The organism is Streptomyces sp. NRRL F-5755 (genome assembly GCF_001279365.1).
GTDB classification, from domain to species: domain Bacteria; phylum Actinomycetota; class Actinomycetes; order Streptomycetales; family Streptomycetaceae; genus Streptomyces; species Streptomyces rimosus.
Genome location: NZ_LGCW01000317.1, coordinates 1 through 56,496, shown reverse-complemented (window position 1 = coordinate 56,496; position 56,496 = coordinate 1). Strand labels below are relative to the sequence as shown.

At 73.2% G+C, this 56,496-nt stretch carries 50 protein-coding genes and 1 pseudogene (1 of these 51 only partly in view); 23 read left to right on the top strand and 28 right to left on the bottom strand.

Annotation, left to right across the window (positions count from 1 at the left end):
- The 7 genes from ADK86_RS37990 to ADK86_RS37960 all read right to left on the bottom strand — a co-directional run.
- Positions 1-579, bottom strand: the 5' portion of a protein-coding gene (locus ADK86_RS37990; protein ID WP_053700730.1) for a DNA polymerase ligase N-terminal domain-containing protein. It extends 111 nt beyond the left edge of the window; 579 of the gene's 690 nt are visible here — the first part of the coding sequence; its start codon is at positions 577-579; its stop codon lies beyond the left edge, outside the window.
- A gap of 14 nt (positions 580-593) precedes the next feature.
- The gene (locus ADK86_RS37985; protein ID WP_003983312.1) at positions 594-926 is read right to left on the bottom strand and encodes a hypothetical protein; all 333 of its coding nucleotides are present in this window, start codon (positions 924-926) and stop codon (positions 594-596) included.
- Between the two features lie 180 nt (positions 927-1,106).
- A complete protein-coding gene (locus tag ADK86_RS37980) occupies positions 1,107-1,739 on the bottom strand; it encodes a hypothetical protein (protein WP_053700729.1) in 633 nt (210 codons plus the stop codon).
- Between the two features lie 94 nt (positions 1,740-1,833).
- On the bottom strand, positions 1,834-3,639 hold the full coding sequence (locus tag ADK86_RS37975) for a thiamine pyrophosphate-requiring protein (protein WP_053700728.1): 1,806 nt from the start codon (positions 3,637-3,639) through the stop codon (positions 1,834-1,836).
- 149 nt (positions 3,640-3,788) lie between these two features.
- The gene (locus ADK86_RS37970; protein ID WP_030599798.1) at positions 3,789-4,466 is read right to left on the bottom strand and encodes an HAD family hydrolase; all 678 of its coding nucleotides are present in this window, start codon (positions 4,464-4,466) and stop codon (positions 3,789-3,791) included.
- Positions 4,463-5,485 carry an SDR family NAD(P)-dependent oxidoreductase gene (locus ADK86_RS37965; protein WP_053700727.1) on the bottom strand — a complete coding sequence of 341 codons (1,023 nt, stop codon included), beginning with the start codon at positions 5,483-5,485 and terminating at the stop codon, positions 4,463-4,465. Before ADK86_RS37965 ends, ADK86_RS37970 begins: the two co-directional genes overlap by 4 nt.
- 55 nt (positions 5,486-5,540) lie before the next feature.
- Positions 5,541-6,731, bottom strand: coding sequence for a zinc-dependent alcohol dehydrogenase (locus ADK86_RS37960; protein ID WP_053700726.1), 1,191 nt, complete (start codon positions 6,729-6,731; stop codon positions 5,541-5,543).
- 297 nt (positions 6,732-7,028) lie between these two features.
- On the opposite strand from ADK86_RS37960, the gene ADK86_RS37955 reads away from it, so the two are divergent.
- Positions 7,029-7,985 (top strand): LLM class F420-dependent oxidoreductase, encoded by a 957-nt coding sequence (locus ADK86_RS37955; protein ID WP_053700725.1) that lies wholly within the window; start codon positions 7,029-7,031, stop codon positions 7,983-7,985.
- Between the two features lie 33 nt (positions 7,986-8,018).
- Here the strand turns inward: ADK86_RS37955 and ADK86_RS37950 are convergent, their stop codons facing one another.
- Together ADK86_RS37950 and ADK86_RS37945 are read right to left on the bottom strand one after the other, a co-directional pair.
- On the bottom strand, positions 8,019-8,438 hold the full coding sequence (locus ADK86_RS37950) for an ANTAR domain-containing protein (protein WP_063789186.1): 420 nt from the start codon (positions 8,436-8,438) through the stop codon (positions 8,019-8,021).
- Positions 8,435-8,836, bottom strand: a complete 402-nt coding sequence (locus tag ADK86_RS37945; RefSeq protein WP_050506916.1) for an STAS domain-containing protein — start codon at positions 8,834-8,836, stop codon at positions 8,435-8,437. The genes ADK86_RS37950 and ADK86_RS37945 overlap by 4 nt, the downstream gene beginning before the upstream one ends.
- 56 nt (positions 8,837-8,892) lie before the next feature.
- On the opposite strand from ADK86_RS37945, the gene ADK86_RS37940 reads away from it, so the two are divergent.
- From ADK86_RS37940 to ADK86_RS37920, 5 genes are all read left to right on the top strand, one after another.
- Positions 8,893-9,489 carry a TetR/AcrR family transcriptional regulator gene (locus tag ADK86_RS37940; protein WP_053700724.1) on the top strand — a complete coding sequence of 199 codons (597 nt, stop codon included), beginning with the start codon at positions 8,893-8,895 and terminating at the stop codon, positions 9,487-9,489.
- 58 nt (positions 9,490-9,547) lie between these two features.
- A complete protein-coding gene (locus ADK86_RS37935) occupies positions 9,548-10,309 on the top strand; it encodes a hypothetical protein (RefSeq protein WP_053700723.1) in 762 nt (253 codons plus the stop codon).
- Entirely contained in the window at positions 10,306-11,661 is a 1,356-nt protein-coding gene (locus ADK86_RS37930) for a nucleotidyl transferase AbiEii/AbiGii toxin family protein (protein ID WP_053700722.1), read from the top strand. Before ADK86_RS37935 ends, ADK86_RS37930 begins: the two co-directional genes overlap by 4 nt.
- A gap of 284 nt (positions 11,662-11,945) precedes the next feature.
- The gene (gene rsgA / locus ADK86_RS37925) at positions 11,946-13,073 is read left to right on the top strand and encodes a ribosome small subunit-dependent GTPase A (protein ID WP_053700721.1); all 1,128 of its coding nucleotides are present in this window, start codon (positions 11,946-11,948) and stop codon (positions 13,071-13,073) included.
- Between the two features lie 298 nt (positions 13,074-13,371).
- Entirely contained in the window at positions 13,372-14,952 is a 1,581-nt protein-coding gene (locus ADK86_RS37920) for a DNA-3-methyladenine glycosylase 2 family protein (protein WP_053700720.1), read from the top strand.
- Here the strand turns inward: ADK86_RS37920 and ADK86_RS45125 are convergent.
- Positions 14,904-15,194: pseudogene (locus ADK86_RS45125) on the bottom strand (DUF456 domain-containing protein); the annotation flags it as partial. The gene ADK86_RS37920 and the pseudogene ADK86_RS45125 overlap by 49 nt on opposite strands.
- A gap of 234 nt (positions 15,195-15,428) precedes the next feature.
- On the opposite strand from ADK86_RS45125, the gene ADK86_RS37915 reads away from it, so the two are divergent.
- From ADK86_RS37915 to ADK86_RS37905, 3 genes are all read left to right on the top strand, one after another.
- Positions 15,429-16,760, top strand: a complete 1,332-nt coding sequence (locus tag ADK86_RS37915) for a protein phosphatase 2C domain-containing protein (protein ID WP_053700719.1) — start codon at positions 15,429-15,431, stop codon at positions 16,758-16,760.
- A 130-nt stretch (positions 16,761-16,890) separates the two neighbouring features.
- Positions 16,891-18,633 (top strand): pyruvate dehydrogenase, encoded by a 1,743-nt coding sequence (locus ADK86_RS37910; protein ID WP_053700718.1) that lies wholly within the window; start codon positions 16,891-16,893, stop codon positions 18,631-18,633.
- A gap of 151 nt (positions 18,634-18,784) precedes the next feature.
- Positions 18,785-19,240, top strand: coding sequence for an ATP-binding protein (locus tag ADK86_RS37905; RefSeq protein WP_420718908.1), 456 nt, complete (start codon positions 18,785-18,787; stop codon positions 19,238-19,240).
- A 65-nt stretch (positions 19,241-19,305) separates the two neighbouring features.
- On the opposite strand, the gene ADK86_RS37900 is transcribed toward ADK86_RS37905, so the two are convergent.
- Complete coding sequence (locus ADK86_RS37900) at positions 19,306-20,421, bottom strand: DUF2637 domain-containing protein (RefSeq protein WP_053700717.1); 1,116 nt, start codon at positions 20,419-20,421, stop codon at positions 19,306-19,308.
- 195 nt (positions 20,422-20,616) lie between these two features.
- Positions 20,617-21,456 (bottom strand): (2Fe-2S)-binding protein, encoded by an 840-nt coding sequence (locus ADK86_RS37895; RefSeq protein WP_053700716.1) that lies wholly within the window; start codon positions 21,454-21,456, stop codon positions 20,617-20,619.
- A gap of 130 nt (positions 21,457-21,586) precedes the next feature.
- Between ADK86_RS37895 and ADK86_RS37890 the strand changes: the two genes are divergently transcribed.
- Complete coding sequence (locus ADK86_RS37890; RefSeq protein WP_053700715.1) at positions 21,587-22,486, top strand: GntR family transcriptional regulator; 900 nt, start codon at positions 21,587-21,589, stop codon at positions 22,484-22,486.
- 29 nt (positions 22,487-22,515) lie between these two features.
- Here the strand turns inward: ADK86_RS37890 and ADK86_RS37885 are convergent, their stop codons facing one another.
- The 3 genes from ADK86_RS37885 to ADK86_RS37875 form a co-directional block, all read right to left on the bottom strand.
- Complete coding sequence (locus ADK86_RS37885; protein ID WP_053700714.1) at positions 22,516-23,391, bottom strand: hypothetical protein; 876 nt, start codon at positions 23,389-23,391, stop codon at positions 22,516-22,518.
- A gap of 188 nt (positions 23,392-23,579) precedes the next feature.
- Entirely contained in the window at positions 23,580-24,437 is an 858-nt protein-coding gene (locus ADK86_RS37880) for a hypothetical protein (protein ID WP_078952534.1), read from the bottom strand.
- Between the two features lie 399 nt (positions 24,438-24,836).
- Positions 24,837-26,507, bottom strand: a complete 1,671-nt coding sequence (locus tag ADK86_RS37875) for a PucR family transcriptional regulator (protein ID WP_053700712.1) — start codon at positions 26,505-26,507, stop codon at positions 24,837-24,839.
- Between the two features lie 317 nt (positions 26,508-26,824).
- On the opposite strand from ADK86_RS37875, the gene ADK86_RS37870 reads away from it, so the two are divergent.
- From ADK86_RS37870 to ADK86_RS37850, 5 genes are all read left to right on the top strand, one after another.
- On the top strand, positions 26,825-27,712 hold the full coding sequence (locus ADK86_RS37870; protein WP_053700711.1) for an FAD binding domain-containing protein: 888 nt from the start codon (positions 26,825-26,827) through the stop codon (positions 27,710-27,712).
- Entirely contained in the window at positions 27,703-28,302 is a 600-nt protein-coding gene (locus tag ADK86_RS37865; RefSeq protein ID WP_053700710.1) for a (2Fe-2S)-binding protein, read from the top strand. Before ADK86_RS37870 ends, ADK86_RS37865 begins: the two co-directional genes overlap by 10 nt.
- Before the next feature lie 2 nt (positions 28,303-28,304).
- Positions 28,305-30,689, top strand: a complete 2,385-nt coding sequence (locus ADK86_RS37860; protein ID WP_053700709.1) for a xanthine dehydrogenase family protein molybdopterin-binding subunit — start codon at positions 28,305-28,307, stop codon at positions 30,687-30,689.
- Between the two features lie 169 nt (positions 30,690-30,858).
- A complete protein-coding gene (locus ADK86_RS37855) occupies positions 30,859-32,316 on the top strand; it encodes an NCS2 family permease (protein ID WP_053700708.1) in 1,458 nt (485 codons plus the stop codon).
- Positions 32,317-32,350: 34 nt separating this feature from the next.
- Positions 32,351-33,544 (top strand): XdhC family protein, encoded by a 1,194-nt coding sequence (locus ADK86_RS37850; RefSeq protein WP_053700707.1) that lies wholly within the window; start codon positions 32,351-32,353, stop codon positions 33,542-33,544.
- Between the two features lie 144 nt (positions 33,545-33,688).
- On the opposite strand, the gene ADK86_RS37845 is transcribed toward ADK86_RS37850, so the two are convergent.
- On the bottom strand, positions 33,689-34,702 hold the full coding sequence (locus ADK86_RS37845; RefSeq protein ID WP_063789188.1) for an endonuclease/exonuclease/phosphatase family protein: 1,014 nt from the start codon (positions 34,700-34,702) through the stop codon (positions 33,689-33,691).
- Positions 34,703-35,290: 588 nt separating this feature from the next.
- Here ADK86_RS37845 and mgtA point away from each other — a divergent pair.
- The 3 genes from mgtA to ADK86_RS37830 all read left to right on the top strand — a co-directional run bounded on the left by mgtA (position 35,291) and on the right by ADK86_RS37830 (position 40,175).
- Complete coding sequence (mgtA, locus tag ADK86_RS37840; protein WP_078952533.1) at positions 35,291-38,038, top strand: magnesium-translocating P-type ATPase; 2,748 nt, start codon at positions 35,291-35,293, stop codon at positions 38,036-38,038.
- 66 nt (positions 38,039-38,104) lie between these two features.
- Positions 38,105-38,935 (top strand): MgtC/SapB family protein, encoded by an 831-nt coding sequence (locus tag ADK86_RS37835; RefSeq protein ID WP_053700705.1) that lies wholly within the window; start codon positions 38,105-38,107, stop codon positions 38,933-38,935.
- Between the two features lie 31 nt (positions 38,936-38,966).
- A complete protein-coding gene (locus tag ADK86_RS37830; RefSeq protein ID WP_053700704.1) occupies positions 38,967-40,175 on the top strand; it encodes a GNAT family N-acetyltransferase in 1,209 nt (402 codons plus the stop codon).
- 39 nt (positions 40,176-40,214) lie between these two features.
- Here ADK86_RS37830 and ADK86_RS37825 read toward each other — a convergent pair whose 3' ends face one another.
- Positions 40,215-41,117: a hypothetical protein gene (locus tag ADK86_RS37825; protein WP_234346307.1), complete on the bottom strand. Its 903-nt coding sequence runs from the start codon at positions 41,115-41,117 to the stop codon at positions 40,215-40,217.
- Positions 41,118-41,269: 152 nt separating this feature from the next.
- Here ADK86_RS37825 and ADK86_RS37820 point away from each other — a divergent pair, with 152 nt between their 5' ends.
- The 3 genes from ADK86_RS37820 to ADK86_RS37810 all read left to right on the top strand — a co-directional run bounded on the left by ADK86_RS37820 (position 41,270) and on the right by ADK86_RS37810 (position 43,013).
- Positions 41,270-42,232 carry a LysR family transcriptional regulator gene (locus tag ADK86_RS37820; RefSeq protein WP_053700703.1) on the top strand — a complete coding sequence of 321 codons (963 nt, stop codon included), beginning with the start codon at positions 41,270-41,272 and terminating at the stop codon, positions 42,230-42,232.
- 115 nt (positions 42,233-42,347) lie between these two features.
- Positions 42,348-42,530: a 4-oxalocrotonate tautomerase DmpI gene (gene dmpI, locus ADK86_RS37815; protein ID WP_003984274.1), complete on the top strand. Its 183-nt coding sequence runs from the start codon at positions 42,348-42,350 to the stop codon at positions 42,528-42,530.
- A 135-nt stretch (positions 42,531-42,665) separates the two neighbouring features.
- Positions 42,666-43,013 (top strand): PRC-barrel domain-containing protein, encoded by a 348-nt coding sequence (locus tag ADK86_RS37810; protein ID WP_053700702.1) that lies wholly within the window; start codon positions 42,666-42,668, stop codon positions 43,011-43,013.
- 60 nt (positions 43,014-43,073) lie between these two features.
- On the opposite strand, the gene ADK86_RS37805 is transcribed toward ADK86_RS37810, so the two are convergent.
- Positions 43,074-43,916, bottom strand: a complete 843-nt coding sequence (locus ADK86_RS37805; protein ID WP_053700701.1) for a helix-turn-helix domain-containing protein — start codon at positions 43,914-43,916, stop codon at positions 43,074-43,076.
- A 93-nt stretch (positions 43,917-44,009) separates the two neighbouring features.
- Here ADK86_RS37805 and ADK86_RS37800 point away from each other — a divergent pair, with 93 nt between their 5' ends.
- Complete coding sequence (locus ADK86_RS37800; protein WP_234346305.1) at positions 44,010-45,812, top strand: AMP-binding protein; 1,803 nt, start codon at positions 44,010-44,012, stop codon at positions 45,810-45,812.
- A 5-nt stretch (positions 45,813-45,817) separates the two neighbouring features.
- Positions 45,818-47,563, top strand: a complete 1,746-nt coding sequence (locus tag ADK86_RS37795; protein ID WP_053700770.1) for an AMP-binding protein — start codon at positions 45,818-45,820, stop codon at positions 47,561-47,563.
- Between the two features lie 55 nt (positions 47,564-47,618).
- Here the strand turns inward: ADK86_RS37795 and ADK86_RS37790 are convergent, their stop codons facing one another.
- The 10 genes from ADK86_RS37790 to ADK86_RS37745 form a co-directional block, all read right to left on the bottom strand.
- The gene (locus ADK86_RS37790; RefSeq protein ID WP_030375273.1) at positions 47,619-47,993 is read right to left on the bottom strand and encodes an MmcQ/YjbR family DNA-binding protein; all 375 of its coding nucleotides are present in this window, start codon (positions 47,991-47,993) and stop codon (positions 47,619-47,621) included.
- A gap of 54 nt (positions 47,994-48,047) precedes the next feature.
- Complete coding sequence (locus ADK86_RS37785) at positions 48,048-49,082, bottom strand: CopD family protein (RefSeq protein WP_053700700.1); 1,035 nt, start codon at positions 49,080-49,082, stop codon at positions 48,048-48,050.
- 107 nt (positions 49,083-49,189) lie between these two features.
- The gene (locus ADK86_RS37780; RefSeq protein WP_053700699.1) at positions 49,190-49,720 is read right to left on the bottom strand and encodes a GNAT family N-acetyltransferase; all 531 of its coding nucleotides are present in this window, start codon (positions 49,718-49,720) and stop codon (positions 49,190-49,192) included.
- A 61-nt stretch (positions 49,721-49,781) separates the two neighbouring features.
- On the bottom strand, positions 49,782-50,357 hold the full coding sequence (locus ADK86_RS37775; protein ID WP_053700698.1) for a short chain dehydrogenase: 576 nt from the start codon (positions 50,355-50,357) through the stop codon (positions 49,782-49,784).
- Positions 50,358-50,443: 86 nt separating this feature from the next.
- On the bottom strand, positions 50,444-52,144 hold the full coding sequence (locus ADK86_RS37770; protein ID WP_053700697.1) for a DUF6297 family protein: 1,701 nt from the start codon (positions 52,142-52,144) through the stop codon (positions 50,444-50,446).
- Entirely contained in the window at positions 52,141-52,845 is a 705-nt protein-coding gene (locus ADK86_RS37765) for an ABC transporter ATP-binding protein (protein WP_003987113.1), read from the bottom strand. The genes ADK86_RS37770 and ADK86_RS37765 overlap by 4 nt, the downstream gene beginning before the upstream one ends.
- A gap of 72 nt (positions 52,846-52,917) precedes the next feature.
- Positions 52,918-53,643, bottom strand: a complete 726-nt coding sequence (locus ADK86_RS37760; RefSeq protein WP_053700696.1) for a hypothetical protein — start codon at positions 53,641-53,643, stop codon at positions 52,918-52,920.
- Positions 53,644-53,986: 343 nt separating this feature from the next.
- Entirely contained in the window at positions 53,987-55,456 is a 1,470-nt protein-coding gene (locus ADK86_RS37755; RefSeq protein WP_053700695.1) for a catalase, read from the bottom strand.
- A gap of 224 nt (positions 55,457-55,680) precedes the next feature.
- Positions 55,681-56,178 (bottom strand): hypothetical protein, encoded by a 498-nt coding sequence (locus ADK86_RS37750; protein WP_053700694.1) that lies wholly within the window; start codon positions 56,176-56,178, stop codon positions 55,681-55,683.
- The coding region (locus ADK86_RS37745) for an NAD-binding protein (RefSeq protein WP_159394060.1) at positions 56,175-56,496 on the bottom strand (322 nt) is incomplete at its 5' end. The genes ADK86_RS37750 and ADK86_RS37745, both read right to left, overlap by 4 nt.

Below are 56,496 nucleotides of genomic sequence, written 5' to 3'. Positions count from 1 at the left end.
CGTGTGCCCGCTCAGCGCCGAGCGGGCCCGCCGCGGGTCGGGGGTGCCCTGGCCGCTCGCGTGCTCGTCGTCGGCCTTCACCAGCAGCCAGGACTCCCGCTCGTCGCTGTCCGGGCCGCCGCGGAAACGGGTGAGGGCATAACCGCCCCGCAGTTTCTTCCCCTCCATCCAGAACGTCACATGGCCCTTTTCCAGAGCTTCGGTGAACGGAACCGGACGGCCTTTCTTGTCGTGCGCGGTCGGGCGGTAATGGCCCTGGTCCCACACGATCACCGTGCCGCCCCCGTACTCGCCCTGCGGAATGACGCCCTCGAAATCCCGGTAGTCCAGCGGGTGGTCCTCGGTGGGCATGGCCAGCCTTTTGTCCTTCGGGTCCGTGGACGGGCCCTTCGGCACGGACCACGATTTCAGGACGCCGTCGGCCTCCAGCCGGAAGTCGAAGTGCATGGTGCTCGCATCATGGATCTGCACCACGAACCGCGGCTTCCCGGAGGAGGCCGACGCATCGCCGCCCTGCGGTTCCGACGTCCGGTCGAAATGCCGTTTCGACAGGTACGTCCGCAGCGGTCCCTCGTTCATCCCGGTCCGCCGGGTCAGCGGCCGAGGGCCTTGGCCAGCTGGTCCTTGTTCATGTTCGACCGGCCTTCCACGCCGCGCTTCTTGGCCTCGTTGTAGAGCTGGTCACGCGTGGGGCCCTTGGAGCCGGTGCGGTTGCCGGAGCGCTGGCCGCCGCGCTCGGGCGCCGACTTGCGGTCCTGGGTCGAGGACTTGCTGGCCGTCTTCGACTCGCCGGAGCGGGCGCGCTCCTTGTTCACCGTACGGGCCGCGATCTCCTTCGCCCGGCCCTTGGACGTACCGCGCTTCTCGGCGCCTTCCTTGATGTGCTCGTACTGGCGCTCACGCTTGGCGTTCGATCCTGCGGGCATGGTGTTCCTCCTCGGTTCTCGCTGTCTCGCACACGCCCTGGACGCGTACCGGCGTACCTGCCCCGGGCCTGCCGTGCACCATTTCTCGGACTACGGTTACCCGTGAATTCCGGCCTGTAACGAAAGGCCCCGGCGACTGCCCCGACGGGCCGAACGCGCGGCACCGGACCGGTCCGGATATCACGCCCCGGACTTCCGGGCGCGTACGCACCGGATGAATTCCTCCGCGTACGGCAGGGCGACGAAAGCGCCCACCCCGGCCGCGATTCCCGCCAGGTATTTCCCGGGCAGCGGCCGCTCCTTCGGCAGCAGCTTCCAGGCGTCCGGCTGCTTGCCGCCGTGCGCGAGATCCCGTACGGACTCCCAATGCAGGCAGGACGTGATGACCACGGCGGCCAGCGGCAGCACCTCCAGGAAGCTGTGGATGTGCTGCTCCACCGGACGCACCTCGCGGTCCTCGGTGGCCACCGTCACGTCCCAGATCGCGGTCGCGCTGTGCACGGCGGCGGCCCCGCCCATCATCGACAGCACCAGCGGGTTGATCCGCGCGACCAGCCCGGCCAGCACCGGCACCCCGGCCTCCGCCATCATCAGCGCGTGGATCGCCGACTCCTTGACGCCGGTGGTCTTCTCGATGTCCGTACGCCGGTGCATCATCCAGTCGGCGACGGCGGGCACGAACCACATGGGCAGGACGCCGTACATCAGGACGCGCTGCGTCGCGTTCTCCACGTCGTCGGCGCCGGGGGCGGGGCGCAGCTCCCGCCCCCGCCGCCAGTTCCGCCAGTCCTTCAGTGCCGTCAGCCTGGCCACGGGCCCTCCTTGGAAGTCGTGGAAGTCGATGGAAGTGGAAGTCGGCCGGTCGGTGCCGGACGCGGGCCGGGCCGCCCGGGCCCGGCCAGCCCGGTCACTTCGGAGCGTCCCCGTGGCCCTTGCCCGGCAGGAACTCCTGGATCTTCGCCTTGACGCCCTGCTTGAGCACCCCGGCCGTCTCCGGGTCGCCCTTGAGGATCGCGGTCGCCGCCGCCTCGATCTGGTCGAGCGTGGCGTGCGGCGGGATGGGCGGCACGTTGGGGTCGGTACGGAAGTCGATGACGAACGGCCGGTCGGCGGCAAGCGCCTGCCGCCACGCGCTCTCCACCTCGTCGGGCCGCTCGACCCGTACGCCGCCCAGGCCGATGGAGCGCGCGAAGTCGGCGTACGGCACGTCCGGGATGCGCTGCGACTCCTCGAACTGCGGCGCGCCCGACATGGCCCGCATCTCCCACGTCACCTGGTTGAGGTCCTCGTTGTTCAGGACCGCGACGATCATGCGCGGGTCGCTCCACTCCCGCCAGTACTTCGCCGCGGTGACCAGCTCGGCCATGCCGTTCATCTGCATCGCCCCGTCACCGACGATCGCCAGCGCCGGCCGCTCCGGGTGCGCGAACTTCGCGCCGATCACATACGGCACGCCGGGGCCCATGGTGGCCAGCGTCCCGGACAGCGAACCGCGCATATGGCCGCGCATCCGCAGATGGCGCGCGTACCAGTTGGCCGCCGAGCCGGAGTCCGCGGCCAGGATCACGTTGTCGGGCAGCAGCGCGTCGAGCGCGTGCACCACGTACTCGGGGTTGACCGGATCGGCCTCGACGGCGGCGCGCTGCTCCATGACCTGCCACCAGCGCTCGACGTTCGACTCGATCTTCTCGCGCCACTTGCGCGCCTTCTTGTGCTTGAGCAGCGGCAGCAGCCGCTCCAGCGTCTTGGACGCGTCACCGACGAGGTTGACCTCGAACGGATAGCGCAGTCCGACCATGAACGGGTCGATGTCGATCTGCACGGCGCGGGCCTGCCCGTACTCCGGCAGGAACTGCGAGTACGGGAAGCTGGAGCCGATCACCAGCAGGGTGTCGCACTCCTGCATCAGCTCGTAGCTGGGCCGGGTGCCGAGCAGACCGGTCGCGCCGGTCACATACGGCAGCTCGTCGGACAGCACGTCCTTGCCGAGCAGCGCCTTGGCCACCCCGGCGCCGAGCAGCTCGGCGGTCTCCTCGACCTGCTCGCGGGCCCCGCGGGCGCCCTGCCCGACCAGGATCGCCACCTTCTCGCCCGCGTTGAGCACCTCGGCGGCGCGCCGCAGGTCCTCGTCGGCCGGTACCGGCGCGTACTGCGACACGCCGAGGCTGGACGGCACCATCTTGAACTCGTGGGTGGGCGCGCTGTACTCCAGCTCCTGTACGTCGCCCGGGACGATGAGGGCGGTGACGGTGCGCTTGGCGTACGCGGTGCGGATCGCCCGGTCGAGGACGTTCGGCAGCTGCTCGGGGACCGTCACCATCTCGCAGAACTCCGAGGCGACGTCCTTGTAGAGCGCCATCAGGTCGACTTCCTGCTGGTAGGAGCCGCCCATGGCGCTGCGCGCCGTCTGCCCGACGATGGCCACCACCGGTACGTGGTCCAGCTTCGCGTCGTAGAGCCCGTTCAGCAGGTGGATGGCGCCGGGACCGGAGGTCGCCGCGCACACCCCCACCTTGCCGGAGAACTTGGCGTACCCGACGGCCTGGAACGCGGCCATCTCCTCGTGCCGCGCCTGCACGAACTTCGGCCGGTTGCCGGCCCGTCCCCAGGCGGCCAGCAGCCCGTTGATGCCGTCCCCGGCGTACGAGAAGACATGGTCGACGTCCCAGGCGCGCAGGCGCTGGAGGATGTGGTCGGAGACTTTGGTGGACATGCGGTTCGTTTCCTCTCACGATCGCGACGGCGGGTGCCGGGCCGGCTTTCCGTGTGCCCGTCCTGGCCCGGACGGATGCACGGCCGTCCGGACGGTTTTCGTCCGGATGTCCGGTTACCGGCCGTATCCGGGCGCACGGCCGCCGGCCGTCACCGCTCGCCCGGTGCCGCGAGGAGGCTGCTGTCCAGGCGCTCGGCCAGATCGGCCGGGCCGTCGTAGACCTCGTACGCACCGGCCTCCCGCAGGTCGTGCTCCGGATAGCCGCCGCTGAGCACCGCCAGGCAGGGCACGCCCGCCCGGTGGCTGGCCCGCACGTCCCAGACCGTGTCGCCGATGAACACCGCCTCGTCGGCGTTCACGCCGCTGTGCTCCAGGGCGCTCTTGACCAGATCGGGCGCGGGCTTGCTCGCCGACACGTCGTCCGAGCCGGTCACCGCGGTGATCGCGTCCTCCGCGTCCAGCGCGCGGCGCATCGCGGCCAGCTCGGGGCCGTGCGCCGAACTGGCCAGCACCACCGTCCAGCCGCGCTTCGCGCAGGCCCGCAGCAGGTCGGCCGCGCCGTCGAGCGGGGCCAGCCGCTCCCAGTACTGGGCGAAGAGCGTGCCGTGCGCCGTACGGATCGCCTCGTCCTGGTCGCGGTCCCGGTCCCCGCTGAGCAGATGGTCCAGCAGATGGTCGGACCCCATGCCGATGGTCCGGTGGATGTCCGCCATCGGCACCCGGTGCCCGGCCTGGCGGAACGCCTCCCACCAGGTGACGGCGTGCAGATAGGTGCTGTCGACCAGCGTTCCGTCGACGTCGAAGAGTGCTGCTCCGCGTGGGCTCACCCGTAGTTTCTCCTTCCGTGGGGGCCGGGCGGTGCCGCCCGGCCGCACTGGTTGAAGCGCCCCGCCGCCCGGTCGTTGAGGGCGCCGAGCACCTTGCGCAGCCGCGGCGCCGGTGCCGTACGCCCGCCGCTCTCCACCGCCGCGCCCTCGGTGACGCCCGGTGCGCCGACCGCGTCGCGCGGCAGCACCCGGGCCAGGGCCGAGGACAGGCGGGTGGTGGTCACCGGGGCCAGGCCGTGCGCCGTGGCGGCCAGCCGGGCGGCCGGGGTCAGCACGACGCGGGGGCGGCGCCGCTGCACTCCGGAGACGATGCGCCCGGCGGCGCGTTCGGCGTTCATCGACAGGACGGGCGTGCCCGCCAGTGCCGAGAACCAGGCGTACTCCCGCGCGGCGTCCCCGCCGAACTGCGCGCGCAGGTGGGAGCCCGTGCGCATCAGCCCCGGATGCACGGCCGTCACCGACACCCCGTATCCGCTCTCCTCCGCGTGCAGCCCCTCGGCCAGCGCGGCGACGGCGAACTTGGCGCAGGAGTACGGCAGCAGATGCGGTACGGCCAGCAGTCCGCCGACCGACCCGATCAGCGCCAGCCGCCCGCCCGCAGGGCTGCGCCGCAGGTGGGGGAGGGTCGCCAGGGACGTGTTGAGCGCCCCGTCGAAGATCGACGCCATGGCGTCGTGGAACGCCTGGTGCCCCAGTGAGGCGGCCGGGCCCACCTGGATGACCCCGGCGTTGCCGATGACGATGTCCAGCCCGCCCTCGCGCGCCGCGATCTCCTCGACGGTCCGGTCGACCGCCGCGCGGTCGCGTACGTCGCACACGGCGGTGGCGACCGGCGGGCCGCCGGGGCGGCGCAGCGACCGGGCGGCCTCGGCCAGCTCCTGCCCGTCCCGGGCCAGGATGGTCACACGGGCTCCCCGCGCGCCGAGCTGACGGGCCATCAGCAGACCCAGACCGCGCGAACCACCCGTCACCAGGGCCGACAGCCCCGCGATCGGCGGTGCGGAAGCAAAATGCGGCATGTCCGGTCCCTTCACCTCGGCCTGAACGCCCTGCGGTGTGCCCCGCGCCGTTCGGTCACGGCGTGAACAGCACCTTGATCGCGCCGTCCGCCTTCTTCTGGAACATCTCGTACGCCTCGGGCGCCTTCTCCAGCGGCATCCGGTGCGTGGCGAAGTCGTCCACGCCCAGCGGGTCGTCGTCCGTCAGCAGCGGGATGATGTCGTCCGCCCAGCGCCGTACGTTGGCCTGGCCCATCCGGAACGTGAGCTGCTTGTCGAACATCACCAGCATCGGCATCGGGTCCGTCATCCCGCCGTACACCCCGCTGATGGAGATCGTGCCGCCGCGGCGCGCCAGGGAGATGGCCAGGTGCAGGGCGCTCAGCCGGTCCACGCCCGCCCTGCTCATCAGCTTCTCGGCCCAGCGCGACGGCATCAGCCCGGCGGCCTGCTGCGCCAGCTTCCCGGCCGGGCTGCCATGTGCCTCGGTGCCCACCGCGTCGATCACGGCGTCCGGGCCGCGGCCGCCGGTGATGTCCTTGACGGCCTCGATCAGCCCGTCCTCGGCGTCGAAGGCGTCCAGGTCGAAGACGGTCGCCCCGTCGCGCCGGGCCCGCGCCAGCCGCTCCGGCACATGGTCGATGCCGATCACCTGCTCGGCGCCCAGGTGCCGGGCGATCCGGCACGACATCGCGCCGATCGGCCCCAGGCCCAGGACGGCGACGCTGCTGCCCTTGGTGACGCCCGCGTACTGCACGGCCTGCCAGGCGGTGGGCAGCACGTCCGACAGGTAGACGAAGCGGTCGTCGGCCGGTCCGTGCGGCACCTTGATCGGCCCGTACTGCGCCTGCGGTACGCGCAGGTACTCGGCCTGCGCGCCGGGCACCGAACCGTAGAGCTTGGTGTAGCCGAACAGCGCGGCGCCGGAGCCGTGCTCGCGCACCTGTGTGGTCTCACACTGTGTCTGGAGGCCGTCGCCGCACATCCGGCAGGAGCCGCAGGCGATCTGGAACGGGATCACCACCCGGTCGCCGGGGCTGAGGTCCGGCACTTCGGAGCCGGTCTCCTCGACGATCCCCATCGGCTCGTGCCCCAGGATGTCGCCGGGCGTCATGAAGGGCGTCAGGACCTCGTAGAGGTGCAGGTCGGAGCCGCACAGCCCGCTGGAGGTGATCTTGATGACCGCGTCGGTCGGCTTCTTGATCTGCGGATCGGGGACGTGCTCCACGCGGACGTCCCGCTTGCCGTGCCAGACGGTGGCTCGCATTGCGGATCTCCTTGTCCTGGCGGCCGGCCCACCGGACGGACCCGGCCGGGGAGCGCCGACCGCCCGGTAACCCAAAAGCCGCTTTTGAGTCTAAAGCGGTGTTCTTCGCCGTGGCAGCTCCAGTACCCGCATCGCCCGGGCCGAATCGCTTCCGTACCGCGTCGGTACGGGCCCCGGCCGCCCGCCACACGGGTTTCCACGGCCGGGAAAACGGTTACCCGGCGCCTCACCCGAGGGGGCGACCCACCTACCCACCCACCGGCCCCGCGCGGGCCGTCGAGAGCGCACGGAGCCCCGATGACCGAGTACGGATACTTCCTCGCCTGCGAGGAGCACGGCCCCGCTGAGCTGGTCGAACAGGCCCGCATGGCGGAGCAGGCCGGCTTCACCAAACTGTGGATCTCCGACCACTTCCATCCGTGGAACGACGCACAGGGCCAGAGCCCGTTCGTCTGGTCGGTGATCGGCGCACTGTCCCAGGTCACCTCGCTGCCGGTGGAGACCGCGGTGACCTGCCCGACCATGCGGCTGCACCCGGTGGTCACGGCGCAGGCCGCGGCCACCAGCGCGGTGCTCCTCGACGGCCGCTTCCGGCTCGGCGTGGGCAGCGGCGAGGCGCTGAACGAGCACATCCTCGGGGACCACTGGCCCCAGGCGTCGGTGCGCCTGGAGATGCTGGAGGAAGCCGTTCAGGTGATGCGGCAGCTCTTCGAGGGCGGCGAGGTCAGCCACCACGGCAAGCACTACACCGTGGAGAACGCCCGCCTGTACACGGTCCCCGACGAGCCGGTGCCCATTGACGTCTCCGCCTTCGGCCCCAGCGCCACCGAACTGGCCGCCCGCGTCGGCGACGGCTTCGTGACCATGGCGCCGGACGCGGACGCCGTCGAACGCTTTCGCCGGGGCGGCGGCGGCAACAAGCCCGTACAGGCCGGACTGAAGGTCTGCTACGGCCCCGACCGGGACGAGTGCGTGCGCACCGCGCACCGCCTGTGGCCCAGCGAACTGCTCCCCGGCGAACTGGCCCAGATCCTCCCCACCCCGCGCCACTTCGAGCAGGCGTCCGAACTGGTGACGCCGGAGCACGCGGCGAAGGGCTTCCCCTGCGGCGACGATGTCGACATGCACGTGTCCGCGCTGCGGGCCTTCGTGGACGCGGGCTTCGACACCGTCTACGTCGGTCAGATCGGCCCGGACCAGCGCGGGTTCTTCGACTTCTACCGGACGAAGGTGCTGCCGCAGGTCACGGAGTAGGGCGGCGAGCGGCGGCCGGCTGCTGACGTGCCGTCAGGAGGCTTCCCGCCGGGCGGCCCGGTGCCGCCGCACCGCCTCCCGCAGATGCGTACGTACCGGTCCCGGCGGGACGGTCCCGGTGGCGTCGGCGACCACCTCGCCGGCGACCTCGCGCACCTTGCGGTTCGCGTGCTGGGAGGTCTGCCGGAGGATGTACCAGGCCTGTTCGGCTGTGCACTCCGCGGTGGCCATCAGGATGCCGCGGGCCTGGTCGATCACCGGCCGGCCGGCCAGCGCCCGCCGCAGCCACGCGTTCTCCGCGCGCAGGCGCTCGACCGCGGCCCCCGACGCGTCGGGAGCCGCCGTAGTATCCGCCGCCCCGTCACCGGGGCCGCCGGCCGCGCCTCTCGGCACCTTCCGCGGCGCACGCAGGGCGGAGGTGAGCCGCAGGGCCGAGAGCGAGCGACGCTTCACTGCGGCTCCCGGGCCGTCGGCGCACCGGCCGGCGCCGCCCGGCCGAAGAACTTCTCCGCCCGTGGCGTGCCGGGCCACGTACGGGCCAGCTCCAGCACACGGCGGGGCTGGCGGCGCAGGTTGAGGGCCCGGACCGGGATCTGGCACTGCCGGCCGTACGCGTCCAGCCGCCGCAGGAAGTGCAGCCCGGCCGCGTCCATGAAGGTGACCCCGGTCATTTCGAGGACCACGCTCCCCAGGCCGGACGGTAACGCCGCGACGGCCGCGTCCAGAACGGGCACGGTGCCGTAATCGATCTCGCCCCGCACGGTCAGCACGGCCGAGGAGCCGAACAGCCGGGTGCGGACCCCCAGGGCATCCGGACCGGCCCGGGAAGACCGGTCTGTCTGTAGGGACATGACCCCATCGTGTCAGGAGTCAAACCGGTCTGTCCACGCCTACACTGGGTGCCACCATGACGACCGAGTGCGCGCCGGCCACGTCGCACGCCGGGGGTCGGCCCGGCGCCCGCGAGCGAGTATTGAGCGCCGCCTATGACCTGTTCTCGCGCCGTGGTATCCGCGATGTCGGCGTCAACGAGGTCATCCACCGCTCCCGGGTGGCCAAGGCGACCTTCTACCGCCACTTCCCCTCCAAGGACGACCTGGTCCTCGCCTTCCTCGACCGCCGCGAACAGCAGTGGACCCGCGGCCTGATCGAGGCCGGCGCCCGCCGCCGCGGCGGCACCCCCGAGGAACGCCTGCTGGCCGTCTTCGACGTGTTCGACGACTGGTTCCGCCACCCCGACTTCGACGCCTGCACCTTCATCAACGTCCTGCTGGAGATGGGCTGGCAGCACCCGCTGGGCCGGGCCAGCATCCGCCACCTGGAAAACGTCCGGATGCTCGTCCGTACGCTGGCCGAAGAGGCGCACCTGCGCGACTGCGACGGCTTCTCCCGCTCCTGGCACATCCTCATGAAGGGCTCCATCATCGCCGCCGCCGAGGGCGACCCGCACGCCGCGCGCCGTGCGCAGACGATGGCCCGCTGCCTGATCGCACAGCATCGGTGAGCCGGCCGTAGCCGTACGGGCGCGAGGGCGGGCGCCGGCCGTTTGAGACCATGCCCGGATGATCGAAATCGGCCACCGGGCGGCCGCACTGCAAGGCCGTACGCCCGGCTCCCCGCCCTCCGGAACCCCGCCCTTCCACGGCGCGTTCGAAGCGCATCTGACCGTACGGGACGAGGCGCCCGCTGACCCGGACGCCCGGGACCGGGTGGCCGCCGGCCTCGAACTCCACGCCGCGGCACGCGGGCTGAAATGGGTCCACATCCTGCTGGAGCGCGGCAGCACACCGTCCCAGCCGATGCTGACCCTGCACGGCAGCGGATCGGCCGGGCAGATGCGGGAGCGGGCGGCGGCCGAGGCGGCGGAGCTGCGCGCCGCGGGTTTCGAGGTGGTGCGTACGAAGATCGAGACGACGCCGTGGGCCGACGGCGTACCGGTCACCGACGCGGCGGCGGCTGCCCTCGGCCCGGCCTACTACTTCGAACACCACATCAAACTCCTCCTGGACCGCACCACACCCGGTGCCCCCTCCGCGCTCACCGGCCTCGCGGACCTCGCCGGCCCGCACGCGGCCCACCTCTCCCGCAACGCGCGACGCGTACGGGCCGACGGACGCGAGGAGCGCTTCGTGACCCAGCGCTGCCGCGCCGTCGGCCGGGACACCGCGGAACGGCGCCTGGCCGCCCTGCTGGACGCACTGCGCGCGGCGGAGCACGACATAGCCTCCGTCGAGCGGGAATTCGTCGTCCACGACAGCGACGGGACGCTGGACGACGGCTGGATCGACGAGACAGCGGCATACGGGGCAGGAGCGGCCACATGACCGAGCAGGAACACGCGCAGCAGGAACGGCCGCCGCACTGGCGCGACTTCGGGTACGGCCCTTGGCCCGCGACCGCCGTCGTCCCCACCACACCCCCGGACGAGGCGACCCGCACCGCCATGGACCTCCCGGCGACCCTGCTGCCGGTACGGGGCGACGGCGTCGTCCAGCCGCCCGTGTTCGACCCGTCGGTCCGCCATCACCTGCACGCCATGCGACTGGGCGAGCCGCGGTTCGCCGACGCGGCGGCCGGCGCCCGCTGGTACGCCGCCCGCCGCCACGCCCTGCACCACGCGCTGACCGCCGTCGCCACCTCCGAATGGGCCGGCCACCTCGTCCTGCGCGGCAGCGTGCTCCTGCGGGCCTGGTTCGGCGCCGAGGCCCGGGAACCCGGCGACCTGGACTTCGTCGTCGTACCGCCGACCTGGAACGAGCGGGACAGCCGTACGGAACACATGATCCACGGCATCGCCCGCTCCGCCGAGGAACTGTCCCTGCGCGGCGGCCCGGTACGCCTGCACGCGGACCGCGCGGTCGGCGACGACATCTGGACATACGACCGGGTCCCCGGCCGGCGGCTGGTCATCCCGTGGACGGCACACGACGACGCCGTACCGCCGGGCACCGTCCAGCTCGACTTCGTCTTCAACGAACACCTCCCGGCGCCCCCGGCCCCCGCAGAAGTCCCCGGCCCCGACGGTACGCAGCCCGCCCGGGTCTCGGCCGCCACCCCCGCACTCTCCCTCGCCTGGAAGATCCTGTGGCTGGTCAGCGACCGCTACCCGGAGGGCAAGGACCTGTATGACGCGGTTCTGCTGGCCGAATCCACGGAACTGCCGTTCCCGCTGCTCCGGTCCGTCTTCCGCGGCGTGGACGACGGCTACTACGACCGCAACCCGGTCCTCCTCAAGAACCTCACCTGGACCGAACAGGACTGGGACGAGTTCCGCAAGGACCACCCCGAACACGACGCCCCCGCCGAATACACCTACGTCGACCGCCTCGTCACCGCCCTCGCCCCCACCTACGCCTTCGACGACGGCAGCGGCGCGTCCCCCGCCTACCAGCAGCGGGCCGCCTGGCTGGCACCACTGACAAAGGAGTGCCGGAAGGTACTTGCGGATCAGGGCATGGAAGCGGTCCAGCAACTCCTGCTCAAGCCCTACGTCGGCATCGACAACGCACTGGTCGTCACGGCGGAACTGCTGCACGGCCCGCTCGAAGACCGGCTCACGGAAGCGGGCGCGGTGGTGGCGTCGTATCGGACGGCCGATGCGGAGGAACGGGAGGTGCGGCGGGTCGTGGGGGCTTTGGGGGAGGCGATGCGGGTGTTGGTGACGGGGGAGGACTGAAACGGGGCGCGGCCTTTTCGGAGGCAGATGAGGGCGCGAAAAATACGTTGGCGCCGGAATCCGGGGCCGGGCTAGGGTGAGCCCGTTCCTCGCGGTGGCCGTCCGGCCGCCGCGTCCGGCCGTGAAGATTCAGGAGGTGTGACCCGATGGCTGTCATTGCGCTGGGCGCTGCCCGCAATCAGAAGACCATCCATTCCACCTCCGTGGTCTCCGGCTGACTCGACCTCATTTCTCGCCACGCGCCGGGCGCGTGGGGCCGGGGCCACCCTTGTGAAGGGTTTCCCTTGCAATCGTCTTCCTTCTCCTCCGCTTCGTCGCGCCCGCTGACCGCCTACGGCTGGGACGACGGCTTCGCGGAGAGTTTCGCCGCTCACGCCGGGCGGGGGTTCGTGCCCGGCCGTGTCGTCCGCGTGGACCGCGGGCGGGTGGACGCCGTGGTGCCCGACGGGGACGGTGTCCGTACCGTGCTGGCGGACACCGCGCTGGTGGCCACCAGTGATCCGATGCGGGTGCCGTGCACCGGGGACTGGGCCGTGATCGACCTCGGCGAGGTCGGTGCGGGCCGGGACGGTGTGGTGCGGGCGCTGCTGCCGCGGCGTACCGCGTTCGTGCGCTCGACGTCGTCCAAGCGGTCCGAGGGGCAGGTGCTGGCGGCGAACGTGGACCACGCCGTGGTCGCGGTCTCGCTCGCCGTGGACCTGGACCTCGGGCGCATCGAGCGCTTCGTCTCCCTGGCCTGGGAGAGCGGGGCGCAGCCGCTGCTCGTGCTGACCAAGGCCGACCTGGCCGGTGATCCGGACGTGCTGGCGCACCTGGTCGCGGACGCGGAGACCGCCGCGCCCGGGGTGCAGGTGCTGGCCGTCAGCGCGGCCGACGGTGACGGGCTGGACGTCCTCGCCGCGGTACTGGGCGGCGGCACGTCCGTACTGCTCGGGCAGTCCGGTGCGGGCAAGTCGACGCTCGCCAACGCGCTGGTGGGCGAGGACGTGCAGGACGTACGGGCCGCCCGCGACCGGGACGGCAAGGGCCGGCACACCACGACCACCCGGGACCTGCTGGTGCTGCCCGGCGGCGGGGTGCTGATCGACACCCCCGGCCTGCGGGGCGTCGGAATGTGGGACGCCGACACCGGGCTCGCGCGGGCCTTCTCGGACGTGGAGGACCTGGCCGAGGAGTGCCGCTTCCACGACTGCGCGCACGCCACGGAGCCCGGGTGCGCGGTGCTGGCGGCCATCGAGAGCGGCGCGTTGCCGCAGCGGCGGCTGGAGAGCTACCGCAAGCTGCTGCGCGAGAACGAGCGCATCGCGGCCAAGACGGACGCCCGGCTGCGGGCGGAGATCCGCAGGGACTGGAAGCAGAAGCAGGCCCTGGGCCGTCACATGGTGGAGCGGAAGAGGGGGGCTCGGGGGTGAGGGACAGGGCGGGTGCCTTTGGGTGCCCGCCCTGCTCCGGGTGCCCGCCCCGTTCCGGGTGCCTGCCCTATTCCGGGTGCTCGTCCTGCTCCGGGTGCTCGCCCCGCTTCGGGTGCCTGCCTTGTTCCGGGTGCTCGCCCCGTTCCGGGCGCCCGCCCTGCTCCGGGTGCTCGCCCCGCTTCGGGCGCCCGCCCCGTCCCGGGTGCCCGCCCCGCTCCGGGCGGCCCGTCCCCGCCCCAGCGCGATGTCCGATTTCCGCCAGGAAACCTCCCGGGCGTCGCGCACACTGGATCGTGTGATGGACGACGGGACCAGGTACGAGGCGGTGTCGAGCCGGGACGCGCGGTTCGACGGCGAGTTCTTCTTCGCCGTCGTGACGACCGGGATCTACTGCCGTCCGAGCTGCCCGGCGGTCACCCCGAAGCGTGCGAACGTACGGTTCTACGCCTCCGCGGCGGCCGCGCAGGGCGCCGGGTTCCGGGCCTGCCGCCGCTGCCGTCCGGACGCCGTGCCGGGCTCGGCGGAGTGGAACGTCCGGGCCGACCTGGTCGGCCGTGCCATGCGGTTCATCGACGACGGCGTGGTCGACCGGGAGGGCGTCGGCGGCCTCGCGCGGCGGCTGGGATACAGCGCGCGGCAGGTGCAGCGGCAGCTCACGGCCGAGCTGGGCGCCGGGCCCGTGGCCCTGGCGCGGGCCCGCCGCGCGCACACCGCGCGGCTGCTCCTCCAGACCACCGGCCTGCCGGTCACCGACCTGGCCTTCGCCGCCGGATTCGCCAGCATCCGGCAGTTCAACGACACGATGCGGGAGATCTACGCCAGTACGCCGAGCGAACTGCGCGCGGCGGCGGGAACCCGTACGGGGGCGGGTACCGGCCCGTCCGGTGCCGCGCGGCACGGGGCGCCCGCCGGTGTGCCGCTGCGGCTGGCCTACCGGGGCCCGTACGCCGCCGCCGAGATCTTCGACTTCCTCCAGGAGCGCGCGGTGCCGGGCGTCGAGGAGATGCGCGGCGCGCGGGGCTCTCGTACGTACCGCCGCACGCTGCGGCTCACCCACGGCAGCGGCATCGCCGAGGTCGACGAGCACGCCGGCTCCCGGCAGCCGCGCCGGCCGCGCGCCGGACTGGTGTGCCCGGCCGCCCGGGGCACGGACGGCGGCTGGCTGGAGTGCCGGCTGCACCTGACCGACCTGCGCGACCTGTCCACCGCCGTCCAGCGGATGCGCCGCCTGTTCGACTTGGACGCCGACCCGTACGCCGTCGCCGAGCGCCTGGGCACCGACCCGCTGCTCGGCCCGCTGGTCGCGGCCCGCCCCGGACTGCGGTCGCCGGGCGCCGCCGACCCCGAGGAACTGGCCGTACGGACCGTCCTCGGCGGGCCGCCGGAACACGCCGCCGAGCTGGTACGGACGTACGGCAAGCCGCTGGACGCGGCGGACGGCGCGCTGACCCACCTCTTCCCCGAACCCGCCGCGCTGACCGGCGCCGGAGTGCGGGAACCGGTGCGCGCGCTGTGCGGCGCGCTCGCCGACGGGGCGGTCCGGCTGGACGCGGGCGCGGACCGGGACGCCGCCGAGCGTGCGCTGCGCGCCCTGCCCGGGGTGGGCCCGGCGGCAGCCGCGTACATCCGGATGCGGGCACTGGGCGACCCGGACGTGGGGCCGGTGGACGGCGGCGGGGCGGCGCCGGAGGCGTGGCGGCCCTGGCGCTCGTACGCCCTGCACCACCTGTGGCTGGCCGCGGGCGCCCGGGAGGATCAGCCCGCGATGACGGCGCCGGTCCAGGCGCCGACCGCCAGCAGGCAGGCGTACAGCTCGACCAGCACGGCGGTCCCGATGGCCCGCATGGCCGTGCGGGTGGCGGCCCACGCGTCCCCGTGACTGCCCAGGCGCGCCCGTTCCAGCAGGTAGAGCGCGCCGACCGAGCCCAGCGCGGCCCCCACCACGGGCACCACGAAGAAGCCGATGATGCCCGCGGCGCCGCTGACGTACAGGGTCCGGTACGGGGCGCCGGCGGCCCGGGGGTCGCGGGGCGGCAGCAGCCAGGCGAGGGCCTGGGCGAGCAGCAGGACGGCGCTCGTGCCGATCAGGACGAACCAGGCCAGGGTGGAGTGCTCGGCCATCGCCCACCACAGCACGCCCGCCCATACGATCGGCGGCCCCGGTACCCCCGGGGCCAGCACGCCCAGCAGCCCGAGCAGCAGGACGAGGCCGACCGTGAGCAACTGCCATCCGCCCATGGCCCCAGCGTGCCGGAACCGGGGCCGGTGCGCCCCTTGGCGCGTACCGGCCGGGCGGCGCGGTGACGTCCCGCCGCGCCCTGTCTCCGCGGCCCCGGCCGGTGGACAATGCGGCCCATGGACCGACAGGGGGACCGGCGCCGTCACGAGGACGCGTGGTGGCGGGAGTTGTACGAGGACGACGGTGACGCAGCCGCCCGGGACACCGGCCCCGCGGAGGCGGCCCGGGACTCGCTCGACGACCGGGTGGACTCCGCCTTCCGTGCGGTGGGGCAGGCGGCGGGTGCCGGGTCCGTACCGTCCGCCGATGCCGGTAGGGGCGCGCCGCCCGAGTCCGGCCCCCGCCCCGAATCGATGGCCCTGCCCGCCGCCGACCCGGGCGCGCTGGACGAACTCGTACCGGACACGGAGCTGGACGGCGCCGGGTACGGAACGTTCACCCTGCGCGCCGCCTCGCTGCGCGGCGAAGCCGCCCGCCACCGCGGGGAGCCGCGCGGCGACGCCCTGCTCACCGCCCGCTTCGGCGCCGGGCAGCACGCGCTGGTCCTGGTCGCCGTGGCCACCGCGGCCCCCGGCGGAGGTGCGTACGCGTACGGAGGCACCCACCGCGCGGCCCGCGACGCCTGCCACTGGATCGGCGGGGCCGTCGGCCGCAGCTACACCCGGCTGGCCGAGGACGTCCGTACGGGCAACCGCGACGCCCTGAAGTCGGGCCTGCACCGCCTGGCCGACCGCACCTACGGCAAGCTCCGTGCGTACGCCGTCGAGCACGGCATGGAGCCCGAGCAGTACACGGCGGCGCTGCGCTGCCTGCTGCTGCCCGCCGATCCGGCCTGCCGGACCCGGGTCTTCTTCGGTGCCGGCGCGGGCGGATTCTTCCGGCTGGGCAGCGGCGTCTGGCAGGACCTGGAGCCACCGCCCCAGGAGGACGCGACGGGCGGCCCGGCGCCCGCGGGCGGTGCGAGCGGGCCGGAGGAGGCGCCCGTGGACACGCCCGCAGACACGCCTCCGTGGCCGGTCCCCGGCGCGCCCGGCCCCGACACCCTCGTACCGGGCGCACCGGATGTGCCGGATGCGCCCGATCCGGGTGCCCTCCTCCCCGACCTCGGCGGCACCGTCCCCGGCCTGCCCCGCGCGCCGTCGGGGCGGCCCTGGCAGCCGCCGTACGAGCCCGTGCCGCGCACCGCGCCGGAGCCGTTCCGCTTCCGGGCCGTGGCCGCGCGGCCCGGCGATCTCCTGCTGGTGTGCAGTGCCGGGTTCGCGGGCCCGCTGACCGAGGCGGCCGGGTTCGGCAGCCGTCTGGCCGCGCGGTGGACGGCCGCCGGGCCGCCGGGGCTCGCGGCGTTCCTGGCCGATGTCCGGCTGCACGCGGAGGGGTACGGGCAGGACCGTACGGCTGTGGCGGTGTGGGAGGGGACGGAGGCGGCGGGGGCGGTACGGCCCGGGTGACGCGGCAGGCGTAGTCCGGACGGACACCGGCCCGGGGGAGTGGTAGAACCGGGAAGGAATGCCGCGAAACGGGCCATTGCCGGGTGGTGGTGCCCGCCCGCGGTCCCCCCTCCGGAGGAGCGACAGCGACATGGCGAAACAGACCGTGGCCGGGCAGTTCGTCGACATCCTGGTGCGCGCCGGTGTCCAGCGGCTCTACGGCGTCGTCGGCGACAGCCTCAACCCCGTCGTCGACGCGGTCCGCCGCACCGCCGGGATCGACTGGATCCAGGTCCGCCACGAAGAGGTCGCCGCCTTCGCGGCGGGCGCCGAGGCCCAGATCGCCGGGCGGCTGGCGGCCTGCGCGGGCTCCTGCGGCCCCGGCAACCTGCACCTGATCAACGGCCTCTTCGACGCCCACCGCTCGATGGCCCCGGTGCTCGCGCTCGCCTCGCACATCCCGTCCAGCGAGATCGGCACCGGCTTCTTCCAGGAGACCCACCCGGACCGGCTGTTCACCGAGTGCAGCCACTACAGCGAGATGATCTCCAGCCGCGACCAGATGCCGCGGGTGCTGCAGACGGCCGTGCAGAACGCCATCGGGCTCAGCGGCGTCTCCGTCGTCTCGCTGCCCGGCGACATCGCCGACCAGGAGGCGCCCGAGCGCTCCATCGAGCATGCACTGGTCACCTCGCGCCCCACCGTGCGCCCCGGCGACGCGGAGATCGACCAGCTGGTCCGGATGATCGAGGACGCCGGCAAGGTCACGCTGTTCTGCGGCAGCGGCACCGCGGGGGCGCACGCCGAGGTGATGGAGTGCGCCGAGCGCCTCAAGGCCCCGGTGGGCCACGCGCTGCGCGGCAAGGAGTGGATCCAGTACGACAACCCGTACGACGTCGGCATGAGCGGCCTGCTCGGCTACGGCGCGGCCTACGAGGCCACGCACGAGTGCGACCTGCTGATCCTGCTGGGCACGGACTTCCCGTACAACGCCTTCCTGCCGGACGACGTCAAGATCGTCCAGGTGGACGTGCGCCCCGAACGGCTCGGCCGCCGCTCCAAGCTGGACCTCGCGGTCTGGGGCGACGTGCGCGAGACGCTGCGCTGCCTGAACCCGCGCATCACGCCCAAGAAGAGCCGCAAGTTCCTCGACCGGATGCTGAAGAAACACGCCGACGCCCTGGAAGGCGTCGTCAAGGCATACACACGCAAGGTCGAGAAGCACACGCCGATCCACCCCGAATTCGTCGCGTCCGTCCTGGACGAGGAGGCCGCGGCAAACGCAATCTTCACAGTTGATACTGGGATGTGCAATGTCTGGGCGGCGCGCTACATCAGCCCCAACGGCCGCCGCCGCGTGATCGGTTCCTTCACCCACGGATCGATGGCCAACGCGCTGCCGCAGGCAATCGGCGCCCAGTTCACCGACCGCCGCCGCCAGGTCGTCTCGATGTCCGGCGACGGCGGCTTCTCGATGCTCATGGGCGACTTCCTCACCCTCGTCCAGTACGACCTGCCGGTGAAGGTGGTCCTCTTCAACAACTCCTCGCTGGGCATGGTCGAGCTGGAGATGATGGTCGCCGGGCTGCCCGCGTACGGGACCGGCAACCACAATCCGGACTTCGCCGCCATCGCGCGGGCGGCCGGGGCGCACGGCGTACGCGTGGAGAAGCCCAAGGAACTGCGCGGCGCGCTGCGCGACGCCTTCAGGCACAAGGGCCCGGCCCTGGTCGACGTGGTCACCGACCCCAACGCGCTGTCCATGCCGCCGAAGATCAGCCGGGACATGGTCCAGGGCTTCGCCCTCTCCGCCGGCAAGATCGTGCTGGAGGGCGGGGTCGGCCGTATGGTCCAGATGGCCCGCTCCAACCTCCGTAACATCCCCCGCCCCTGACCGGGCATTACGGGCATCGCGCCGCAGGCACATGCCTGCGGCCTGGCGTTTATCGGTCTCGCGGGCCGAAGCATGGCACCGGGCCCGATGGGCATGCATGACCGTGAAGCTGTTCGAGGGAGAGGGACCTGAAGCGTTCGGGGCGGGGAGGATGAAGCGTCAGTCTGTGCGGCGCGAGGACAGAGCCGGACCGGTGGCCGCACGCGTCGGCGTCCACAACGGCACCCGGCTGCCGGGGAAGATGGAGCGCACACTGCGGCACGCGGACCTGACGGCGGTGGCCGGGGTACGCGCCGAGCTGCGCCGGCTGCTGCGCCAGTGGGGCGGGGCCGGGGACAGCGACATAGCCGAACTGCTCATCAGCGAGCTGGTCACCAACGCCCTCGTCCACACGAACGGGGGCGCCGTCGTGACCGCCACGGTCACCGACCGGCTGCGCGTGGAGGTACGGGACTTCGCCGGGCGGCGGCCCAGGCTGCGCCCGCCGACGACGGACGGCACCTCGGGGAGGGGGCTGATGCTGGTGCACTCCCTCGCGGACGCGTGGGGAGTACGCGCCCACGCGGTGGGCAAGTGCGTGTGGTTCGAACTGGGCGGGCCGACCTGACGGTTGAGCTGGGCGGCGGACCGGCCTGACGGAAGGCCGGGGGTGCGGGCTCGGTCCGCCGCGGGTCAGCCGAACTGCTTCTCGATCTGCGCCAGCTTCTCCTCCAGGGAGTCCAGCCGGGGCAGTGCCTGGGTGTCGTCCTCGGCGGTCAGGTCCACCGTCCGCGGATACGCGTCAGCGGGCTCGGTGCCGTGCACGGCCTTCAGCGCCGGACGGGAACCGGCCGGGGACACAGGATCGGCCCCCGCGGACAGCGGTCCGGGCGGCAGGGCTTCCGGGTCGCCGGCTATCGCAGGTTCCGCGCCGGCGGCCTGCTGCGCGGCGGGGGAGCCGTGTGCCGCCGGGGCGCCCGCCGTCAGCGGCACCTGCCGCCCGCCGCGCCCGCGGGTCCAGTTCCGGTGCTGGCGGTTGATCGCCTTGATCCGGGCCCGGTCCAGCTTGTCCTGCTCGCGCCTGCGGTGACGGTTGCGCTCGTTCTGCCGGCGGTCCTCGCGGACCTCCTCGACGGCCTCGTCCAGGGTCCGTACGCCTTCCAGCAGCATCAGCGACCAGGCGCCGAACGTCTCCCGGGGGGCCCGCAGCCACCGTACGACCCTGATCTGCGGCAGCGGACGGGGCACCAGGCCCTGTTCGCGCAGCGCGGCCCGGCGGGTCTGCTTCAGCGCCCGGTCGAAGAGGACCGCCGCCGACAGCGACATCCCGGCGAAGAACTGCGGCGCGCCGTCATGGCCGAACCCGCGGGGCGCGTGCACCCAGTTGAACCAGGCGGCGGCGCCCGCGAACAGCCAGACCAGCAGGCGCGAACCGAGCGCCGCGTCGCCGTGGCTGGCCTCGCGCACGGCGAGCACGGAGCAGAACATCGCCGCGCCGTCGAGTCCGAACGGCACCAGGTACTCCCAGCCTCCGGAGAGGTTGAGGTTGGACACGCCGAAGCCGACCAGCCCGTGGAAGGAGAGCGCCGCCGCGACCGCGGCGCAGCAGAACAGCAGCACATACGAGGCGGTGCCGTACACGGCCTCCTTGCGCCGCCGCCGCTCCTGGGTGCGCTCCCAGGAGTCCTCGCCCGGCGCCGCGTCGGCCGCGCGCCTGCCGCGCAGGACCACGACCACGGCCGCGGCGACCCCGACGAGCAGCAGAACCCCCGGAACCAGCCAATTAAGCGATATATCGGTCATTCTCATCCTGGGGCCCCTTGCCTCGTCGTACGCGGTTTCGCGCGACATCCTGGCGGAATCCGTCCGTCCCGCCGGGGCTTTCGGGAAACGAGAACGCGAAGGGGGTGCGGGGGCGCGCGGAAGAGCGCGTTCGCATCGAACTGCCGCAGTCACGTGCGGCGTTGGGTTCGATTCCGACGACCCGATCGGGTGGTGTGGGGGTCAGGTGGTTGCGGTGAGACGCTTGATGCGATCCGCGTCGCACGTACGGGGGCAGGTCACACAGGTGTCCTCGGGGCGCAGCGTGTAGAACATGCAGCAGCTCGCCCGGTCCCGGGTGGGCAGCGCCGCGCCGTCCGGACCGGTCAGCTCGCGGAAGGCCGCGCCCCCGGCGTACGGGGCCGTGCCGCCCGGCAGCAGCCGCGCCGCCTCGGCCACCGCGCGCGGCTCCTCGCCCAGCAGGTGGCCCAGGTACCACAGGCCCTCGACGATCTCGTCCGAGGCCATGCCCCACAGGGCGCGCGGCCCGCGGCGCAGCCGGGGCCGGAAACCGTCCAGTACGGGCCCGAGGTGCTCGGCGACCGCCTCCCGCACCTCGGCGCGCAGCGCCTCCTCGTCCGGCACGACCCGCGCGCCGGGCAGTTCCGCCGCCGGGTCGCTGGGCAGACAGGCGAACGAGCGGACCCGTACGGCCATCCGCCCCTCCTCGCGGTGGTACGCCACGTCCGCGACGGGCAGCCGCGGTACCCGGCGGTGCAGGAACCAGGGGATGGTGATCAGCAGGCAGGCGGGCCAGGCGTAGCGGTGCAGGGCGAACGCGGCGACGACGTCGGGGCGGGCCCGCTGTCCGTAATCCCGTATGACCTGCGCGTCGTCCCAGGCCAGGAAGGTGTCCAGGACCGCGGTATCGGTGGCCAGCGCGGCGGCGGTCACCCAGCCCTCGCCCTGGGGCGGCGCCGTCTCCCACTCGGACACTCGCAGTCCGGGGAACACCTCGGTGAGCCGGGCATACGCCCCGGTCAGGGGCTCGATGCGCGGTCGGACGGAGAGCTGGGGGCGCATACGGGACACCACCGGTATCAGGTTCGTTGGCAGGTAAGCCTTACCTTACCCGATCTTCGGCGGTTTTGAGTCGGGTTTGCACTGTCACAGGGGGCGCCTATGGTGCTGGAGAACGTGAGGAGGAACCCGCATGGAGCAGGGCAGAGCGGAACCGGCGCCCCGGCTGCGCGCCCAGGTGTCGGCACAGGGCGGCTCGCAGCCCGTGCGGGGCGGGCACACCGGCCACGAAGGCCCCGGGCAACACCCGGCGGAGCGCCCCGGGCACGGCACCGCGCCGCTCCCGGCCGGGCCGGACACCCCGCCGGACGCCGCGTACGAACACCGCCCCGGCGTCCCGGACCCCGCCACGGCATACGTACCGGCGCCCGCCGCCCCCGCTCCCGTGTCCGCCCCCCGCAAGCAGCCCCAGCGGCACTCCGTGCGCGGCCAGGTGCTCGCCGCGCTGCGCGAAGCCCTGACGGCCGGCGAACTGGTCCCCGGCGAGGTCTACTCGGCCCCCGCGCTCGCCGTCCGCTACGGCGTCTCCGCCACCCCCGTACGCGAAGCCATGCAGCTGCTCGCCTGCGAGGGCACGGTCGAGGTCGCCCCGAACCGCGGCTTCCGCGTCGCCGAGCGCACCCACCGCGACCTCGCGGAGCTGGCCGAGGTGCGCGCGATGCTCGAAATACCGGCGCTGCTGCGGCTGGCGCGGACGCTGCCGGCCGAGCGGTGGGAGGAGCTGCGCCCGCTGGCCGCCGCGGGCGTCGCCGCCGCGGCCCACGGCGACCGCACCGGATACGCCGACGCGGACCACGCCTTCCACCACGCCCTGCTCGCCCTGACCGGCAACCGCCAGCTCGTCCAGGTCGCCGACGACCTCCACCGCCGCACCCGCACCCCGGTCCCCGGCAGCCCCCCGCCCCGCACGGCCGACCTCCTCGCCGCCGCCTCCGAACACACGGCCCTGCTGGACGCCCTGATGGCCCGCGAGTACGCCATCGTCGAACGCATCGCACGCGAGCATCTTTCGCCGGGGCGGCGGGGGCGCTGAGGGCCCCGGCCCCCGCAGCGATCACCCGGTCAGGGCACCAGCCTCTCCACCGCCACATCCGCCACGTCCGCCGCCGGCCGGGACAGATACAGGTCCGCGTGGTAGAAACCGTCCGATTCCTTGCCGGTGGTGTCCAGGCCGCGGGCCTGTAGCGCGGTGAAGGCGGCGCGGCGTTCGGCCAGGTCGGCGAAGCGGCGCTGACGGAAGGTGCGCACGGGCAGGCGTTCGGTCACCAGACCGTGTGCGGCGAGGAGTTCGGCGACCGGGGCGTACGACACGGTCCGCAGGACGAAGGCGGCGACCCACGGCGGATCGGGCGTGCAGGCGAGCAGCCGCCCGAAGGTGGTGGCGGAGATGTACCCCACGCCGCCCGTCACGGTGATCAGGTCGGTGCCCGCCAGGGTGCGCCGCAGGCGTGCGCTCGGCTCAGCGGCCTCCAGATTCTCGGCGAACCCGGCGTCCAGCAGGCCGACGCGCTCGGCGTAGCCGACGGCGCGCTTGGCCGCGTCGATGCCGATGGTCCGCACGGCCTCCGGGCGGCGCAGCTCGTCGAAGAACGTCCGGTCCTCGTCGGCCAGCAGGACCGCCGACAGGCCGCCGGTCTCCCGGGCGTCGGTGTACCGGTCGTACAGGTCCGTGAGGCTCAGTTTGTGGTTGAGCAGCGCCGCGTTGACGCCGTAGGAACAGCACAGGTCGACGACCTGGAGCGGCCTGCGGCCGGGCCGGCGCCGTTGCAGGTGTTCGGCCAGGGCGCGGAACACCCCCTGGCCGTGGTGCGGGATCTGGTAGTCGAGCGGGCGCAGCGTCCGGAAGTACGTACGGGGATCGGGGCAGTCGTAGATGGCCTCGAAATCCGCCTTTCCCCAGTCCGAGCCGGCCGATGGATGCGGTGCTCCTGCTGCCAAGGTGTGGCCTCCTGAAAGGCGCTGCCGTAGGTCGGGAGTCGAACCGCACCAGCATCCAGTGCCAAGTCGCTTACGGACAGTGCGACTTGAGGCCAAATTCGGGGTGAGTGGGGCCCGCGGAGTGAAATATGCCCGTGGCGATGGCCGGGAAACGGCGGGCGCGGCGGCCGGGAACGGAGCGACAGGACCTAACGCCCTGACCGGCCCGCCGGGGCCTCGGGTACGCCCTCCAGGTGCTCCGCGAGCCAGGTCGGTACGCCGCCCATGAGCCGGAAGAGCCGGGCGGCCTCGATGCGCAGCCCCTCCGCCTCCTCGGGCGGCGCCGCGTCGGCGAGGGCGACCAGGGCCGGCGCCGTACCGACCAGGAAGCCCAGTTCCTCGCGGATGCGCAGGGACTCGGCGAACCCGTGGCGGGCCTCGGCGAGTTCGCCGTCGCGCAGGGCGAGCCCGGCGAGGTGGCGCCAGGTGAAGGAGAGCAGCAGGGTGTCGCCGTGCGCGGTGGCGCCCGCGTGGGCGCGGCGGTAGGCGGCGCGCGCGGACTCCGGGCTGTTGGCGACGTGTTCGGCCATCAGGCCGCGCCGGTAGTCCAGCAGCGCGCGGCCGGGCGCCGCGGGAGCCAGCAGGGCCGCGGCCCGGCCGAGCGCGGAGCGGGCCTCGTCGGCGCGGTCCCGTACGCCCAGGACCGTGGCGGCGTACGCCAGGTGGCCGCGCTCGCAGGCCGCGGCGCCCCGCTCGTCGTTGTCGCCCGCCACCGCCTCGGCGGCGCGCAGCGCGTCCTCGGCCGCGGCCCATCCGGCGGCGGTGAACAGGCAGCGCTCCACGAGGAGCGCGGCGCGGCGGATCGCGTACGGGGGATGCCCGGCCGCGTGCGGTTCCAGCAGGGCCGCCGCGTCGTCCCAGCACCCCCGTGACCGCAGCCGCCACACGGCCCCGTCCAGGGCGTCCGCCCCGGTCGCCGACCTGGCCGCGGGAAGCACCGGCACCGGCTCCCCGGGCTGTGTGGTTCCCGCGGTTCCCGCGGCTCCTGACATGGCGGTGTCCGCCACATTGCCCTCCCCGAGCGCACCGTTGAGCTGGAACTGAGAAGCAGTGGGCGCATCTCAGCACGAATCCGGCCGCCCGGCCAAGAGGGAAGGTGAATGATTTCACAATCGCTTCGCCGCCTCTCCGGGGCGCCGCGACGGCCCGAAACCGGCAGTACGCGGCGCCCCGAGGGGCGGGACGGGGGAGGTACGGCGGCGGGGAGCGCCGTTGGGATACGTCCGATCGGGTGACGCGTGATCAGGGATTACCGGTGCTGCGGGGGTGGTTGCTGACGTTCAGTCAACCAAGCGTGGAGCGGCGGCCGTTGCGCACCGGGCCGGCCGGGGGCGCATATCCGCCATTCATACGTGGCCGAATGTGTGCCGTGGTTCAGCCCGGTCGCCGCTTGGTGAACGCACTTCTCAGCTCATCCGCAGTGCCAGGAAGAAGTCCAGCTTGTCCTCCAGGCGCGCCAGGTCGCGGCCGGTCAGCTGCTCGATGCGGCCGACCCGGTAGCGCAGGGTGTTGACGTGCAGGTGGAGGCGGGTGGCGCAGCGGGTCCAGGAGCCGTCGCAGTCGAGGAACGCCTCCAGGGTGGGGATCAGCTCGGCGCGGTGGCGGCGGTCGTAGTCGCGCAGCGGGTCCAGGAGCCGGGTGGTGAAGGCGCGGCGCACGTCGTCGGGGACGAAGGGCAGCAGCAGGACGTGCGAGGCCAGCTCCTCGTGGCCCGCCGCGCACACCCGCCCGGGCCGGGCCGCGGCGACCCGGCGGGCGTGCCGGGCCTCCTCCAGGGCGCCGCGCAGGCCCTCCGCCGAGTGGACGGAGGCGCTGACGCCGATGGTCAGACGGCCGTCGTCGCCCAGGCCGCGGGTCAGCGGCTCCTGTACGGCGGCGAGCAGCGCGTCGGCCTGGAGCCCGGCGGTGGACTGGCCGTCGCGCGCGTCGTCGTCCGGTACGGCCGGCAGCGGCACCAGGGCCACCGCCTCGTCCCCGGTGTGCGCGACGGCGATCCGGTCGGACGGGTCGGGCCCGAACGTACCGGGGTCGACCAGCACCTCTTCCAGCAGCGTCTGCGCGACCGGCCCGCCGGGCACGTCCCCGCCCGTCCACTCGACGCGGGCCACGACGACCTGCCAGTGCGGCGCCGTGCCCAGCCCGGGCAGCAGCACGGGCGCGGCCACCCGGAGCCGGGCCGCGATCTCCGCGGGCGCGGCGCCCGTCTGCACCAGCTCCAGGACCTCCTGGGCGAGGCGCCTGCGGACCGTACGGGCCGCGTCGCGGCGGTCGCGTTCGACGGCGATCAGCTGGGTGACGCCGTGCAGCAGGTCCAGGCGCTCCTCGGCCCAGTCGCCGGCGTCCGCCTCGACGGCCAGCAGCCAGTCGGACAGGACCGTCTCGCGCAGGTCGCGGCCGTTGCCGCGGATGGGGAAGAGGGAGTACGTGGTGCTGCCGAGCGGGAGCCGGTAGGGGCCGCGGCGGCCGGTGCGGGAGGCGGCCAGGTGCTCGCCGGCCAGCCGGGCTCCGGTCTCGGCGGGCAGCTCGGGCCCCGATCCGGCCAGGGTGGACCCGGCTATCTGCCGGCCGGTGGGGGACAGCACCCAGGCGCGCAGGTCCAGGTCGGAGCCGAGCAGTTCCAGTACGGCTTCCGGGCCGCCGCCGGCGGGCCCCGAGGTCATCAGGCGGCGGTGCCGGTCCACTACGGCGGCCAGGTCGCCCGCGCGCTCGCCGGAGACCTGGCGTACGACGTACTCGGTGATCGAGGCGAAGGAGACGTCCTCCACGACGGAGAACAGCGGCAGGCGGTGCCGGGCGCAGGCCACCACCAGGTCCTCGGGCACCGCGCCCAGCTCGGCCTCGCCCGCGGCCAGCCCGGCGACCCCGGCCGCGGCCAGGATGCGCACGAACCGCTCGGAGTCCGCCGGCTCGCGGCGCCAGGCCAGGCCCGTGAGCACCAGCTCGCCGCCGGACAGGTAGCGGCTGGGGTCGCGCAGGTCGGTGGTCATGACCCCGCGCACGGTACGGTCCAGTTCCTCCTCGCCGCCCAGCAGCCGCAGGCCGAGAGTGCCGGTGTCCAGGAGTGCGCGGAGCCGCATGGTCTCTCGCCCGCCGTTCTGTTCTGACTGATGTTGCCGGTGGAATGCCGCGAGGTTTCTGCGCCTCGCCTTTCGTTCGAATCTACAAGACATGCGCCGTGGCCAGCCAACCGCTTCATGGTTTCGGTGACTGCACCCGGCGGGTGCGGGGCGCGTTCACTGGGCCCAACCGCGTTAACAGGACATGAACGGCCCCCTTGAGTCGAGGGCCGTAGGTCCCCGTCGCGGGCAGCGGACGACCCGATTTCGCGAACGGTGCCGGCGCCGGTGGACCCGGCGCCCGGACGCACCGCAGATTTCGTAGAAGAGAGCCTCGTATGGACTTCCTTCGCCCCGGCAGCTGGGAGGAGGCGCTCGCCGCCAAGGCCGAGCACCCCACGGCTGTGCCGATCGCGGGCGGCACCGACGTCATGGTCGAGATCAACTTCGACCACCGCCGCCCGGAGTACCTGCTCGACCTGAACCGCGTCGATGACCTGCGGGAGTGGGAGGTGGGCGAGGAGGCCGTACGGCTCGGCGCTTCCGTGCCGTACACGCAGATCATGGAGAACCTGCGGACCGAGCTGCCCGGCCTGGCGCTCGCCTCGCACACCGTCGCCTCCCCGCAGATCCGCAACCGCGGCGGCGTCGGCGGCAACCTGGGCACCGCCTCCCCGGCCGGCGACGCGCACCCGGCGCTGCTCGCCTCCGGCGGCGAGGTCGAGGCCGAGTCGGTGCGCGGCCGCCGCATGATCCCGGTCGACGACTTCTACCTGGGCGTCAAGCGCAACGCCCTGGAGCCGGACGAGCTGATCCGCGCCGTGCACCTGCCCAAGGCGGCCGGGCCGCAGCAGTTCTCCAAGGTCGGCACCCGCAACGCCATGGTCATCGCGGTGTGCGCCTTCGGCCTCGCGCTGCACCCGGACACCCGCACGGTACGGACCGGCATCGGCTCGGCCGCCCCCACGCCCGTACGGGCCAGGGCCGCCGAGGAGTTCTTGACGGCGGCCCTGGAGGAGGGCGGTTTCTGGGAGTCGGGGCGGCCCATTCCGCCGTCCGTGGCCAAGCAGTTCGCCGAGCTGGCGACCGGCGCCTGCAACCCGATCGACGACGTGCGCGGCAGCGCGAAGTACCGCCGGCACGCGGTGGGGATCATGGCGCGCCGCACCCTCGGCTGGACCTGGGAGTCCTACCGCGGCAACGAAAGGAGTGACCGGTGCGCGTGAAGTTCACCGTCAACGGCCGCGAGCAGCAGGCCGACGACGTATGGGAGGGCGAGAGCCTGCTGTACGTGCTGCGCGAGCGGATGGGCCTGCCGGGTTCGAAGAACGCCTGTGAGCAGGGCGAATGCGGCTCCTGCACGGTCCGTCTGGACGGCGTGCCGGTGTGCTCGTGCCTGGTCGCGGCCGGTCAGGTGGAGGGCCGGGAGGTCGTCACCGTCGAGGGCCTGGCGGACTACGCCGAGCAGCGCGCGCAGCACGGCGGCTGCGCCACCGGCGCATGCGGCGCCGCCGGTACGAGCGTGGACGCCGCCCAGCGCTGGCAGGCCAAGCCCGCCGCTGAAGGGCAGGTCAAGCTCTCACCCGTTCAGCAGGCGTTCATCGACGCGGGCGCCGTCCAGTGCGGCTTCTGCACGCCCGGCCTGCTGGTCGCCGCCGACGAACTGCTGGAGCGCAACGCCCAGCCGTCCGACGCCGACATCCGTGAGGCGCTGTCCGGCAACCTGTGCCGCTGCACGGGCTACGAGAAGATCCTCGACGCGGTGCGCCTCGCCGCCGCCCGCGGGGACGCGCGGACCACCGGAACGGGGGCCTGACCATGAGCGGAGTCACCCGCACACCCACCCACCTGACGCAGGGCGGCGCCACCGACGCGGGCATCGGCGCCTCCACGCTGCGCCCGGACGGCACCCTGAAGGTGACCGGCGAGTTCGCGTACTCCTCCGACCTGTGGCACGAGGACATGCTGTGGGGCTTCACGCTGCGCTCCACCGTCGCGCACGCCGAGATCGTCTCCATCGACACCTCCGAGGCGCTCGCCCAGTCCGGCGTCTACGCGGTCCTCACCTATGACGACCTGCCCACCGAGGTGAAGAACTACGGCCTGGAGATCCAGGACACCCCCGTCCTGGCGCACGGCAAGGTCCGCCACCACGGTGAGCCGGTCGCGCTGGTCGCCGCCGACCACCCGGAGACCGCCCGCCGCGCCGCCGCCAAGATCAAGGTCGAGTACGCCGAGCTGCCGGTGGTCACCGACGAGGCGTCCGCGACCCGCGAGGGCGCCCCGCTGGTTCACGAGAACCGAAAGGATCACCACGCCGGGCACGTACCGCACCCGAACATCGTGCACCGCCAGCCCATCGTGCGCGGCGACGCCGAGGCGGCGGCCCGCCGCGCCGACGTGATCGTCACCGGCGAGTACGTCTTCGGCATGCAGGACCAGGCGTTCCTCGGCCCGGAGTCCGGCCTCGCGGTGCCCGCCGAGGACGGCGGCGTCGATCTGTACGTCGCCACCCAGTGGCTGCACTCCGACCTGCGCCAGATCGCCCCGGTCCTGGGCCTGCCCGAGGACAAGGTCCGCATGACGCTCTCCGGCGTCGGCGGCGCCTTCGGTGGCCGCGAGGACCTGTCGATGCAGATCCACGGCTGTCTGCTCGCGCTGCGCACCGGCAAGCCCGTCAAGATCGTCTACAACCGGTTCGAGTCGTTCTTCGGCCACGTCCACCGGCACCCCGCCAAGCTCTGGTACGAGCACGGCGCCACCAAGGACGGCAAGCTCACCCACATGAAGTGCCGGATCGTGCTGGACGGCGGCGCCTACGCGTCCGCCTCCCCGGCCGTCGTCGGCAACGCCTCGTCCCTGTCCGTCGGCCCGTACGCGGTCGACGACGTGGACATCGAGGCCATCGCCCTCTACACGAACAACCCGCCCTGCGGCGCCATGCGCGGCTTCGGGGCCGTCCAGGCGTGCTTCGCGTACGAGGCGCAGATGGACAAGCTCGCGAAGAAGCTGGGCATGGACCCGGTCGAGTTCCGGCAGCTGAACGCCATGGAGCAGGGCACTCTTCTGCCGACGGGCCAGGTCGTGGACTCCCCGGCGCCGGTCGCCGAACTGCTGCGCCGCGTCAAGGCGATGCCGCTGCCGCCGGAGAACCAGTGGGAGACCACCGAGGGCGCCGACGTCCGCGCGCTGCCCGGCGGGCTGTCCAACACCACGCACGGCGAGGACGTCGTACGGGGCATCGGCTACGCGGTCGGCATCAAGAACGTCGGCTTCTCCGAGGGCTTCGACGACTACTCGACCGCCCGGGTGCGCATGGAGGTCGTCGGCGGCGTGCCGGTCGCGACCGTGCACACGGCCATGGCGGAGGTCGGCCAGGGCGGCGTCACCGTCCACGCGCAGATCGCCCGTACGGAACTGGGCGTCGACCAGGTCACCATCCACCCGGCGGACACCCGGGTCGGCTCGGCCGGCTCCACCTCCGCCTCCCGGCAGACCTATGTCACCGGCGGCGCGGTGAAGAACACCTGCGAGCACGTGCGCGAACAGGTCCTGGAGCTGGGCCGGCGCAAGTTCGGCACGTACCACCCGGCGTGGGCCACCGCCGAACTCCTGCTGGAGGGCGGCAAGGTCGTCACCGACGGCGGCGAGGTGCTGGCCGATGTGGCGGACGTACTGGAGGACGAGGCGATCGACCTCGAACTCGAATGGCGGCACCGCCCCACCGAACCGTTCGACCTGCGCACCGGCCAGGGCAACGGCCACGTCCAGTACTCCTTCGCGGCCCACCGCGCGGTGGTCGAGGTGGACACCGCGCTCGGCCTGGTCAAGGTCGTGGAACTGGCCTGCGCCCAGGACGTCGGCAAGGCCCTGAACCCGCTGTCCGTCGTCGGGCAGATCCAGGGCGGTACGACACAGGGCCTCGGCGTCGCGGTGATGGAAGAGATCATCGTCGACCCGAAGACCGCGAAGGTGCGCAACCCGTCCTTCACGGACTACCTGATCCCCACCATCCTCGACACGCCGACTATCCCGGTCGACGTGCTCGAACTCGCCGACGAGCACGCCCCGTACGGGCTGCGCGGCATCGGCGAGGCACCCACCCTGTCGTCCACCCCGGCCGTCCTCGCGGCGATCCGGAACGCGACCGGGCTGGAACTGAACCGGACCCCGGTCCGGCCGGAGCACCTCACCGGCACATAGCCGCGCGGGCGGGGCAGCCGTACGACGGTGCCGGTCACCGCCGTACGGCCGCCCCGCAGCAGGCGCCTGGGCCGTCCCCCGGGTCGTGCAGCCGATGTTCCATCCCAAATCTCGCGCCGCGGTGCGTGCGTGGTGCGAGGGCCCCTATGAACCTTGGGAGTAAGGCACCATGACCCAGCAGTTCCTGGAGCCGAAGACCACGGCGGAAGACGCGGGCGCGGGCACGCGTCAGCCCGCCGGCCGGTCCTGGCTCGACCGGTACTTCCACATCTCCGACAGAGGATCGACGGTCGCGCGCGAGGTGCGCGGCGGCATCACCACCTTCATGGCGATGTGCTACATCCTCCTGCTCAACCCCCTCATCCTGTCGACGCCGGACGCCGGGAAGCACACCCTGGCGAGCGCCGGGGTGGTGACCGCCACGGCGCTCGGCGCGGCGGTCTGCACGCTGCTCATGGGGTTCATCGGCAAGGTGCCGCTGGCCCTCGCCGCCGGGCTGAACGTCTCGGCGGCCCTGACCTCGCAGGTCGTGCCGTACATGACATGGCCGCAGGCGATGGGCATGTGCGTGCTGTACGGCGTGGTGATCATGCTCCTGGTGGTCACCGGACTGCGCGAGATGATCATGAACGCCATACCGCTGGCCCTCAAGCACGCCATCACCATGGGCATCGGCATGTTCGTCGCCCTGCTCGGCCTGGTGAAAGCGGGCTTCGTCGGCAAGGGCACCGGTGGCCCCGTCCAGCTCGGCCCGGCCGGCGAACTCGCCGGCTGGCCGGTCCTCTTCTTCGCCGTCACCCTGGTGCTGATCTTCATGCTCCAGGCCCGCAACGTGCCCGGCGCCATCCTCATCGGCATCGTCGCCGGCACGGTCCTGTCCGTGCTCGCCACCACCCTCGGCGGCCTCACCGACAAGGACTGGGGCGGCACCTCGCCCGAACTGCACGGCAGCGCCGTCGCCATGCCGGACTTCGGGCTCTTCGGGCACGTGGAGTTCGGCGGCTGGGACCAGATCGGCGCGATCACTGTCGGCATGATCGTCTTCACCCTCGTGCTCGCCGGCTTCTTCGACGCGATGGCCACCATCATCGGCGTCGGCACGGAAGCCGGGCTCGCCGACGACAAGGGGCGGATGCCGGGCCTGTCCAAGGCGCTGTTCATCGACGGCGCGGGCGGCGCGATCGGCGGCGTCGCCGGTGCGTCGGGCCAGACCGTGTTCATCGAGTCGGCCAGCGGCGTCGGCGAAGGCGCCCGTACCGGCCTGTCCTCGGTCGTCACCGGCCTGTTCTTCGCCGCCTGCCTCTTCTTCACCCCGCTCACCCAGCTCGTGCCCGCCCAGGTCGCGGCGGCCGCCCTCGTCGTGATCGGCTCGATGATGATGAGTGCCGCCAAGCACGTGGACTGGAGCGACCGATCGGTGTCCATCCCGGTGTTCCTCACCGTGGCGCTGATGCCCTTCACGTACAACATCACCGCGGGCGTCGGCGCGGGCGTGATCGCCTACACCGCCATCAAGACCGCGCAGGGCAAGTGGCGGGAGGTCGGCGCCTTCATGTGGGTACTCGCTCTGATCTTCCTCGCCTACTTCTCGCTGCACCCCATCGAGAACTGGCTGGGCGTCAAGTAACGCCCGCCCCCGCCATCACCGTAAGGAGACCGACATGCTGGACATCGCCGACGAGCTGCACCGGTGGGCCCGGCAGGGACGCCCCTTCGCGGTGGCCACGGTCGTGGCCACCAGCGGCAGCGCCCCCCGCCAGCCCGGCGCCGCCCTGGCCGTGGACGGTGACGGCACCGCGGTCGGGTCGGTCTCCGGCGGCTGCGTGGAGGGCGCGGTATACGAGCTGTGCCAGGAGGCGCTGCGCACCGGCGAAACGGTTCTGGAGCGCTTCGGCTACAGCGACGAGGACGCCTTCGCGGTCGGCCTGACCTGCGGAGGCGTCATCGACATCCTGATCGCTCCGGTACGGCCGTACGGTACGGAGGGGCCGGGGCGCGATGCCCCCACCGAGTCCGGAGCGCCCGCCACCACCATCACCACTGCCCTGGCCGCCGCCGCCTCGGGTGAAGCGGCGGCGGTGGCCCGGGTCGTCCGCGGCCCCGCGCACCTCCTGGGCCACGCCCTGTTCGTACGCCCCGACGGCACCGCCGCCGGCACCCTCGGCGGCCCCACGGAACTGGACCGCACCGCCGTCCACGAGACCCGCGCCCTCCTGGACGCGGGCCGCACCACCACCGTCGAGATCGGCGCCGACGGCTCCCGCTGCGGCGAACCCGTCACCCTCCTCGTCGAATCCTCCGTCCCCGCACCCCGCATGATCGTCTTCGGTGCCATCGACTTCGCCGCCGCCCTGGTACGCGCCGGCAAGTTCCTCGGCCACCACGTCACCGTCTGCGACGCCCGCCCCGTCTTCGCCACCCGCGCCCGCTTCCCCGAGGCGGACGAGATCGTCGTCGACTGGCCGCACCGCTACCTCGAAACCCAGGACCTCGACGCCCGCACGGTGCTGTGCGTCCTCACCCACGACGCCAAGTTCGACGTCCCCCTCCTCGAACGCGCCCTGCGCCTCCCCGTCGCCTACGTCGGCGCCATGGGCTCCCGCCGCACCCACCTCGACCGCCTGGACCGCCTCCGTGCCGTGGGCCTGACCGAACTCGAACTCAACCGCCTGCGCTCACCGATCGGCCTCGACCTCGGCGCCCGCACCCCCGAGGAAACCGCCCTCTCCATCGCCGCCGAAATCATCGCCAACCGCCGCGGCGGCACGGGCACACCGCTCACGGGGGCGCATACGCCGATTCACCACGATGCGCCGGCGGCGTTGGGGAGGATCGGGCCGGTCTCGGCGGCGTGAGGGGGCGGCTGGAGAGACCCACGCGGACAGGTCGAGCTTGTGCCAGGGCCGTGTCATCCGTTGTCCGTACCTTCCCGCGCCAGGGTGTGCTGCGGTGTGTGGTCGAGGAGTGCGGCGCGGTAGGCGGTTAGGGGGTGGGGGCGCTCACCGGGCGGAGTACAGCTCCAAGTCGACCAGCAGCGCCCGGTGATCCGTGTCCGGCAGGTCGAGGAAGCGTGCCGTGCGGGGGTGCAGTGCGCCGCTGGTCAGGACGTGGTCGATTTGGGCGCCCAGTACGGGGGGCGTCCAGGAGGGCCAGGACGGGGTGCGGGGGTGGCCTGTCAGGCGGGCGCTGTCTCGTAGGCCGGTGTCGAGGAGGGCGCGGAAGGCGGCGTGGTCCTGGGAGGAGTTGAAGTCGCCCGCGACGACGAGGGATTCGTGGCCGCGGGAGGCGGCCAGGGCGCGGAGGCGGCCGAGTTCGGTGCGCCAGGTGTCCAGGGAGGCGGGCAGCGGCGGCATCGGATGGGCGACCTGGAAGCGCAGGCGCTGCCCGGCGACCGTGACGGCCGCACGGGGCATGGCCAGTTCGCCCGCGACCGCGCCGTCCCGGGTGAGCGGGAACCGGCTCAGCACGGCGGAGCCCTCGGCCGCGCCGTGCCCCGCGAGCAGGCGGTACGGGTAGGCCGCGCGGACGGGCGCGGAGTCCAGGGCGGCGGCGCAGCGGTCCGGGTCGCACTCCTGGACCGCGACCAGGTCGGGCCGCTCCCGGCGCAGCGTGGCGAGCAGCCCGTCCGTGGCCCGGCCGAATTCGAGGTTCGCGGTCAGGACGCGGAGGCGGGCGACGGCCGGGCCGTGCGGCGCGGCGGCCTCGGCACCGTACGGCCGGACGAACGCGGCCGTCACGAGCAGTGCGGCGGCGGCCCAGAACAGGCCGGGCCGCCAGCGGGCCGCGAGCGACAGTGCCAGGCCGAGCCCGGCGGGCACCAGGAACCAGGGCAGGAACGCGAGCAGTTGGGGGACGGGCGTCGGGCCGTCCGAGCCGGCGGCGCGGAACACCAGGGGCACGGTGACGACGAGCAGGAGCAGGGCCGCGCCGGTCCGGGCCGCCCGCCGCCGTGGTGCCCCGCCCGTATCCGTACCCGTACCGGCGCGCGCGGCCGTGGCATTTCCCGTCACCATGCAGATGATGGTGCCGTACCGGCGGCCGGGTGCGAGCCGTATCACACCGGTGCTTGGGGAATTCTTGGCCGAAAGGGGGAGGGAACGGCCGGGGTCGTATGGCATTATTCGGTGGTGTGGGTGCCGGAACGCGCGGCACCCGGTTTGTGTCCGCGCGAGCAAGGAGGTGATCGGGATGAGTCCCGAAGGAAGTCCTTGCCGCAGCGTTGCAGTGGCCGGCTGATCAGCGTCAGCATCGGCGTCAGCCGACCGGCTGACCGGTGAATTCGCCGTGGGTGACCGGCGGGGACGGCGCGCCTGACGCGCCTCGTCGTCGCCTACGGTCCGGCCCGGTCGCCGTGCCCTGCGTTTCTCCCTGCTCCGTGCGGAATGCCCGTACGTCTACGCCCGCCGACGTGTGTGCGAAATGCGCACAGCCGCGCCACGGCGTATTCCGGCGTGCCCGCATTTCCGTGCCTCCGGTAATTCAGTAACTCCGTAATTCACGATCGCCGAATTCCCCGTTCCGGCGCCGCGCGCCACCGGGGCATGCCGTCATGCCGATATGCCCCGGCGCCGCCGCGCGCCCGTACGGAGGGAGGTTTCGTCATGACCAACCTGCTCACCCCCGAGAAGCTCGCGCCGCCGGGCCGCCGCCGCGAGCGCCGGGCCGCCGAGCTCGAAGCCCGTACCCGCGCCGTCGGCGCGCACCTGGCCGGCATCAGCGCGCGTCCGGCCTCCCGCGTCCTTCAGGACCTGCGCACCGGCCGCGACGGGCTGCTGCACGACAACGCCGTGGCGCGCCTGGAACGCGACGGGCCCAACGTCGTCGCGCACGAGCGCGCCCCGCGCTGGTACGTCCAGCTGGCCAAGGCGTTCTGGAACCCGTTCATCCTCGTCCTCGCCGCGCTGGCCGTCGTCATGTACGCGCAGTGGCTCCAGGCCGCGGACACCGAGCCCTTCGACCCGAAGATCCCGATCCTCGGCGCGATGGTGCTGATCAGCGGGCTGCTGCGGTTCTGGCAGGAGTACCGCTCGAACAGCTCGGCCGCCGCGCTGCGCGCCCTGGTCACCACGACCACCGCCGTACAGCGCCGGCCCGGCCGGACGCAGGCGCCGGCCACCATGGAGATCCCGGTGGCGGACGTGGTGCGCGGCGATGTCGTCAGGCTCGCCGCCGGCGACCTCGTACCCGCCGATCTGCGGCTGCTGTCCGCCAAGGACCTCATGGTCGCACAGGGCGCGCTGACCGGCGAGTCGCTGCCCGTCGCCAAGGCCGACACCCCGGCGCGGGACCACGGCGGGAGCGCCGACCCGGTGGAGGCGGACAACCTGGTGCTGGCCGGCACGTCGGTGACGTCCGGCACCGCGACCGGCGTGGTCGTGGCCACCGGGGCGGACACCTACTTCGGGTCGATGGCCGGTTCGCTGGCCGGCGAGCGGCCGGAGACCGGCTTCGACGCGGGGGTGCGCAAGGTCAGCTTCCTGCTGATCCGCTTCATGCTGGTCATGGTGCCGCTGGTGTTCGCCCTCAACGGGCTGACCAAGGGCGACTGGGCCGAGGCGGTGACCTTCTCGGTGGCCGTCGCGGTGGGCCTGACCCCCGAGATGCTGCCGATGGTGGTCACCACCAACCTGGCGCGCGGCGCGGTCGCCATGGCCCGGCACAAGGTCGTCGTCAAGCGCCTGAACGCCATCCAGAACCTCGGCGCGATGGACGTGCTGTGCACCGACAAGACCGGCACGCTGACCGAGGACCGCGTGGTGCTGCACCGCTGCCTCGACGCGTACGGCAGGCAGGTCGGCGACGCGGACGGGAACGGGAGCGGAGAGGTTCTGGAGTACGCCTGCCTCAACAGCCACTTCCAGACAGGCTTGCGCAACCCCATGGACCAGGCCGTCGTCGCCCGGATGCACGAGGCCGAGGAGGTGGTCGTCGACGCCCGCTTCACGCTCGTCGACGAGGTCCCCTTCGACTTCGCGCGGCGCCGGATGTCGGTGGTGCTGCGGCGCAACGGGCTCGACGGCCCGGCCGACGAACACCTCATGGTCACCAAGGGCGCGGTCGAGGAAGTCCTCGCGCTGTGCACCCACCTCGCCGACGGCGGGCGGCGCGTGCCGCTGACCGACGCGCTGCGCCGCCAGGTCGCCGGGGCCGCCGAGGACCACAACCGGCAGGGCCTGCGGGTCCTGGCGGTGGCGACCCGTACGTTCCCGGAGGGCGGCGACGGCGTGTACGGCGTCGCGGACGAGACGGAGCTGACCCTGCGCGGCTTCCTGGCCTTCCTCGACCCGCCGAAGGCGGACGCCGCCGAGGCGCTGCGGTCCCTGGCCGACAGCGGCATCGCCGTCAAGGTCGTCACCGGTGACAGCGAAGCGGTCGCGGCGCGGGTCTGCGCCGAGGTCGGCATCGAGGCGGGCACCATCGTCACGGGCCCGTACCTGGACCTGCTCGACGAGCCGGACCTGGCCGAACTGGTCCGGACGACCACCGTGTTCGCCAAGGTCAACCCCGTACAGAAGGCCCGGATCGTGCGCGCCCTGCAAAAGGCGGGCCACACGGTCGGCTTCCTCGGCGACGGCATCAACGACGCCGCGGCGCTGCGCGAGGCGGACGTCGGCGTCTCCGTCGACACCGCCGTGGACATCGCCAAGGAGTCCGCCGACATCATCCTGCTGGAGAAGGACCTGACCGTCCTCGGACAGGGCGTCCTCCAGGGCCGCCGGACCTTCGGCAACACCATCAAGTACATCAAGATGACGGCCTCCTCGAACTTCGGGAACGTCTTCTCGGTGCTGGCCGCCTCCGCGTTCATCCCCTTCCAGCCGATGCTGGCGACCCAGCTGCTCGTACAGAACCTCTGCTACGACATCTCGCAGCTCGCCACGCCCTGGGACCGGATGGACGAGGAGTACCTGCGCAAGCCGCGCGCCTGGGACGCCCGGGGCATCGGCCGCTTCATGCTCGTCCTGGGACCGACCAGCTCGGTCTTCGACATCACCACGTTCCTGCTGATGTGGCACGTCTTCGGGGCGGACAGCGAGGCGCACCAGGCGCTGTTCCAGTCCGGCTGGTTCGTCGAGGGGCTGCTGACGCAGACGCTCGTGGTGCACATGCTGCGCACCCGCCGCATCCCCTTCGTGCAGTCCCGGGCCACCTGGCCGGTGCTGCTGATGACCGCCCTGGTCATGGCGTTCGGCATCGCCCTGCCGTTCTCGCCGCCGGCCACGGCGCTCGGCATGCAGGCGCTGCCGCTCGGCTACTTCCCGTGGCTGGCCGGGACGCTGCTGGCGTACTGCCTGCTCACCCAGGGCGTGAAGACCTGGTACATCCGCCGGTTCAACACCTGGCTGTGAACCGCCGATGAGAAAGGGGGCCGCCCCGGGCGGCCCCGCACCGGCGCACGAGGAGGAGCGCGGATCATGGTGAACGAATGGCAGCTGGCCGGCAACATCGCGGCCGGCCTGGGATTCGGAGCGGTCATCGGCCTGGAGCGGCAGTGGCGCGCCCGAATGGCGGGCCTGCGCACGAACGCGCTGGTCGCCGCCGGTGCCGCGCTCTTCGTCCTGCTCTCGCAGTACGGCTTCGCGGCGGCGACCAGCACCACGGGCTACGACGGATCGCGGGTCGCCGCGCAGATCGTCTCCGGCATCGGCTTCCTCGGCGCCGGCGTCATCATGCGCGACGGGCTGAACGTACGCGGCCTGAACACCGCGGCCACGCTCTGGTGCTCGGCCGCGGTCGGCGCCCTGGCGGGGACCGGGCTGTACGTGGTCGCGGCGCTCGGCACGGCCGGGGTGGTCGGCGCGAACCTGGTGCTGCGCCCGCTGGGCCGCCGGCTCGACCGGGAGCCCGGCGGCGGCGCCGAGGTCGCCACCGACTACTACTTCGAGGCGGTGTGCACCGAGCCCGAGGAAGCACACATCCGGGCGCTGGTCGTGCAGGCCGTCAGCCGTCCCGGCTTCCGGCTGCGGGCGGTGCACAGCCGGGACGACGGCGCCTCGCGGCAGGGCGACGGTACGCCCACGAAGGTCACCGTCGCCGCCGAGGTGACCACCGAGCGGCGCGACGACAGCCTCCTCGAAGAGGCCGTCAGCAGGCTCTCGCTGGAGCCCGCGGTGTCGGCGGTGAGCTGGACCGTGCTGAACCACCCGGACGGCGACGAGGAGGAATTCGACGGGGACTACGACAGGAGGCAGGGCGGGAATCCCGGTGCCGGCTACCGGGACCGGCCGCCCCGGAAAACCGGATGACGGCGGGCGGGGCCCGGGTTAGCGTCGCGGAGTGACCACGGATATCCGGGACATCCCCGAAGCGCACATCGACCGGGCTCTCGAACTCGCCGACCTCGCCTTCCACTCCAAGACCGGTGACGCCACCCGCAAGCGCCAGCGCGAGATGCTGCTGGACTGCGAGCGGGTGGGCGCGTACGACGGCGAGGAGATCGTCGGTTTCACCGCGGCGCACCGCCTCGGCCTTTCCGTGCCGGGCGGCGAACTGGCCGCCGCCGCACTGGACTTCGTATCGGTCGCACCCACCCACCGGCGGCGCGGCGTGCTCACCGCCATGATGGACGGGCTGTGGCGCCGCTGCGCCGCCGACCGCCGCCCGCTGGCCTGCCTGTGGGCGTCGGAGGACGCGATCTACGGCCGCTTCGGCTTCGGCCCGGCCACCGAGGCGTACAGCGTCGAGATCGACTCCAGCCGCCCCCTGGACCTGCGCATCACACCCGACCGGCGCCCGCTGCGGCTGCTCGGCCCCAAGGACGCGGTACCGGTGATCGCGCCGCTGTACGAGGCGAGCCGGGCGCGGCACGCCGGGCGGCTCGCCCGCGACGAGGCGTGGTGGCGGCGCTCGGTGCTCGCCCAGGACGATGACGACGATGACGACGACGGCCCCTCGCGCATCGTCGTCCTCGGTGACAAGGACGCGCCCGCCGCCGGGTACGTCATCTACCGGGCGGGGGAGAAGGGCACGGTCACCGTCGAGGAGATGGCGGCGGCCGACGCGCCCGCCGCCGCGGCACTCTGGACGTACCTCGCCTCCATCGACCTGACGCGCAAGGTGCGCGCCTGGGCGGTGGCCGCCGACGACCCGCTGCTGCTCTTCGCCGCCGACCGCGACCAGGTCCGCGTCACCGGCCAGTGGCCCGCGCTGTGGCTGCGGCTGGTGGACGTCGCCGAGGCGCTGACCGCCCGCTCGTGGGCCGCGCCCGTCGACCTGGTGCTGGAGGTGCGCGACGCCGCACTGCCCGCCAACGCCGGCCGCTTCCGCCTGACCGCGGACCGGTCCGGCGCCACGTACGAGCCCGCCGACGCCCCCGCCGACCTGGCCCTGGACGTACGGGACCTGGCCTCCTGCTACCTCGGCGGCACCCCGGTACGGCGGCTGGCGCGGGCCGGACTGGTGGAGGAACGTACGCCCGGCGCGGCCCGCCTGCTGGACGCCGCGCTGGAGACGGAGTATCTGCCGTTCACGGGCGAGGACTACTGAGAGGGCCGGGCGTCACACCGCTGAGCAGCGGCGCCGGGCTCAGCCGTCCCGCAGCAGAACGTGCAGCGGACGGGCGACCGCCTGCGCGGCGGGCCGGGTGAGATGCAGAGCCGTGTGGAAGCAGCCGTCGGTTTCCTTGCCGCGGGGGTCGTCGCCGGCCGCGGACACCGCGGCGACGGCGTACCGCTGCTCGTCGGCGTCGGTGAAGCGCCGTTGCGGATAGGTACGGGCGGTGTCCTTCTCCGTGGTCAGGCCCATCGAGGCCAGGCCGTCGGAGATGTTCCGGTAGGAGCCGGTACGCAGGACGAAGGCGGCCACCCACGGAGGCTCCCGCCTGCCCTCCAGCAGCGGACGGAAGGTACGGGCGGACAGGAAGCTCGCACCGCCCGTCACGGTGATCAGCCGGGTGCCACGGGTGGCCCGGTGCAGCGCCGGGCCGGGCGGTCCGTCCTCCAGGTTCTCGGCGAACCCCTCGTCGAGCAGGCCGGCGGCGCACCCGTAGGCGATGGCCGGCCCGGAGATGTCGAGGCCGATGACGGGCACGGCATCCGGGCGGCGGCGCGCCGCGTAGTACGCGCGGTCCGACTCGATCAGCTCGGCGGTCGTCAGGCGGGCTGCCTGCGGTGAGGTGTAGCGCTCGTACAGCTCCTCCAGCGTCACACGGTGGTTGAGCAGAGCCGCGTTGATGCCGTACGAGCAGCAGATGTCCAAAACCGTGGCCCGTGGCCCGCCATCCTGTCCGTCGGCCCGGCGCCCGGAAACGCCGGGAAGGCCGGCCAGAGGCAGGAGGCTGCGGAAGACCCGCTGGGCGTGATGGGGCGTCCGATACCCCAGCGCTCCCAAGGCGCCGAAGTACGCTCGCGGGTCCGGACGGCTGTAGATGTCATCGAAGCGGGTCATCTGCGTGGGCGTACCCGTGTGCTGGTATCGGGCCGTGGCCATCAGGGTGCCTCCCTATACGGATGGGGCAGGCTTAGCGCATGGTGCCGTCGGCGGGGAAGGCCGCCGGGCCCGCGTCGCCGGAGGGCCGACCGGCTCCCGCCCCCCCGCCCTCCGCGACAATGACCCCGTACGAATGGACGGGGGAGGGCGGCGTGGAGCTGCGGCAGGTGCGGTATTTCGTGGCGGTCGCGCAGGAGCTGCACTTCGGGCGGGCCGCCGAGCGGCTGCACATCGTGCAGTCGGCGGTCAGCCAGCAGGTGCGGCGGCTGGAGCGGGAGGTGGGCGCTGACCTGTTCGACCGGTCGGCGCGGCAGGTACGGCTCACGGCCGCCGGAGAACGGTTCCTGCCCGAGGCGCGGGCCCTGCTCGCCGCGGAGGAACGCGCGCTCGCCGTCGTCGCCGACCTCGTCGGCACCCGGCGCAGCACCCTGCGGCTCGGGACGAGCGCGGGCCTGGGCGACCACCTGGACCGGGTCCTGGACGCCCTGGCCCGTCTCGCCCCCGGCCTCCGCGTCCAGCTGGTCTCCGCGCCGACGCGCGAACGCCTGGACCGGGTGGCCAAGGGCGAACTGGACGCCGCGTTCGTACGGGGTGCGGGCAGCGATGGCGCGGACGGCCTGGATACGGACAGTGCCGGTACCGATGGCGTGCTCCGCCACGTACCGCTCTGGCCGGACCCGCTCGTCGCCGTCCTGCCCGCCGCGCACCCCCTCGCGGCTGCCGGGGCGGAGGATGCCGAGGGTGTGGACCTGGCCGACTTGGCCGCCGTACCGCTGCGGCTGACCGCCCGCCGCACCAACCCGGCCCTCGTGGACCGCGTGCTGACCGCCTGCCACGACGCGGGGTTCGAACCCGTACCCGTACCGGGCCCGCCGGCCGGATCGCTCCAGGACAATCTGGCCGTGATCGGTGCCGCCGGGTCCGCCCACCCCTCCTGGACCGTGGTGTACGCCGCGCACGCCCGCCAACTGCGGACCCGGCGCGTCGCCTTCCGCCCCTTCCGTACGCCCCTCACGCTGACCACCTCGCTGGCCGTGCACCGCACCGCGCCGCCCGCGTGCCTGGACGCACTGCTCACGGCGTGCGCGGCCGCCGCGCACGATCTCGATCCGTGATCGCAGCGAGCGCGGACTGCTTCTTGGTCACCGGGCCCGCTCCGGATGGACTGGAGGCATGCGGAAGAGGCGCCCGGAACGGCCGGGCGGCCGCCGCCGTGAGGGGAGTTCCGTCATGCCCGTCGTCACCGTTCAGCAGGGCCCGCGCAGCACCGAGCTCAAGCGCGAGCTGGTCCGGCAGATCACCGACGCGTTCGTGGACGCGCTGCACGTACCCGCCGAGAGCGTGCAGGTATGGATCCACGAGGTGCCCACCGACAGCTGGGGCTCGGCCGGGAAGCTGACCGCCGACAAGTAGGGGCGGGGCGGCCGGATGCGGCGGCGTGGCACGGTGGCCGGAAGTCACGGCACCGCGCGACGCCGCCGTTTGGCCGCCGTGCCCCCGGGCACCCGGCGACGTGTTGCGACTCCCGATCGTGCGAAGGAGCTCTCCATGACCGACATCTGGGGCTACCCCGCCTCCGCCGGGCACACGGCGGGCACGGACCTCGTCGGGTACAAGGTCGAGGCCACGGACGGCCATATCGGCAAGGTCGACAAGCACTCCGACGATGTGGGCTCCGCCTGGATCGTGGTGGACACCGGCGTCTGGATCTTCGGCAAGAGCGTGCTGCTGCCGGCCGGTGTCATCGCGTCGGTGGACACCGCCGAACGCAAGATCTTCGTCTCCCGCACCAAGGAAGAGATCAAGAACTCTCCGGAGTTCGACAAGGAGAAGCACCTCGGCAACCCCGACTACCACGAGCAGCTGGGGCGTTATTACCAGCCGCACCACAAGTGACACCACGCACCACACGCGGGTCCGGCCGGCCCGGCCGGACCCGCCGTCACGTGCCACGGGCTACGGCAGCACCCCCGCCCGCCGCGCCGCCACCACCGCCTGAAGGCGGGAATGCACGCCCAGTTTGCGCATGGCGGAGCGCAGGTAGCTCTTGACGGTTTCCGGGCGCAGGCCCAGCCGTTCCGCCGCCACGGCGTTGGTCGCGCCGGTGGCCACGCAGGCCAGGACGTCCACCTCGCGCGGCGCCAGCGGGACCGGGTCCTCCGTGCCGCGTTCGGGGGAGGACGCCGCCGCCAGCCGTCCGCAGGCCGTCAGCAGTTCCCGGCGCAGGGCCGGGTCCGCGATGCGCTGGGCCAGCGCGCGCAGCTCGCCGTGTGCCTCGCGTACCTCCTCCCACATCGACGGGTCGGCGGCGTCCGGCTGCCGGGTGACCGACAGGAGCCGCTGTGCCTCGTCCTGGAGCAGCAGGGCCTGTTCCAGTTCGCGGGCGGCGGCCATCGCGGCGGACAGTGAGCGGTCGCCGAGCTGTACGGGGTGCCGCAGTGCCCCGTACAGGACGCCGCGCACCCGGCGGCGCACCACGACCGGCACCGCGAGCACGGAGCACAGGCCCTCGGCCGCCACGGCCGCGTCGTACTCGTGGCTGATCACGGGGGAGGAGTGGTAGTCGGTCACCGCGAAGGGCCGGGTGAGGACCGCGGCCTTGCCGCCGAGGCCGTTGCCGTGCCGGATGGCCAGCCCGTGCAGCGCGGCGGATCTGGTGCCCGACAGTTCGCTGATGCGGTAGCGGCCGGTGCCGTACCGCAGCCCGCCGAACGCCACCGGCAGCCCGCTCGCCCGCCGCAGCCGCGACAGCGCCGCCCGTACGTCCACGGACCCGCCGGACTCTGACTCGACCCGCACGCCGAAACCTCCGCTTCCCCCCGTTCGGGGGTGGTGAGACCTGCGTCACTGATTACACGATGGCGGTAGGCGGTGCGGCAATGAGGAGGACACATGGCGGACACCGAAGAGACAGGTGTGATGGGCGGTACAGGTGGTAAGGGCGGTGTTGTGCCGGTTACGGGGGTGACGGGAGCGGCGGGTTCCTCGGGAGCCGGAGAGGGCGCCGCCGACGCCGGCCCGACCGCCGCGTTCCGCGCGGCCCGGGACTTCCTTCTGCGCCACCGCGAGGACTACGACGGCGCGCGCAAGGGCTTCACCTGGCCCCGGCCCGCGTACTTCAACTGGGCGCTGGACTGGTTCGACCGCATCGCCGACGGCAACGACCGCACCGCCCTGCACATCGTCGAGGAGGACGGCACCCACACCCGCCACACCTTCGACGCACTGCGCCGCCGCTCGAACCAGGCCGCCAACTGGCTGGCCGCGCAGGGCGTACGCGCCGACGACCGGATCGTGGTCATGCTCGGCAACCAGACCGAGCTGTGGGAGACCGCCCTCGCCGCGATGAAACTGCGCGCGGTGGTCATCCCCGCCACCCCGCTGCTCGGCCCGCTCGACCTCGCCGACCGCGTGCGGCGCGGCCGGGCCCGGCACGTGCTCGTACGGGGCGACGACATCGGCAAGTTCGCGGACGTACCCGGCGACTACACGCGGATCGCGGTCGGCGGCGGCGAGGAGGCAGCGGCGGCGGGCTGGCTCGCCTACGAGGACGCGTACTCCGCCGCCGAGACGTACGAGCCCACGGGGCCCACCCACGCCGACGACACCCTGATGCTCTACTTCACCTCCGGCACCACGGCCCGCCCCAAGCTGGTCGAGCACACCCACACCTCGTACCCCGTCGGTCACTTGGCGACGATGTACTGGATCGGCCTCAAACCCGGCGACGTCCACCTGAACATCTCCTCGCCGGGCTGGGCCAAGCACGCCTGGTCCAACCTCTTCGCCCCCTGGAACGCCGAGGCCACCGTCTTCATCCACAACTACACCCGCTTCGACGCGGCCCGGCTGATGGCCGAGATGGACCGGGCGGGCGTCACCAGCTTCTGCGCGCCGCCCACCGTCTGGCGGATGCTCATCCAGGCCGACCTGACGGCGCTGAAGAACCCGCCGCGCGAGATCGTCGCGGCCGGCGAGCCGCTCAACCCGGAGATCATCGAGCGGGTGCGGGAGGCGTGGGGCGTCACCATCCGGGACGGGTTCGGGCAGACCGAGACCGCCGTGCAGGTCGCCAACACCCCGGGGCAGCTCCTCAAACCGGGCTCCATGGGCCGCCCCCTGCCCGGCTTCGAGGTCGTGCTGCTGGACCCGGTCACCGGCGAGCCCGCCGACGAGGGCGAGATCGCCCTCGACCTGTCGGCCCGCCCGGTCGGCCTGACCACCGGCTACCACGGCGACCCGGACCGCACCGCCGAGGCGATGGCCGGCGGCTACTACCGCACCGGGGACATCGGCTCGCGCGACGCCGAGGGTTACATCACCTACGTCGGCCGGCGCGACGAGGTATTTAAATGCAGTGATTACAAGGTTTCACCCTTCGAGCTGGAGAGCGCACTCCTGGAACACGAAGCGGTGGCCGAGGCCGCCGTGGTGCCCGCGCCCGACCCCCTCCGGCTGGCCGTTCCCAAGGCGTATGTGGTGCTGGCGGCCGGCTGGGAACCTGGTCCCGAGACCGCGGCGGCGCTCTTCGCCCACTCCCGGGCGGTGCTCGCCCCGTACAAGCGCGTACGGCGGCTGGAGTTCGCGGACCTGCCCAAGACGGTCTCGGGCAAGATCCGTCGCGTGGAGCTGCGCGAGCGCACCGCCGAGGAGGGCGGGGGCGCCGCCGAGTACCGAGAGGAAGACCACCGATGACCGACATGAGCAGGCCGCCGGGCCACCCGCCGGGACCCCGGGAGAGCGCCGCGGCGGGTCACCACCTGGCGTACGCCCGGGGCGAGACCGGCCGGCCGCTGCTCGACCGCACCATCGGCGCCGACCTGGAGCGCGCGATCAGCCGCTTCGGCGACCGCGAGGCGCTGGTGGACGTGGCGGGCGGGCGCCGCTGGACGTACGCGGAGCTGGGGCGGGCGGTGGACGAGGTGGCGCTCGGCCTGCTGGCCAAGGGCGTGCGCAAGGGCGACCGGGTCGGCATCTGGGCGCCCAACTGCCCGGAATGGGTGCTGGTGCAGTACGCCACCGCCCGCATCGGCGCCATCATGGTCAACATCAATCCGGCCTACCGTGTGCACGAATTGGCGTATGTGCTCAAGCAGGCCGGGATGAGCGTGCTGGTCTCCGCCGTCGCCCACAAGTCCAGCGACTACCGGCGGATGATCGAGCAGGTGCGGGCCGAGAGCCGGGCGCTGCGCGATGTGATCTACATCGACGACCCGACCTGGGACGGGCTGCTGGCGGCGGGCGCGAAGGTGCCGCACGAGCGGCTGGCCGCCTGCGCGAAGGAGCTGTCGCCGCACGACCCGGTCAACATCCAGTACACCTCCGGCACCACCGGCTTCCCGAAGGGCGCCACCCTCTCCCACCACAACATCCTCAACAACGGCTTCTGGGTGGGCGAGACCGTCGGCTACACGGAACACGACCGGGTCTGTCTGCCGGTGCCCTTCTACCACTGCTTCGGCATGGTGATGGGCAACCTGGGGGCCACCTCGCACGGCGCCTGCATCGTCATCCCGGCGCCCGCCTTCGACGCGGCGGCCACCCTGCGCGCCGTCGAGCAGGAGCGCTGCACGTCCCTGTACGGCGTACCGACCATGTTCATCGCCGAACTGGACCACCCGGACTTCGCCACGTTCGACCTGTCGTCGCTGCGCACCGGGATCATGGCGGGCTCGCCGTGCCCCGAGGAGGTGATGCGGCGGGTCGTCTCCGAGATGCACATGGCCGAGGTCTCCATCTGCTACGGCATGACCGAGACCTCGCCGGTCTCCACGCAGACGCGGCGCGACGACGACCTGGCGCACCGCACCGGCACGGTGGGCCGGGTACTGCCGCACATCGAGGTCAAGGTGGTGGACCCGGCGACCGGCGCGACGGTGCCGCGCGGCGAGCCCGGCGAGCTGTGCACCCGCGGCTACAGCGTGATGCTGGGCTACTGGGAGGAGCCGGAGCGCACCGACGAGGCGATCGACGCGGAGCGCTGGATGCACACCGGTGACCTCGCGGTGATGAACGACGACGGCTATCTGCGCATCGTCGGCCGCATCAAGGACATGATCATCCGGGGTGGGGAGAACGTCTACCCGCGCGAGATCGAGGAGTTCCTCTACACCCACCCGAAGATCGCGGACGTGCAGGTGGTCGGCGTGCCGGACGCCAAGTACGGCGAGGAGATCGCCGCCTGCGTCATCCTGCGCGACCCCGCGGCCGGCCTCACCCGCGACGAGCTGGCCCGCTTCTGCCGCTCGCGGCTGGCGCACTACAAGGTCCCGCGCTACGTCCACGTCCTCGACGCCTTCCCGATGACCGTCAGCGGCAAGGTCCGCAAGATCGAGCTGCGGGAGCGGCTGGCGGAGCGGCTGGCGGCGGAGGCGGAGGCGACGGCGGAGCCGGTACGGCCGGCGGGCGGGGGCGCCGCGGGGCCGGTCGAGGCCGCCCAGACGTAAGAACCAGACGTAAGAAGCCGTCAGCAGCGGTACGGCCGGGCCGCGCGCCATGGGATCAGGCGCGGCCCGGCCAGTCCAGCACCAGCTGCTGGGCGCGCGGCAGCCGTGCCACGATCAGGTCGTACGAATCCTCGATCATGTCCAGGACGAGCCGGTCGTCCAGCGCCCCCGCCAGCGAGACGGTGTTCCAGTGCCGCTTGTTGAGGTGGTAGCCCGGCACGATCTCGGGGTGCGCGGCGCGCAGCCGTTCGGCCAGTTCCGGGTCGCACTTCAGGCTCACGGTCAGCGGCACGGCGTCCAGGGTGGCCAGCGCGAAGATCTTCCCGCCGACCTTGAACGTGGACACCTCCGGGTGCCGGGGAAACGGGAACTCCTCGACCGCCCCGTTGAAGTCCAGACAGACGGCCCGCAGCCGCTTGGCATCGAACATGCAGGCATTATGGCGCGCCACCGGTCCCGGCCCCCGGGCGGTGCCGACGCACCGCTAGACCGGCGCGGGCGGCAGTGGTACGGCCGTCAGAACGGCGGAAACCAGCACCACCGCCGCCAGCGCCACCAGCTCCGCACGGGCCGGCCGGGTGGCCGCGCCCGGCACGGCCGCCTCCCGCCGCAGCCGCCCGCGCGCGGCCAGCGCCAGCCCGCTCACGACCAGGACGAGGACCAGCTTGGCCAGCAGCACACGCCCGTACCCCGAGGCGAACGCCTCCGCGAGCGGCAGCCGGCGCAGCGTGCTGCACACGCCGGTCGCGGTGATCGCGGCGAACAGCAGCGCCGCGGGACGCGCGTACCGCGTCAGCAACTCGCGCCCGGCCGCCGCGTCGTGCCGCCACCGCCACCGCGTCCGCAGCACGTGCAGCAGCCCGCCGGTCCACAGCGCGGTCGCCGTCAGGTGCACCAGGGTGAGGGCCGTGCCGATCTCCGGGGTGTACGGCTCGGGGTGGGCCCGCAGCGCCTCGCCGAACACGATGGCCGCCAGCGGCACGGCCGCCCACCCCGGGCGTCTGGAGGCGGCGCACAGGGCGGCCAGCAGGAAGGCGTTGGCCTCCAGGAGCGCGAGCAGGCCCGGCCGGGTTGCGTACGCCTCGACGAGGGCGGGCCCGGACAGCCCCGCCACCGGCGAGCCGCTCCCCGCCACCAGCAGCAACTGCCCCACGGCCGCCGCCACCCCCGCCCACGCGGCCCGCACCGCCCACGACCGCGGCAGCCCCGCCGACGCCCCGGCCACCCGCCGCGCCAGCCGCGCCCCCGCCAACTCCCCGACGTGCACGCACAGCGCGGCCAGCAGCACCGCCCGCAGCAGCGCGGTGGCCCCGTCCCCGGGTAACCGGATCTCGTACGACTCGTCGACCACGAGCCCCGTACCGAACACGGGCACGAGGACGGCGACGGCGACGGACGCGGCCACGGCGAGGGCGCGCCGGCCGGGAGAGAGGCGGGCCGTCGCCGTGGCGGATTGCTCGCCGAGATCCCCGAAACCGGGGCGGGAAGGGGGCCGGGACGCCGGTTGCGGTGGCTTCATCCGGCGATCGTCCCTGGCGGCCGGAACACCGGCAAGCCGGGTGCCCGCGCAGGTCACACAACCAGGCCACCGGCCCGTGCGCCGTACGCGGTGCCGGCCGCCGGTCCTCAGCCGTCCCGGCGCATACACACCCGCTGCCACCGGTCCAGGCCCAGTTCGCCCTCCCGGCGGCGGATCTCCCGCAGACCGGGCGTCAGTTCGGCCTCGGCGAGGACACGGAAGCCGATACGGGCGTAGTACGGGGCGTTCCACGGAACGTCCGCGAACGTCGTCAGGGTCAGCGCCGGAAGCCCGCTGTCCTGCCACGCCCGCTCGATGAGCGCCCGGCCGAGGCCGCGGCGGGCGGCGTCCGGGTGGACCGAGACCTGCTCGATGTGGGCGCAGCCGTCGACCGGCTCCCACAGCAGATAGGCGAGCGGCGCGCCGTCCGCAGCGCCGTCATCGGCGACCAGGGCCCGTCCCGCCTGCTGATAGCGGGTCAGTTCCGCGGGCGACGGCGGTTCGTCGTCCGCGATCAGGTCCATGCCCACGGCGCGGAAAGCCTCCCCGGCCGCGCGCTCGATGGCGCGCAGCGCGGGGAGGTCGCCGGGGGCGGCCGGACGGAGGGCGGGGTCGGGGCGGGTGCCGGATGCCTTCATGGCAGCACCGTCGCAGGTCGCGCGGCGTACGGCAGCCGGTTTTCCGGGTACGGGCGCCGGGTCAGGCGGTACGGCCCTCCACGGCGTCCGCGTACGTACGGGCCAGTTCGGCGGCCGGGGTGCCCGCGGACGGGTCCATGCCCAGCCGCTCCAGGGTCTCGCTGACCCAGCCGGGGCTGACGGCGGTGAGCCGCAGCCCGCGGGGCATCTCGGGCGCCGCGGCCTGCGCGAAGGCGTCCAGCCCCGTGTTCACCAGCGCGGTGAACGCGCCGCCCGGCGTGGGTTCGTCGAACCGTCCGCTGGTGAGCACGACCGCCCCGCCGTCCTGGAGGTGGTGCAGCGCGCGCCGGGTCAGCTGCACCTGCCCGAGCAGCTTGCCGTGCAGGCCACGGGTGAATTCGGCGTCGGAAGGCTCGTCCAGCGGCGTCAGCCGGCCGCTGGCCGCGCAGCAGATCACCGCGTCCGCGCCGCGCACGGCCGAGTCCTCGAACAGCGCGTCCACGGACGCCGGATCCTCCATGTCCACCCGTACCGGTCCGCGCCGCGAGGCCCGTACGACCGTGTGCCCGCGCCCCTCCAGTTCGTCGGCGACCGCGCTTCCGATGACCCCGCTCGCTCCGATGACGATCACCTTCATACGGGCCTCAGCTCCTCGTCCCTGTGGTCGGCCGTCACGGCCGGACACAACCGCCGGAGCGGCCGTTTCCTTCCCGGCCGGACGGCTCAGTGGCGTACGAGCCGGCCCGCCGACCGCCCCGCGAAGAACAGCAGTCCGGCCGTCAACACCAGTGCCATGACGCCCGCTTGGAGCACCGACCGTGCGTCCGGCCCGTGGGCCAGGGCCGGGTTCAGGACGAGGGTCAGGCCGGTGACCGACACCAGCGGACCGGCGGCGTACCAGGCGGCGAACAGGAACGGGCCGGGGCCGCCCATCGGTGTGGCGCCGCCGACGAACAGCAGGTCCGTGCGGGCCGGGCCACGGCAGGCGCCGAAGACCGCCGCCGCGGCGAACGGTGCCGCGCACAGCGGCATCAGCAGCAGCGCCCACCCGGCACCGGCGAGCGCGTACGGTACGGCCGCCAGCAGGCCCAGCAGCGCGCCGAGCACCGCCGGCACGATGGCGTGGTGCAGCATCAGCGTCCGCAGCCGGAACGGTGACCAGGCGGCGCGTCGCGCGTCGTCCGTCTCCAGGCGGGCGGGTTCGGCGAGGGCGCCGACCGCGGCGTATCCGCACAGCAGCCCTACGGCCAGGCCGAGCACACGCCGCTCGGCGACCGGCCCGGCACCGAGACCCACCGCGGCGGCCGCGGCCGCCGTCCAGGCGACCGCCCGCCCCAGCCGCCCCGGCATGCGCAGCAGGGCCAGCAGATCGCGCCACACCACGATCAGGTACCGGTGCGGCGGCGACGGCAGCCGCACCCGGCGCTTGGGCGCGTCGCCGCCCGCCTCCAGGACGGCCAGTTTCGCGGCCCGCAGCTCCAGGGCGAACACTCCGGACGTGACGGCCGAGGCCGTCGCCGCGCGGCCCCGCAGCTGGGCGTTGGGTACGTACGCGGCGTCCCGGTGCGCGTACCCGGCCGCGGCGGCGGTGACGGCCGCGAGGAGTACGAGCGCGACGGGCCAGCCCGGAGCCCGCCCGCCGGTGATCGCCACCACCGGCTGTGCCGCCCAGCCCCACGGGCCGGACCACAGTTCGGCCCACTCCAGAGGCGCCCAGCGATGGCCGCCGAAGGCCAGTGCCGTCTGACCGGCCGCCAGCGCCAGAAGGAGGGCGGCAGGCGCGGTCAGCCGCCGTACGAGATGTGCTGACTGTGACCTGCGCTCGACCGCCATGCCCAGCGATACGGCCAGCAGCGGCAGGCAGACCCCGGCCGGGAGCAGCGCGGCCAGCGCAGCGCCGAAGGAGGCCAGGCCGGTGACGTGCAGGACGACGGCCGCGGCCGTCGCGGCGAGCGCACCCGCGGACATCGCCAGTACGGCGGACATCCGGAAGGCGGGCCGCAGCACCGCGCCGCGCCGTACGGGCTGTGCCAGCAGCCACCCGGCGGACGGCCCGGACACGACCACCGGCCCGCGCCACAGCGCGTCGCGGGCGGCGAGCACGGCCAGCGCGAGGGCGACGACGACGAAGGCGCCCGGCAGGGTGCGCTGGAGGTCCGCGCCGAGGCTGCCGTGGTCCGCGCCGATCTTCAGCGACTGCAGGAAACGGTAGGCGTAGCCGCCGCCGTAGCCGAGGACGGCGAGCACCACGCAGTACGCGAGGACGGCACGGTCGCGGCGGCGCTGCCGCTGGTGCGCCCGGCGCTTGTCGCGCAGCCAGCGCAGCGTCTCGGCGGTGCGGTCGTCCTCCTCCTCGGTCCAGACGGCCGGGCCGGCGGTCTCCTCCTCCGCGTGCGGGACCGTCTCCGTACCGTGCGCCCTCATGAGCGCACACCCAGCTTGCGCAGCACCTCCGCCGGAGTGCCCTGCTCGATCACCCGGCCGTCCTCCAGCGCGATCATGTGGTCGGCGACCTCCTCGGCCAGCTCGGCCTGGTGCGTGGCGAGCAGGACGGCCACGCCGTCCTCCTTCTCGGCAACCAGGAGGGCGGCCAGGCGCGCGCGGGCGCCGGGGTCGAGCCGCTGTTCCGGTTCGTCCAGGACGAGCAGGTCACGCGGCCGTACCAGCGCGGCGGCCAGCAGCAGCGACTGCAGCTGACCGGAAGAAAGCGCGTTGGGCAGCGCGTCGGCGTGGTCGGCCAGCCGCCGGTCGGCGAGCACCTGGTCGATCCAGGCCGGGGCGTCGTCCACCGCGTGCGCGACCGTGACGAGTTCGAGGTGTTCGCGGACGGTGAGGTCCGGGTAGCAGGCCACGCTGTCGCCGACCACCGCGACCCGCGCCCGCACCTCCGGGTCGTCCTCGGCGACCGTACGGCCCGCGAACAGCGCCCGGCCGCCGGTCGGCGCGTCCCGGCCGCACGCGATGCGCAGCAGCGTGGACTTGCCGGACCCGTTGTGCCCGAACAGCGCGGTGCAGCGGCCCGCGGCCAGGTCGTGGTCGATCGGGTGCAGGGCCTGCCGGTCGCCGTAGCGACGGCTGACACCGCGCAGTTGCAGCAGCGCGTCCGCGCCGTTCCTGGCCGTCATCAAGCTTCTCCGTACGCTGGTCGGGGACCCACCGACCCTAACCAGCGCCGCCGCGACGGCCGGCCGCCGCCCCTACCGGCCCGTGGCGCCGTCCCTGATCAGCTCGTCGGCCGGGTCGTTGACCGGCTGCGGGGTACCGGTGAGATCCATGACGAACAGCGGGAGGTGCAGTTCGTCGGCGCGGGCGCGGGCGTCGCGGGAGTAGCCCGCCAGGGAGAAGCAGACCGCGATCGCGGAGTCGTTGAGGCCGTTGAGCCATAGACACTCGATCTCCCGCAGCTTGGTCGCCCGGGTCGTCGGGTCCACCTGGGCCACCACACCGGTGCCGCGCAGGTCCACCCCGGACGCGCTGCGCTCCTGCGCCGCCAGCACATCGGTGAACCCGAGCCACTTCAGGTACTGGGCGGCAGCGGTGACACAGTCGCGGGCCGTACGAATGGTGACGGGGCGGAAGGCGGGCCGCAGCACCGGCGGCGGTCCGGGCGAGGACGCGAGGGAACTGCCGGGCGCCGGCGGATTCGGCGGGGGCGGCGTCGGTACGGGCACGACGGGAACGCGCACCACCGTGCCGCACACACAGCCCGACTCCGGCGCCGGCCACTCATCCAGCCGCCCGCAGGTGTCGCAGCGCACCTCCACCCAGGAGCTCTGCCACGTACGATGCACGATCTCCACCGGCACACCGCCACGCAGCACCGGCAGGGTCAGCGGCGCCCCGCAGGCGCACGGGAACGTGGGCGGGGTGAAAGCGTTCTCGCGGCGGCACGTCGGGCAGCGCACCGGCACGCTGTCGGCCATGGTCGGCTCCCGGCAGGTAGGTCGGCAGACAGGTTCCGTTGCCGTCCATGGTCCCCCGGCGGGCGTTGGGGGGAGACTCACGGTGGGAGGCCGACCATACCGCAGGGATATGCACGCGGGTTCGGCTTTCGCCCGGATCATACGGACACCGGGCGTGGTTCCGCCCGCACCGGCGCCGTGGTGGTGCCGCCCGGCGGCACGGGAGTCGGGCGCGACAGGACGGTCGCGCCGCCGGGCGGGGTTCGGGGGAGTGCCGTGCCGGCCGGCCACCCCTCAGCGGACCGGCCGGCACGGGCGCGCGCAGGGCCGGACCTCCCGTCGGGCCCTCGCGCCGACCGGGGACTCAGTCCTCGCGCAGTTCGCGGACCTTCGCCTCGACGCGCTTGCCGTACTCCGGGTCGGCGGCGTGGAAGTGGGCGAGGTTCTTCTCGACCACGTCGTCCCGCGAGACCTGCGCCAGGCCGCCCGCGATGTTCGTCACCAGGCGGTTCTTCTCGTCCTCGGACATCAGCCGGTACAGCTCGCCGGCCTGGAAGAAGTCGTCGTCCTTGGGGTGCGCCGGGGCCGCGTGGGTGCCGGTGTGGCCGGTGAGCGCGAACGGCGCGGCCAGCGGCTGGTCCGACTGCACGGGCCCGTCGTAGGAGTTGGGCTCGTAGTTCTTGGCGTGCCGACCGTAGGCGTTGGCGGCCATCAGGCCGTCCCGGCCGTAGTTGTTCGCCACGGTCGCCTTCGGCGCGTTGACCGGCAGCTGGGTGTGGTTGACGCCCAGGCGGTAGCGGTGCGCGTCGGCGTAGGCGAACAGCCGGCCCTGGAGCATCTTGTCCGGGGACGGGCCGATGCCGGGCACGAAGTTGTTGGGCGAGAACGCGGCCTGCTCGACCTCGGCGAAGACGTTGTCCGGGTTGCGGTCGAGGACCATCCGGCCGACGCGCCGGAGCGGGTAGTCGGTGTGCGGCCACACCTTCGTCAGATCGAACGGGTTGAAGCGGTAGTCCGCCGCCTCGGCCGCCGGCATGACCTGCACATACAGCGTCCAGGACGGGTACACGCCGCGCTCGATGGACTGCAGCAGGTCGGTCTGGTGGCTGTTGGGGTCCTTGCCCGCCAGCTCGGCGGCCTGGTCGCTGCTCAGGCAGCGGACGCCCTGGTTGGTCTTGAAGTGGTACTTGACGAAGAAGCCCTCGCCGTCGGCGTTCGTCCACTGGTACGTGTGCGAGCCGTAGCCGTTCATGTGCCGGTAGGAGGCCGGGATGCCGCGGTCGCCCATCAGCCAGGTGACCTGGTGGGTGGCCTCGGGGGAGTGGGCCCAGAAGTCCCAGACGTTGTCCGGCTCCTGCTTGCCGGTGAACGGGTCGCGCTTCTGCGAGTGGATGAAGTCCGGGAACTTCAGCGGGTCCTTGATGAAGAAGACCGGGGTGTTGTTGCCGACGAGGTCGTAATTGCCCTCCTCGGTGTAGAACTTGACCGCGAAGCCGCGCGGGTCACGGGCGGCGTCCGGGCCGCCGAGGCTGTCGGCGACGGTCGAGAAGCGGATGAACAGGTCGGTGCGGCGGCCGACCGCGCTCAGGAAGTCCGCGCGGGTGAAGGCGGTGACGTCGTCGGTCACCTCGAAGTACCCGTACGCGCCCGAGCCGCGGGCGTGCACCACCCGCTCCGGGATGCGCTCTCGGTTGAAGCGGGCCAGCTTCTCCAGGAGGTGCTGGTCCTGGAGGAGCAGCGGGCCACCGACGCCGGCGGTGGCGGAGTTCTGGTTGTCGGCGATCGGGGCGCCGGCTTCCGTGGTGAGACGGCGCGTCGTCGTGGGCTTCGGCATGGTGACCTTCCGTACGAGAGCGCGGAAGTCGGCTTCCGCATGTTGGAGCGTAGGGAGCACCCCCACCATCGTCAACACTTTGTTGAAAAGTTGCGGGGTGGTGCTCGGACGGGTCGGAGAGCGGCATTTCGGGCGCGCTCGGAGGGTCTCCCGGCGGCGGCGCCTGGGCGCGACAGGACAGGTGTCGGCGCCGCCGCCGGGAAGTCTTCAGGGGGCCCGGGCTCTTACGCCTCGGGCGAGGGATGCGCGGTGGCCAGCAGCAGGACCGGCCGCGCGGTGGTCACGGCCTCCTTGCGGGCCCAAGTGACCGCCGAGCGCAGGGCGTCGGGGTCGTCCACCCGGTGCGCCGAGCAGCCGTACGCCCGCATCAGCTCCAGCGACCGCCTGCCGCTGGGATCATCGGGCCCGACCGCGGCCAGCACGAACGGCACGTCGTGCAGCACCGCGAACGCCAACGCGTCGGTGGCACGCGGCAGTTCTTGTACGTGGACGAGTGTGACGACCGTGGTGTCCCGGCGGCCCAGGGCGTCCAGGGCCACCCGTACGCCGATCGTGACCGGTACTTGGCGGCCGGGCGGCCCGTTCCCGCCGCACACCACGTACCGCCGCGCGCGGTGCGACGACGACCGGTGCGGGTCGCCGCAGAGCCGGCGAAGACCGGCGTCGGTGACGATGCACGCGTCCGGGCCGACGGCTTCGTCGATGACCCGACAGGCCGTCAAACGGTGTGGCCGGAGAGGCGTTCGACGCCGCGCAGGAGGGCGGAGTGGTCGAGGCCGCCGTCGCCCTGGGCGCGCAGGGCCGCGATCAGGGAGGCGACGAGGGTGCCGGTGGGCAGGGCGGCGCCGACGGCGCGGGCGGCGTCGGTGACGATGCCCATGTCCTTGTGGTGCAGGTCGATGCGGAAACCCGGCGCGAAGTCGCGGTTCAGGAAGTTGTCCTTCTTACGGGTCAGCACGGTCGAGCCGGCCAGCCCGCCGTTGAGGACGTCGAGGGCGGCGGACAGGTCGACGCCGGACTTCTCCAGGAAGACGACGGCT

Bases quoted from the DNA above. Each gene is read 5' to 3' on its own strand.
- ADK86_RS37775 (WP_053700698.1), bottom strand. From the start codon at position 50,357: ATGAAGGTGATCGTCATCGGAGCGAGCGGGGTCATCGGAAGCGCGGTC.
- ADK86_RS37895 (WP_053700716.1), bottom strand. From the start codon at position 21,456: ATGCGCCCCCAGCTCTCCGTCCGACCGCGCATCGAGCCCCTGACCGGG.
- ADK86_RS37760 (WP_053700696.1), bottom strand. From the start codon at position 53,643: ATGGCCGACAGCGTGCCGGTGCGCTGCCCGACGTGCCGCCGCGAGAAC.
- ADK86_RS37910 (WP_053700718.1), top strand. From the start codon at position 16,891: ATGGCGAAACAGACCGTGGCCGGGCAGTTCGTCGACATCCTGGTGCGC.
- ADK86_RS37975 (WP_053700728.1), bottom strand. From the start codon at position 3,639: ATGTCCACCAAAGTCTCCGACCACATCCTCCAGCGCCTGCGCGCCTGG.
- ADK86_RS37920 (WP_053700720.1), top strand. From the start codon at position 13,372: ATGGACGACGGGACCAGGTACGAGGCGGTGTCGAGCCGGGACGCGCGG.
- ADK86_RS37765 (WP_003987113.1), bottom strand. From the start codon at position 52,845: ATGACGGCCAGGAACGGCGCGGACGCGCTGCTGCAACTGCGCGGTGTC.
- ADK86_RS37850 (WP_053700707.1), top strand. From the start codon at position 32,351: ATGCTGGACATCGCCGACGAGCTGCACCGGTGGGCCCGGCAGGGACGC.
- ADK86_RS37790 (WP_030375273.1), bottom strand. From the start codon at position 47,993: ATGTTCGATGCCAAGCGGCTGCGGGCCGTCTGTCTGGACTTCAACGGG.
- ADK86_RS37780 (WP_053700699.1), bottom strand. From the start codon at position 49,720: ATGAAGGCATCCGGCACCCGCCCCGACCCCGCCCTCCGTCCGGCCGCC.
- ADK86_RS37960 (WP_053700726.1), bottom strand. From the start codon at position 6,731: ATGCGAGCCACCGTCTGGCACGGCAAGCGGGACGTCCGCGTGGAGCAC.
- ADK86_RS37915 (WP_053700719.1), top strand. From the start codon at position 15,429: ATGGACCGACAGGGGGACCGGCGCCGTCACGAGGACGCGTGGTGGCGG.
- ADK86_RS37900 (WP_053700717.1), bottom strand. From the start codon at position 20,421: ATGAGAATGACCGATATATCGCTTAATTGGCTGGTTCCGGGGGTTCTG.
- ADK86_RS37965 (WP_053700727.1), bottom strand. From the start codon at position 5,485: ATGCCGCATTTTGCTTCCGCACCGCCGATCGCGGGGCTGTCGGCCCTG.
- ADK86_RS37930 (WP_053700722.1), top strand. From the start codon at position 10,306: ATGACCGAGCAGGAACACGCGCAGCAGGAACGGCCGCCGCACTGGCGC.
- ADK86_RS37770 (WP_053700697.1), bottom strand. From the start codon at position 52,144: ATGAGGGCGCACGGTACGGAGACGGTCCCGCACGCGGAGGAGGAGACC.
- ADK86_RS37875 (WP_053700712.1), bottom strand. From the start codon at position 26,507: ATGCGGCTCCGCGCACTCCTGGACACCGGCACTCTCGGCCTGCGGCTG.
- ADK86_RS37955 (WP_053700725.1), top strand. From the start codon at position 7,029: ATGACCGAGTACGGATACTTCCTCGCCTGCGAGGAGCACGGCCCCGCT.
- mgtA (WP_078952533.1), top strand. From the start codon at position 35,291: ATGACCAACCTGCTCACCCCCGAGAAGCTCGCGCCGCCGGGCCGCCGC.
- ADK86_RS37810 (WP_053700702.1), top strand. From the start codon at position 42,666: ATGACCGACATCTGGGGCTACCCCGCCTCCGCCGGGCACACGGCGGGC.
- ADK86_RS37905 (WP_420718908.1), top strand. From the start codon at position 18,785: ATGAAGCGTCAGTCTGTGCGGCGCGAGGACAGAGCCGGACCGGTGGCC.
- ADK86_RS37835 (WP_053700705.1), top strand. From the start codon at position 38,105: ATGGTGAACGAATGGCAGCTGGCCGGCAACATCGCGGCCGGCCTGGGA.
- ADK86_RS37870 (WP_053700711.1), top strand. From the start codon at position 26,825: ATGGACTTCCTTCGCCCCGGCAGCTGGGAGGAGGCGCTCGCCGCCAAG.
- ADK86_RS37825 (WP_234346307.1), bottom strand. From the start codon at position 41,117: ATGGCCACGGCCCGATACCAGCACACGGGTACGCCCACGCAGATGACC.
- ADK86_RS37935 (WP_053700723.1), top strand. From the start codon at position 9,548: ATGATCGAAATCGGCCACCGGGCGGCCGCACTGCAAGGCCGTACGCCC.
- ADK86_RS37945 (WP_050506916.1), bottom strand. From the start codon at position 8,836: ATGTCCCTACAGACAGACCGGTCTTCCCGGGCCGGTCCGGATGCCCTG.
- ADK86_RS37855 (WP_053700708.1), top strand. From the start codon at position 30,859: ATGACCCAGCAGTTCCTGGAGCCGAAGACCACGGCGGAAGACGCGGGC.
- ADK86_RS37785 (WP_053700700.1), bottom strand. From the start codon at position 49,082: ATGAAGCCACCGCAACCGGCGTCCCGGCCCCCTTCCCGCCCCGGTTTC.
- ADK86_RS37860 (WP_053700709.1), top strand. From the start codon at position 28,305: ATGAGCGGAGTCACCCGCACACCCACCCACCTGACGCAGGGCGGCGCC.
- ADK86_RS37795 (WP_053700770.1), top strand. From the start codon at position 45,818: ATGAGCAGGCCGCCGGGCCACCCGCCGGGACCCCGGGAGAGCGCCGCG.
- ADK86_RS37755 (WP_053700695.1), bottom strand. From the start codon at position 55,456: ATGCCGAAGCCCACGACGACGCGCCGTCTCACCACGGAAGCCGGCGCC.
- ADK86_RS37940 (WP_053700724.1), top strand. From the start codon at position 8,893: ATGACGACCGAGTGCGCGCCGGCCACGTCGCACGCCGGGGGTCGGCCC.
- ADK86_RS37985 (WP_003983312.1), bottom strand. From the start codon at position 926: ATGCCCGCAGGATCGAACGCCAAGCGTGAGCGCCAGTACGAGCACATC.
- ADK86_RS37845 (WP_063789188.1), bottom strand. From the start codon at position 34,702: ATGGTGACGGGAAATGCCACGGCCGCGCGCGCCGGTACGGGTACGGAT.
- ADK86_RS37890 (WP_053700715.1), top strand. From the start codon at position 21,587: ATGGAGCAGGGCAGAGCGGAACCGGCGCCCCGGCTGCGCGCCCAGGTG.
- dmpI (WP_003984274.1), top strand. From the start codon at position 42,348: ATGCCCGTCGTCACCGTTCAGCAGGGCCCGCGCAGCACCGAGCTCAAG.
- ADK86_RS37800 (WP_234346305.1), top strand. From the start codon at position 44,010: ATGGCGGACACCGAAGAGACAGGTGTGATGGGCGGTACAGGTGGTAAG.